This is a genomic window from Chondromyces apiculatus DSM 436, from assembly GCF_000601485.1.
Taxonomy (GTDB): Bacteria; Myxococcota_A; Polyangia; order Polyangiales; family Polyangiaceae; genus Chondromyces; species Chondromyces apiculatus.
Genome location: NZ_ASRX01000003.1, coordinates 114,773 through 172,443 on the forward strand (window position 1 = coordinate 114,773; position 57,671 = coordinate 172,443).

A 57,671-nucleotide genomic window follows, 5' to 3' on the forward strand; every position below is an offset into this window, starting at 1 on the left:
CCTCGGAGGGCGCCCGGGGGAAGGTCTATGAGGATCTCCGAGAGCGCCGTGACATCCACGGTCCGGGGCCCGGCATACGGCTGAACGGTACGGTTCGCCACGTCGACATCCTTTCGGTCAGGGCGCCTCCCCTGCGCGAGGGGGAGCGTGAAGCTCAAGGTCGGCACTGCCCCCATGGCGGGGACGGGCCGGCTCCTGAAATGCGCACGACCCTTCGCACTGTCAACGCCTGGCGGATCTTTTCTGTTCAGCGCTCCTCCTGGCAGCACAGAACGACGCCCTGAAAGTAAGCCCCCTTCCCGTCGACGACCTTCACCAGGTTTCCGGAGCCATCGACCGACGCCTCCGGACCCATCGACCGACCCCTCCGACGCTCAGCCCGATGCCTCCGGACCCATCCCCCCATCCCTCCGGACCCATCGCCGACGCCTCCGACGCTCAGCCCGATGTCTCCGGAGCCATCCCCCCATCCCTCCGGAGCCATCGACCGATGCCTCCGACGGTCAGCCCGATGCCTCCAGGACCCCCCCGCAGGCCTCCGACCTGCCCTCCCCTGGCCTCGGGCAGCTCAGGCCGCGAGGCGTCGCTCGGCGCGGCCCTGCTTGAGCAGGCGCCCCAGCCAGGACAGCTCGTCGATCACCTGCCCGGCGTGCTGCACGATGGCCCGGTTCACCGGGGCGCCCTGCGCGTCGGCCTCGTAGGCGCCGATGGGGAGGTTCAGCTCGTCGCGGATGGGGATCATCCGCAGCTCGATGGTCACCAGCCGGAGCTGCTCCACGGCCCGCGCCCCCGCGGACGAGTAGCCGTAGCTCACGAAGGTCACCGGCTTGTGGTTCCAGGGCGTGCTCACGATGTCGAGCGCGTTCTTCAGGTTCCCCGGGTAGCTGTGGTTGAACTCCGGCGTCACGATCACGAAGGCGTCGAGGCCGGTGAGCTTCTTCATCCAGCGCGCTTCGAGCTCCTCCGCCTCGTACTGCGCCTCGGCGACGCGCGTGCCGACGCTGCGGGCGTAGACCTGCAAAGGCCAGTCGCGCAGGTCGAGGATCTCGGCGGTCACCCCCGGGCGCTCCGCGAGCAGCCCGGCGATCCAGGTGGCGAGCGCCTCCCCCCGCCTCCCCTCGCGCACGCTCGCGAGGATGACGCCGACGGCGAGCGGGGGAGGCCCGGCGATAACGCGCACAGGGTCCAGATCTCCGGCAGCGGATGAGGTGCTCACGTCGAGGGCTCGTTCGGTCTCCATGGCGGTTCCTTTCGCGGTCCGTGCAGGCATGAGGGGAGCCTAAGACCTCAAGTAAACTTGAGGTCAAGGGGTCCGGGTGCTACCTCCAGACGGATGGCGATGGGTGGCGAGCTGACGGTGGGACAGGTCGCGGAGCGGAGCGGCGTCGCGGTGTCGGCGCTCCGCTTCTACGAGGCCGAGGGCCTCATCCACAGCCGGCGCACGGCGGGCAACCAGCGGCGCTACGCGCGCGAGACCTTGCGCCGGGTGGCGTTCATCCGGGTCGCGCAGCGGGTGGGGATCCCGCTCCAGTCCATCGGCGAGGCGCTCGCGTCGCTGCCCGATCGCCGCACCCCGACCGAGGAAGACTGGGCGCGCCTCTCCCAGGCGTGGCGCGCCGAGCTGGACCTGCGGATCGACTACCTGCACCGGCTGCGCGACGACCTGACCGAGTGCATCGGCTGCGGCTGCCTCTCCCTCGACAAGTGCAAGCTCGCGAACCCGTACGACGTGCTCGGGAAGAAGGGCGCGGGGCCGCGCCGGCTGGTGGTGCTGCCCGAGGACCAGAGTCCCGAAGACCAGAGCCTTGAGGTCCAGAGCCCCGAGGAGGCGTCGCGAACGGACGGCAAGCCGGCACGAGCGCGGGGGCGCACCTGCCTTGCGCCGCGGTGACGAGGCAGGCGTGCGTCTTCGCTGCATGTCGGTGACGGCGCCGCGGTGACGAGGCAGGCGTGCGTCTTCGCTGCACGTGGGTGACGGCGCCGCGGTGACGTGTCTCGGCGGCGCACGCATATGCCTGCGACACGAGAAAATCGGCCCGCTGATCGCAAGAGTCTCGCGACGCGTGACAGATCTCACAGACAGGCAATCGCCGTGTGCTGGCCGGAATAGATCTGGATGGGATCACGTAATTGCGGTCGGTGATTGCGGACCCACCAGGAGGATCGATGGGCCGTCGCAACGGGCAGGTGAGGTTCTGTGCAGGGCTCTCGTCCGAGGCACGCGCCTGGGAGCGACGACGGCTGCAAGAGCTGGGGCTGGAGGATGTGGTGTGGGATCACGACCGGTGGTGCCCACGGTGCCGCGCTGTCCTCGCGGTGCGCAGCGCAGCGGGCGTGGCGGAGGTGGAGGCGTGGAAGATGCCTGCCGACAAGCACCTCGGGTCACCCGAGGACGTGGCTGGCGCGGCGCAGCAGGCGCCAGCCGCGGCTGCGGAGGAGACGACAGACAACGGGGGGGAGAGGAGCCCGGAGATGCAGCTCCGAGGTCGGGCACCGCAGGCGGAGCAGGTGGGATGGGCAGCGCGGAGGACGCGGCGGGTGCGGCGGGTGCGGCGGGTCGGGTGAGGACGCGGCGGGTGCGGCGGGTGCGGCGGGTTGGATGAGGGCTGGACTTATTCGGGCGGAGGAACGGGCTGGGTTTCGGTGGTGGTCTCGATGGCTTCGAAGGCGAAGTTGTCGAGGAGGACGGTGGAGTCCAGATCGCCGTCGCCGGAGTCCCAGATGGTGAAGTGCAGCTCGATGTTCGAGCCGGGGTTCTCGATGGGCGCCGTGGTCTGGAGCCACGCGGTGGCGGCGCTGTTGGTGAAGTCGTCGAAGCCGGTGCCGGAGAGCTGACCGGCGCCGAGGGGGCAGGGGTAATTCTGGCCACCTGCTTGCTGCGCGTGGCAGACCTGCAGGAAGCCGGCGTTCACGCTGATGGTGTTGCCCTGGCTGTCGAAGGAGATGTTGCCGTCCGGCGTGCCCGAGAGCTGCGGGCTGAGCATGGCGACGAAGAAGTCGTTGTACTGCGAGCAGACGTAGACCGGGAACTCGTAGGTGTAGAAGTTGAGGTTGAAGCGCAGGGACTTCGCGTTGGTCGGCGTCTTGACGGTGACCCGGAGGCCCGCCGAGTCGTAGGGGATGCCGGTCTGCACACCCGGGCAGGCCGGTGACTCCTTGGGGTAACCCGGGGGCGCGCCGCTGGTGTAGCCCTTCACGTAGCCCGAGGGGCTCTGGTAGCCCGAGTCCGAGGGCTGCCGCGCGGCGCCCGAGGACAGGGCGAGGAGGCGCTGGCCGGCCTGGGGCTGCACGGCCGGGCCGAAGCCGCTGAGGACGCCGACGCCGGCGGCGTAGTTGCTGTTCAGGGGCTGCCCGTCGGCGGTCACCCACTCGGCGCTGACGACGCCCCAGGAGGTGCCGTCCGAGTCCTTGCAGAAGTCCATGGCGCGGGCGCCGGTGCGCGCATCGGCTGCGACAGGGAGGCCGGTGTCGCAGTTCGCGGGGTCGTCGTCGACGAAGCCGTTGCAGTCCTCGTCGATGCTGTTGCCCGGGTAGTCCATGGCGCCGGGGTTCATCTGGGTGGTGCAGTCGTTGCAGTCGCCCGCCGCGCCGGTGACGCCGTCGCCGTCGTTGTCGGCGTTCGGGTCCATCCCTTCGCAGGGAGGCTCCTCGGTCAGGGGGCCGCCCGCGCCAGTGCCGGTGCTGCTGGTGGTGAGGTCGATCTCGCCGCCGCCAGCGCCGCCTTCACCGCCACCCGTCGAGGAGCTGGCACCGAAGCCCTCGTTGGTGACGCCGAGGGCACTACACGCGGTGACGCCGACGTAGCCGGCGCAAAGGAACAGGACCGGAAGAGCGAGCGGAGATGAGCGGAGAAAGCGCATCGGGGGAAGCTCCGTAGGTGTAGGGAGCCGGAGCATACCCCGAAAGAAAGGCTATTTTCAGTCTGGATCACAGGGGCCGTCGCACACCTGATGGATCTCTCCCTGCAACCAGAGGCGAAAGATCTGCTCGTGCACGTTGGGCAGGAAGTTCATGTCGTGGTGCACGTTGTTGTCGGCCTCGGGGGGGAGATTCTCCTCGGGCGGGGCGGGGTCGTCGTAACCCTCCATCCGGTACTGCGCGAGGGCCGAGGAGGTGGTGGGTGAGGTCACCTGCTCCAGGCCGAAGACGTCGTACACGGGCGGCGAGAGCTGCTTCACGCCCATGGCGCGGGCGAGGATCTCGGTGGAGATGTTGGGGACCTGAGAGTCGCCGATGGCCTCCTGGAGGACGACGAGGCGGCCAGGAGGCGCGTCGGGCAAGGGCTCGCGGAACATCAGGCGCGAGACGTTGGCGGGGTCGCTGTGGTCGAAGCGGGCCTGGATGAGGGTCACGCCGAAGAGGAAATCGAGCGGGTCCTGGTAGTGCGGCTGGAGGAAGGCCTTGATGGGAGGGAACACGCTGGAGCGCGAGATCATGGTGCTCCAGGCCGAGCCAGGGACGCCGAAGGCAGCGTGGGCGATGTCCGGGGAGAGGGAGATGAACGACGAGCCCTGGATGCCGCCGAGGCTCGCGCCCCAGTAGTAGGTCTGGTCGAGATCGAGGAGGGGACCGCCGCCGGGCATCACCACCTGGGGGTCGTCCTTGAGGGCGCCGCGGGCGAGGCGGGTGAGGGCCAGGGTGTTGATCAGGCCCTGCTGGAGGCGGTCGGTGATGATGTGGATGTTGTCGAGGCTCTCGGCGATGAGGACGATGCGGTCGAAGTCGTTCTCGGAGAGGCCGATCCAGTCGGTGGCGATGACCACGGCGCCCTCCTCGTTGGCGATCTGCTGGATGGCGGCGCCGTCGCCGTCGCCCGTGAGGAAGGAGCGCCCGGAGCCGAAGATGCCGTGGCCGAGGATCACCAGGGGGAGCGGGCCGTCGGCCGCCTTCTTCGGGACGAGCATGGTGAACGGGTACGACTTGTTCACGGCCTGCTGCACGGGGAGGTGCGCGTCGTCCCATTCGATGCTGTCGTCGTCGCGGAGGAAGGTGGGGACCTCGAACTCGCCGAAGACGATGCGGGCCAGGTGCTCGTTGGGATCCTCCTGGACCTCGGTGATCACGTAGGGGAAGCCGGTGTCGCCCACCTGGTCGAGGGCGCGGTCGCGCATGCTGAGCACGGGGCCGAGGACGAAGTCGCGGCTGGCGACCATGAAGTCGAAGCCGGTGAGCAGGTCGGCGCGGGCGTAGCCGGAGCGCTCGGCGAGGCTGAAGATGGCGTCGTAGCGGGGCCTCACCGCTTCCAGCTCCTCGCTCGCGGTGGTGGTGCCGTCGACGAGGGCCTGGAAGGCGCCGGTGGGCGCGATCTCCTTGCCGTCCACGTCGCGCAGGCCGCGGCGGACGAGGACCACGTGGCGGTGGCCGGTCTCCATGGGGGCGACGGGGCGCACGATGAGCGCGGCGCGGTCCTGCTTGTCAGGGCCGGCCTGGCGGTCCATCTCCGCGAAGAAGGGCACCCGCGCGCCGGTGTCGAGATCGAGGAGGGCGATGGGGCAGTCCTCGCGCAGGGACTGGTCGAGTTCGTGCTGGTTGGGCAGGGGCTCGGTGTCGATCTCGCGGGCGAAGTGGAGGAGGATGGAGCCGACGGGCGAGACGCCATCGGCGGCGTTGTAGGGGGTGACGTCGAGGGGGATGGCCTCGTCGCGGAGCGGGAGCTTCTGGGCGTCGAAGTTCATCCGGATCCCGGTGAGGCTCGACGTATCCTCGCGCTGCACGAAGGCGCTCGGGTAGGGGTAGAGGCAGGCGTCGCTGGTGGCGAGCGGGTTGCAGCCCGGGGTGATGCCGAGGTCCTCGGCTGCCGGACCGGGCGTCTCGTCCCCACCGCAGCTCGCGAGGAGCGGCGCGAGGAGCGTGATGGCGAGCGGCGCGAGCGGGGCGAGCGGCGCGATCCGCCGCGCAAAGCGGGTTCGGTGGGGAGCTTTCACGGTGCCCTCGACGCTACCCGGAAGGTGGACGCCGCGCGAGGAGCATCGCGCGGAGGCGCGCGGCGGCAGGGGGGAGCCTGTCGACGCCGCGGTGCACGAGGCGCAAGGTCCTGCCGATCGGCGTGGCGGGGTGAGGGACCTCGACGAGGCGGCCCACGGCGATGTCGTGCTCCACGGCGAGGCGGCTGACGAGGGCGATGCCGATGCCCGCCCGGACGTTCCCTTTCACCGCGGCGATGCTGCCGAGCTCCATGACCACGGGGACGCCCGGGAAGTGCTTCTCCTGCAGGGTGCGGGTGGCGGAGCCGCGGGCGAAGGTGACGAAGGGGGCCTCGGCGGGGCGCGGGAGATCGGGCGAGGCGACGAGGATCAGGGTGTCGTCGTACCAGGGCTCGCCCTCGTCGGCGGTGATCACGCCGAGGTCGAGGTCACCGGCGTGGAGGGCGGCGCGCACGTCGTCGGGGGTGGCCTCGCGGAGGAGGAAGCGCACGGCGGGATGCTCGGCGCGGAACTCGGCGAGGACCGGCGGGAGGAAGTAGGTGCACGCGGTGGCGCCGGCCCCGAGGCGCACCTCGCCGGCGTTGAGGCCCTCGATCTCGGCGACGGCGCGGCGCCCGTCCTCCAGGGCGGCGAGGGCGGCGCGGGCGCGGGGGACGAGGGCCTCGCCCGCGGCGGTCGGCGCGGCGCCCCCGGGTCCGCGGGCGAGGAGGCGGGCCCCGAACCAGCCTTCGAGGCGCTGCACGGAGGCGGTGAGCGCGGGCTGGGAGAGGTGCGCCCGCCGCGCGGCCTCGGTGAAGGTGCCGTGCTCGACGATGAGCAGGAAGTGGCGGAGCTCGTCCATCATCAGGACCGTTGATAGCAGCCTTCCGAACAATCGATTGGTCCGATGACGCGCCGGGCCCTACCTCTTGGAGCAGGAGGTACCGACGTGCTGCTCTGGGCGCTTCTCTTTCCCCTGGGCTTGCTGGCGGGGACGCTGACCACGGTGGCCGGGATGGGCGGGGGGATCCTGCTGCTCCTCGCGGTGTCGCTGGCCACGGGTCCCGCAGAGGCGCTGGCGATCACCGCGCCGGCGCTGTTCATCGGCAACGCGCACCGGGCCTACCGCTTCCGGGGCGAGGTGAACCGGCGCATCGTGACGCTGTTCGCGCTGGGCGCGGTGCCGGGGAGCCTGATCGGCGGGGCGCTGGTGACCTCGCTGCCGCGGGGCGCGCTGGCCTGGCTGCTCGTGGGGAGCACGGCGTTCGCGGTGGCGCGGGCGCTGGATGTGCTGCGGTTCCAGCCCGCGCCGGCGCTGATGACGCCCGCGGGGTTCGGGATCGGGGCGGCATCGGCGACATCCGGAGGGGCCGGGCTGCTGGTGGCGCCGCTGTTCATGGCCGCAGGGCTGACGGGGACGGCCTACGTGGCGACGACCGCGGCGGCGGCGACGGCGATGCAGGCCGGGCGCGTGGTGGCCTACGGGGCGAGCGGTCTGGTGACGGGCGTGTCGCTGGCGATGTCGGCGGTGCTGGTGGGGTCGCTGCTCGGCGGCAACCTGCTCGGGGAGCGGGCGCGCAAGTACCTGGACGCGAAGCGGTCGCGGCAGCTCGAGATGGCGACGCTGCTGGTCTGCGTGGCGCTGGCCCTGCTGGGGCTGTGGTGAGCGGGCGGGGCGGCGGAGCGAGGCGGGGGCGAGACGGAGCGCGGCAGCGCGCGGCGGCGGGCGAGACAAGGGCGAGGACGGCCGTGCACGGGCGGGATGCGCAGGGCGAAGGGGCGTCGTACCCTGGCGGCGTGCGACCCACCGTCCTGCTCTTCGACATCGATGGCACCCTGATCTCGTCCGGAGGCGCAGGGAGGCGCTCGTTCGAGAAAGCCGTGCTGCGGGCCACCGACCGGCGCGATGCCTGCAACTTCTCGTTCGCAGGGATGACCGACCGGTCCATCGCGCGCACGGCGCTCACCAACGCGGGGTACGAGGTGACCGAGGAGAAGATCGCGGCGCTCATCGAGGGCTACCTCGGCTTCCTCGCGGAGGAGCTTCCCTCGTCGCAGTGCGTGGTCCACACCGGGATCGCGGAGGCGCTCGATGCGGTCTCCGGGCAGGAGGGGGTGGCCGTGGGGCTGGGGACCGGGAACGTGCACCCCGGGGCGCGGCTGAAGCTCGGGCGGGTGGGGCTGTTCGAGAGGTTCGGGTTCGGGGGGTTCGGGAGCGATCACGAGGTGCGGCCCGAGCTGCTCCGCATCGGGGCCGCGCGGGGGGCCGCGTTGCTGGGGGCGCCCATGGAAGCGTGCCGGGTGGTGATCATCGGGGACACGCCGAAGGACGTGGCCGGCGCGAAGGAGATCGGGGCGGAGTCGATCGCGGTGGCGACCGGGCAGTACTCGGTGGACGAGCTTCTGGCGTGCGCGCCGACCTGGGTGTTCCCGGACCTGACCGCGGAGGGCGCGCTGGCGAGGCTGCTACGTTAGGGCGGCGTACCCTGGAGCGGGGGGTCTGTCGCTCAGCGCGCGCACATGTCCATGAGCATGGTCTCCAGCACGGCCTGCGGGGGGCGGCGGGAGCCCTTGAGGGCGAGGTCGGTCTCGGCGAGGAGGCGCAGCCAGCGCGGCAAGGTGCCCTGGGGCAAGCCGCGCACGGTCTGGGCCATCTCGCCCGCCTTGAAGGGCGGGACGCCGGCGCGCTGGGCCGCCTCCTGGGGCGCGAGGCCGGCGCCGAGGGCGGCGTCGAACTTGACCAGGCCGCGCACCGACCAGGCCACGAGGCCGAGGAGCTTGAGCCCGCGGTCGGTGGGGTCGTAGACGTCGGCGAGGGTGGCCATGGCCCGGTCGAGGCGCCGGTGGCCGATGGCGTCGAGCAGCTCCCAGGTGGTGCTCTGGCGGACGCGGATCACGATCTCCGCGACGGCCTCCTCGGTGATGGGCTGCTTCTCGCCGACGAAGAGCGAGAGGCGCTCGATGGCGTCGACGACGTAACCCAGCTCGGGGCCGGCGATCTCGGCGAGGTGGTCGGCGACCTCGGCGGAGATGGCGTTGCCCTTCTCCTTGGCGACAGTGCGGATGAAGGCCGGGAGGGAGCGGCGCGGGAGCTGCTCGCAGGCGACGAGGAAGTCCTGCTTCTTCGCCATGGTGACCAGCTTGCGCTGGGCATGGAGCTTGGTGGCGACGAGCACGACCACGGCGGAGGGAGCCGGCTCCTTGGCGTACTCGGCGAGGGCGTCGAGCGGGGGGAGCAGCCTCGAGACGCCCTTCTTGCCGGCGGTCTTGCCGTCGGGCTTGCCGTCGTCGTCGCCGCCGTCGTCGCCCTTCTTCTCCCAGCGCTCCAGGCCGCGGGCGAGGATGAAGCGGCGCGGCGCCATCATCGGCAACATGCGCGCGGCGCCGAGGACCGCTTCGGCCGTGGCCTCGCCCGCCGTGAACTTGTCCTCGTTGAAGCCGGCGATGCCCCCCCTGGACGCCGCCTCGCGCAGCGCGCTCACCACGCGATCGATGTACCAGCGCTCCTCGCCCATCACGAGGTAGACGGGCCGCAGCGAGCCGGTGCTCGCCTCCTTGAGCGCTTGGTCGGGGGTCACGGTCCCGGCATCGAGCGAACCGCGGAGGGCGTCAAGGGCTCGCGTCCACGGTGGTTGCCGGTGCGGGGGACGCGGTACGCTGCGTCATGGACCGGATTTCCCAGGGCGTGCGTCCGAGTGGCCGACCGGCAGGCTTCCAGCGCTGGCGCTCGCTGCTGTTCCTGCACTGGGAAGTGGACATTGCGGCGCTGCGGTCGCTCTTGCCGGCGCCGCTGTCCATCGACACGTTCGAGGGGCGCGCCTATGTCGGCGTGGTGCCGTTCACGATGCAGGACGTGAGCCCGTGGTGGTCGCCCAGCGTGCCGGGGATCTCCAACTTCCACGAGCTGAACGTGCGCACGTACGTGCACCACGAGGGGCGCGATCCGGGGGTGTGGTTCTTCAGCCTCGACGCCGCCAAGCTCGTCGCGGTGCTGATCGCGCGGGCAGGCTGGCACCTGCCCTACCACTTCGCAGACATGGAGCTCACGGCGCGCGGCGGCGAGGTGCACTACCAGAGCCGGAGGCGGTGGCCCACCGAGCGCCCCGCGACGCTGGAGGCGCGCTACCAGATCGGTCCGGCACTCGGCGCGGCGACGCCGGGAACCTTCGAGCACTTCCTCGCCGAGCGCTACCTGCTCTACGCCGACGGAGGCGACGGGAGGCTGTTCACGGGGCAGGTGCACCACCACCCCTACCCGCTCCACCACGCGGAAGTGCTGGCGCTGCGGGAGACGATGGTGGAGGCGGCAGGGTTGCCAGCGCCGCAGGGCGCGCCGCACGCGCTGTACAGCCCGGGGGTGGACGTGGACGTGTTCGGGCTGCGGCCGTTGGGGTGAGGGGCGCGGGCCTCAAGGATCGTCGGCGCGACGAGGACGCTGCATGAAGAGGCAGACATGGCCGAAGAGCGGTCCTTCGAGTGCCGCGAGATCGTCGTGCTCGATGTCCCCGAAGCGACCGAGCTTGCTTGCCCAACGCCCGTCTCGCAGTTGCCTTGCGACGTGCGTCACCATTTTCGGCGTTGCGTAGAGGGCCACCTTGACGAGCCCTGGCTCGAGCCGCTCGTCCTCGCATACTTGATAGCCCTCAGTCTTCAGGGCTGCAGCCCAGTCCTCTGGCGTGTTGTCGGGATGAACGCCGGGAGGCCAGTAGATGTTAGGTTCTTCCGGGGGAACCACATACGGCTCCCACCATTGATCGATTCGACCTGTACCGAATCCGAGGCAGTTGTAATCTGGCGTGTACTTGCTGGTGAGCCGCGCGTTGAGTTGGCTGAGGTTCGGCCAATCCTCATGCCACGTTTTGGGCAGATGCTCGCTCCACTCTAGCTTCACCAGCGCATCCCTCGCGCTTTCCCCCAGGTGACCCAGCGTGCACATAGCTGCGAGGTCGTCATCTTCTCCCCGGGCTGGACCGGCGTCTCCCCAGTAAGCCTCACGAGCGCATCATGCCAGTGATCAGGTTGCCGCTCGATCAATCGAAGTATCTCCGGAACCACACGGGGCCCGAAGCTCAGGATCTGTTGATACGCCGGGTGTTGGTAGGCCACCCGCATCACTGAAAGCCCTCCAGTCTCCTCACGCCACCGCGTCGCTAGGGCGTCGAACGCCAGCGCACGTACCAGGCTGCTCACGGCTTCAGTTCGGGTCTCACCATTACGGTGAAGCTCTCCCGAGGAGCAGATCCAACCATCCTGTTCGAGCTGCCAAAGGGCTGTCACATGCGCTGGTGGGTTTACCTGCGTCGCCGCCACACCAGGCGCCCAGAGACGCGTAGTCTGAAAGCCAGACGCGAGCCGCTTTTCGAGTCGCTCCTCCACGGCCCGCTCCGACCCGGATTGCCACTCGTGGCCACCCCAGACGAAGACTGCTGGCAAGAGCAAGTTACGCGCAATCAGCCGATCGACGGTATTCACAATCAAGCTGCGGTCACGCTCAGGGTGTGGTGGCACGTCAACATAAGCGGCTCGCAAAGCCTCCATGGCCTCGCTCTCGCGGCTGGCATCAAAAAGTTTTCTCACAAGCCGAGACCAGAAAAGTGCGTTCTCCGGCCAGTCCGTGAGGGCACTTCGGTAACCTGCAATTGTCTCCTCGATATTCTCGCCTGTCCCGTCCGGCGAGCGCTCTGCGAGCATAAGAGCCTGATTATAATGGCAATAGTGCTTTGCGTAAGCGCGCGTCCGCCGCTCTAGCCTGCCTGGGCATCGCTCATCGAGTTCAAGGAGAGCCTCGTAGCTCTGCACCGCCCTCTCGGGATAGCCTTGCTTGGACTGCCGCACGGCGGATTCCAGAAGCGGGCCCACACTGAAATCTGCGAACTCAAGAGCCTGCTCTATGTCAGGGATCGCGGCATAATGGCGATGAGCTTCCAGCACGGCGAGGTGGTTCGGATGTCCCGCGCCTCCGCGCGCCACATGCGCGAAAGCATCGGCAAGGATACGGTGCCGTTTGACGGGTTTCCCCTGCCCGCTGACGCCGTACCAAGGTTGCGGCAGCGAGATCTGCCCCTCGTGAACATCGATCAACGCGAGATCGCGAGCGCGTTTGATGCTCTCGACCGACAGCAGCTCGAGTTCCTCGAACAGGGTATGCTGAATGGGACGCCCATGGGTTGCGAGGAGCGAGATGAGTTCCCGCAATTCAAGAGGCATGCCATCCCAGAGGTCAGCCATGAGCGAGGGCTCATCCCATCCGCGACGTTCCCCTGGTCCGAGCATGATCTCTCGGGCCACAGCGAGCGCATACCGCTCTGGATCGCGCTCTGTGAGTTCCCAGAGGCGGTCGGCAGTCCAGCGGGAGTCCTCGACGGGGCGCAACGCATACCGGGGGGCCCCTACCAGAGTCGCCATAGCCGCACGCTGCTCCAGCCAGGTGGAGAGGGATCTCGATGAAGGAGCGTACAGGCCTGGAAGCTCCCATTCGGCGCGTGAAGCTTGGAGATGCTCAAGTCCGTCGACCAACAGGAATTTGCCCCGCAATGCCTGGCCTATCACTCCCTGCCAGCCATCCGTAGACGTCGTCGGCCCCCTCAGGTGCTCCGCAGTCTGGCTCAGCACCTCAGGCCCGCATCGCATCGCAATCGAAAGAGGCACGTAGGAGCCGACGTCGAGGTCACGCTCAATCTGCACCAAGATCGCAGCCTCGCCGAGCACGTCGGCTGCCTGTCGAAGAATCTGAGTTTGCGCCCGGCCTTGACCCAGCCGCACTTGCCGTCCGGCTTGAATCTCGCCGAGGAACCGCGCCATCTGTTTTCCCTCGACCTCTACCAGATGCACAAATTCCTCATGATCGCTTGAAACTTGTCGATGTTAAGCACACACACCTGAGCCCGGCAACCGCGCCTTGCAGGACATCAGCCGTCCAGGGGCAACATTCCGACATACGCCTTGAGCGCCACGTGAGCCCGGAAAGCATTATCTTCCCCGGCGATGGCACGAGAGCAGGGGACGGCCGCGAAGGAGCGGGGAGCTGGGCAGCAGGAGGCAGACCCGGAGGTCGTGAAGACGCTGGGGCTCGGGAAGCCGCGGCGGCGACGGTGGATCTGGCGCGCGGTGATGGTGCTCGGCGCGGTGCTGGTGGTGGCCCTGGGCGTGCGGTGGTTCAAGCAGCGGCAGGCGGCGGCGGGGATCCCGAAGTACGAGGACGCCGAGGTGACGACGGGGGACCTGGCGGTGACCGTGACCGCCACCGGGACACTGGAGGGGCTGAACACGGTGGACGTGGGCGCCGAGGTCTCCGGGAGGATCACCAAGGTGCACGTGGACTTCAACGACCGGGTGGAGAAGGGGCAGCTCCTCGCGGAGGTGGACCCGGAGCAGCTCCAGGCGTCGGCGGACGAGGCGTCGGCGCGGGTGGCGTCGGCAGGCGCGAGCCTGCAGCAGATGAAGGCCACCCTGGAGGAGGCGAACGCGAAGCTCGTGCAGGCGGAGGCGCAGGCGGCGGAGGGGCTGATCTCGAAGCAGGACATGATCACCACCCGGGCGGCGGCTGCGCGGGCGGCGGCGACGCTGGCAGGCGCGAAGGCGGACGCGACGCTGGCGCAGGCGCAGCTCAAGAACGCGCGGACGAAGCTCGACAGGACGCGGATCGTGGCGCCCATCAAGGGGATCGTGCTCTCGCGTCTGGTGGAGGCGGGGCAGACGGTGACGGCGGGGTTCGAGACGCCGGTGATGTTCAAGCTCGCCGAGGATCTCACCCGGATGCGGCTGCACGTGTACGTCGACGAGGCGGACGTGGGGCGGGTGCGCGAGGGGCAGGAGGCGAGCTTCACGGTGGACGCGTACGCGGGGAAGACCTTCCCGTCGAAGCTGCTCTCGCTCAGGAACGAGCCGAAGTCGGAGGAGGGGGTGGTGTCGTACGAGGCGGTGCTCTCGGTGGACAACACCGAGCTGCTCCTCCGGCCCGGGATGACAGCGACGGCGACGATCACCACCGAGGCGCGCAAGGGGGTGATGCTGGTGCCGAACGCGGCGCTCAGGTTCTCGCCGCCGGTGCAGGGCGGTCCCGGGGGGCCTCCCGCGGGTCCCGCGCCTGGCGCGGAGGGCGTGGAGGGGGCGCGGGTGTGGATCCTGGAGAACGGCAAGCCGATCGCGAAGCCGGTGGCGGTGGGGGCGACGGACGGGACGCGCTCCGAGATCACCAGCGAGATCATCAAGCCGGGGATGCGGGTGCTCACCGATCTCGCGGAGACCCCATGAATCCCCTCATCCAGCTCACCGACGTGACCCGGGTGTACGGGCGCGGGGATGCCGAGGTGCGGGCCCTGGCGGGGGTGAGCCTGACCATCCACGAGGGCGAGTTTCTGGCGGTGATGGGCCCGAGCGGGTCGGGCAAGTCGACATGCATGAACCTCCTCGGGTGCCTCGATCGGCCCACCGCGGGCTCGCACAGGTTCCGGGGGGTGGAGGTGAGTACGCTCTCGCTCGATCAGCTCGCGCTGCTCCGGCGCCATTACCTGGGGTTCGTGTTCCAGGGGTTCAACCTGCTGGCGCGGACGAGCGCGATGGAGAACGTGGAGCTGCCGCTGGTGTACCGGCGGGTGCCGGCGGCGGAGCGGCGGGTGCTGGCGCAGAAGGCCCTCACCGACGTGGGGCTCAAGGGGCGCGAGGGGCACACGCCCGCGGAGCTGTCGGGGGGGCAGCAGCAGCGCGTGGCGATCGCCCGGGCGATCGTGACCAACCCGGCGATGCTGCTCGCGGACGAGCCCACGGGGAACCTGGACTCGGCGCGCAAGGAGGAGATCATGCGGCTGCTCATCGAGCTGAACCGGGAGCGGGGGATCACCGTGGTGATGGTGACCCATGAGCCCGACATGGCGGCGTATGCGTCGCGGATCGTCACCTTCCGCGACGGGCTCGTGGAGCGTGACGAGCCCGGCGCGCGCGCGGAGGCGTACCGCTGATGTGGTGGGCGACGATCCTCATGGCGCTCCGGGAGATCCGGCGCCACACGATGCGCTCGGTCCTGACCGGGCTCGGGGTGGTCATCGGCGTGGGCGCGGTGATCATGATGGTCACCGTGGGCTCGGGGGCGACCCAGAAGGTGACCAGCGACGTGGCGAGCATGGGCAACAACATGCTCACGGTGATGCCCGGCGCGATGCGGCGCGGGCCGTCGAGCACCCCCGCCAAGCCGTTCAAGCGCGAGGACGCGGACGCGATCAAGCGCGAGTCGAACGCGGTGAAGGACGTGGCGCCCACCGCGCAGGGCGGCGCGCTGGCGGTGTTCGGCAACAGGAACCACACCACCTCGATCTACGGGTCGACCGAGTCGTTCTTCGTGATCAGGAACCTCACCATCGCCAAGGGGCGGGCCTTCACGGCCTCGGAGATCCAGGGGGCCGTGCCGGTCTGCGTGCTCGGCGAGACGGTCCGGAAGGAGCTGTTCGGCGCGCAGGAGGCGATCGGCACCTCCATCCGGCTGGGGCAGCTCTCGTGCACCGTGGTGGGCACCATCGCCTCGAAGGGTCAGTCGACGTTCGGCCAGGACCAGGACGACCTCATCGTCATGCCCCTGACGGCGTACCAGCGCCGCATCGCGGGCAACAGCGACGTGAGCAGCATCGTGGTGAGCGCCAAGAACGACAGGTCCACCACCCGGGCGAAGATGCAGATCGAGGGGCTCCTCCGGGAGCGGCGCCGCGTCGCCCCCGGCAAGGACGCGGACTTCTCGGTGATGGACATGAAGGAGCTGAGCCAGGCGCTCTCCAGCGTGACGGGCACGCTGACCGCGCTGCTCGGCGCCATCGCCGGGGTGAGCCTGCTCGTCGGCGGGATCGGGATCATGAACATCATGCTGGTCTCGGTGACCGAGCGGACGCGCGAGATCGGCATCCGCCTGGCGATCGGCGCGCTGGCGAACGAGGTGCTCCTGCAGTTCCTGGTGGAGGCGGTGGTGCTCTCGATGCTGGGCGGCATCCTGGGGGTCGCCCTGGGGCTCAGCGGATCGTTCGCGGCGACCCGCGCCTTCGGCCTGCCCTTCGTGGTGTCGCCGGCGATCGTGATCATCGCGGTGACGTTCTCGGGGACGATCGGCGTCGCCTTCGGGTTCCTGCCGGCGCGCAAGGCCGCACGGCTCAACCCGATCGATGCGCTCCGTCATGAGTGAGGGCAGCACCTCGCGTGGCAGGGCGGGGTGGGTTACCTTGAGCCGCCCCGATGCCCGAGGCCGCACCTGTCACCGCCTTGCTGGGGCCGACCAACACCGGCAAGACGCACCGCGCGATCGAGCGCATGCTCGGCTACGACACGGGGATGATCGGGCTGCCGCTGCGGTTGCTCGCGCGCGAGGTGTACGACAGGATCACCGCGCGCCTCGGGGAGTCGCGGGTGGCACTGGTCACGGGCGAGGAGAAGCGCATCCCCCGGAGCCCGAGCTACTGGGTGTGCACGGTGGAGGCGATGCCCATCGGGCACGAGGTGGACTTCCTCGCCGTCGACGAGATCCAGCTCGCGGCGCATGACCAGCGGGGGCACGTCTTCACCGAGAGGCTCCTCCATGCGCGGGGGCTGCGCGAGACCTGGTTCATGGGGGCCGACACCATGCGCAGCGCGCTCGGCGAGCTGCTCCCCGCAGCGAGGATCCAGGAGCACCCCCGCCTGTCGAAGCTCACCGGGACGGGGACCACCAAGCTCTCCCGCCTGCCGCCGCGCAGCGCCGTGGTGGCCTTCTCCATGCAGGAGGTCTACGAGACGGCCGAGCGGCTGCGCGCGCTCCGGGGCGGGGCGGCGGTGGTGCTCGGCGCGCTCTCTCCGCGCACCCGCAACGCGCAGGTGGCGATGTTCCAGTCGGGGGAGGTGGACACCCTGGTGGCGACCGATGCCATCGGGATGGGGCTGAACCTCGACGTGCACCACGTCGCGTTCACCTCGCTCCGGAAGTTCGACGGCCGCGAGGTGCGGCCCCTGGAGCCGCCCGAGATGGCCCAGATCGCCGGCAGGGCGGGGCGCTACCAGACCGATGGCACCTTCGGGGCCGTGGCCCCCGTGCAGATCCCGCCCGGGGTGAGCCTCGCCATCGAGGCGCACCACTTCGCGCCGGTGCGGCGGCTGCGCTGGCGCAACGCGGACCTCGACCTCGGGTCGCTGGAGGCGCTGCTGGCGTCGCTGGGGGCGCGGCCGCGGTCGCGCTGGCTGGAGCTCGCGAACGACGCGGAGGACACGGCCGCGCTGCGCAAGCTCGTGGAGGACCCGGCGGTGCGGGCGCGGGCGCGCGGCGAGGAGGCGGTGAAGCTCCTCTGGGAGGTGTGCCGCGTCCCGGACTTCAGGAAGCTCCTGTTCGAGTCGCACGTGGCGCTCCTCAAGGAGCTCTTCGTGCAGCTCACCGGCCCGCGCAGCCGGATCGATCCGGACTGGATGGCGGCGCGGGTCGCGGAGATCGACGTGGGGTCGGCGGACATCGACACGCTGCTCATGCGCATCGCCTCGATCAGGACCTTCACGTACATCGCGCACCAGGGAAGCTGGGTCGACGACGCGGCGGGCTGGCAGGCGAAGACCCGGGCGGTGGAGGATCAGCTCAGTGATGCGCTGCACGAGCGGCTGGTGCAGCGGTTCGTGGAGCGGGGGCACCGGCGAGGAAGGGCCGTGGGCACGGCAGGCGGGGTGGCCGCGGGCAGCGGCGCGCAGAGCCGGGGCGAGAGCGCGACCCGGGCCGGAGCGCAGGGGCGAGGCCCGGAAGGGGGCTCGGGGGCGGGGAAGACGCAAGGGGGAACAGGCGCGCGCGAGGCCGCGGACAGGGCCCATCCTTTCGCCCGGTTGCTGGAGATGCGGGCCGCGCTCGCCCCGCAGGCAGCAGAGCCTGAAGGCAGCTCGGTGGACCGCTGGGTGGAAGCCGTGGTGGAGGCCCCGCCCGAGCGCTTCCAGGTGAGCGCCAGCGGGCGCATCTCGGTGGACCTCGGGGCGGAGCACGCGGACGCGGAGCACGCGGACGCGGGGCACGTCGCGGGGCATGTCACGGGGCACGTCACGGGGCGCGTTGCGGAGCACGTCGCGGGGAAGGACACTGCGCGGCCCCTCGGGCAGCTCGCCCGGGGGACCTCGCTGCTCCTGCCCGAGGTCCGGCTCAAGGGGCTCGAAGCGCTGGGTCCGGGGGCGCGCACGCGGCTCCTGCGCCGCCTCCTGGCCTGCGCGCGCGACCTGGTGGAGGACCTCTTCGCGCCCCTGCGCGCTCCCGAAGCCCGCGACCTGGGGCCCGCGGGCCGAGGGATCCTCTACCAGGTGGAGCAGGGGCTGGGCACCGCGCTCACTGCGCGCGCCTCGGAGCAGCTCGCGGAGCTGACGGCGCGGGATCGGGAGGTGCTAGGCGCCCTCGGCGTCGTGCTGGGTGAGCAGCTTCTGTACGTGCCGGCGCTCCTGCGGCCCCAGGCCGTGGAGCGGCGCGTGGCGCTCTGCTCGGCGTGGTTCGAGGGGCGCGCGCGTCCCCCGTGTCCGCAGGCAGGGGCGGTGTCGTTGCCCGTGCCCCCCGGCGCCGATGCGCGGGCTTTCGTGGCGGTGGGGTATCCCATCTACGGGCCGCGCGCGCTGCGCGCCGACGTGGCGGAGCGGGTGTATCAGGCGCTCACGGCGAGCGGGGATCTCCCCGTACCGCCAGATCTCGCGCGCTGGATGGGCTGTCCTGCGCGCGAGGTGGGACGCGTGGCAGCGGCGCTCGTGGGTGGAGCGCCAGGCCTCGCGGGCGGGGATGCGGGCGGTGCTCAGGGAAGACCACCAGCCCCCTCGCGCTGAGAACACCGTGCGATCCGGAGCCCGGAAGGTCATGGCTCTGCGTAGCTGTCAGAATTTCCCTGAAGGCACGTGACAGCGCGTGATGGAGGTCACGGGCACCCCCGACCCCGATCTGTTGTAGAGAGACAGAATGTCGGAGATGACGAGGAAGGCCGAGGGAAGTGCGGCCGGCCGTCGCGCGATGGAGCGGCCTCTCGTGGTCGGGCTGGGGACGTCTGCGAGCGAGCTGCATGCCCTGCACACCTTCCTCGGGAGCGTGCCCGCAGGGAGCGGGACGGCGTTCGTGCTGATGATGCAGCCAGATCCACAACAGGCTGCCACGCGCGACGACGCCGTCGATGCACAGGCGGCGCGCGCGCTCACGGAGCTGGCCAGCGCCGCGCGGATCCCGGTGGTCGAGGCCGCCGATGGGACGCTGCTCGAGGCAGACCGCATCTACTCGGTCCCCGCGCACACGGTGGTGGTGCTGGAGGACGGGGTGCTGCGCCTCGGTCCGAAGGATCAGCCCGAGGAGCAGCAGGCGGCGATCGATCGGTTCCTCTACTCCCTGGCGCGGGATCAACGGGACAGGTCGGTGGCGGTGATCCTTTCGGGCGCAGGCAGCGACGGAGCGCTGGGGCTCAAGGCCGTGAGCGAGGCCGGGGGGATGACCCTCGTGCAGGATCCCGCCACCGCGCACGAAGGGGGGATGCCCCAGAGCGCCCTGGCGACGGGCGCCGTCGATCGGGTGCTCCCGCCGGCTGAGCTGGCCGCCGAGCTGGTTGCTTACGCGCGCCATCTGCGCGAGTCGAGCGAGGGCCACAGCGACGAGCAGCTCCGGGACCAGGTGGAGGCCGCGCTGCCGACCGTTTGTGAGATCCTGTTCCAGGCTACCGGGCACAATTTCCGGCACTACAAGAACAGCACCCTGATCCGCCGCACCCTCCGGCGCGTGCAGGTCCTGCGTCTGGGATCGGCCCGTGAGTACGTGGAGCGGTTGCGCGCGGATCCGCCCGAGATCCAGCAGCTGTTCAAGGATATGCTCATCGGCGTCACAGCATTCTTCCGCGACCCCGACGCGTTCGACGTCCTCTCCCGGACCGTCATCCCCAGGCTGTTCGAGGAGCGCTCGCCGGACACGCAGGTGCGCATCTGGATCCCGGGCTGCGCCACCGGCGAAGAGGCCTACACGATGGCCATGGTCATCTGTGAGCACCTCGACCGGGTGCCGCTGCCCCCGGAGGTGCAGATCTTCGCGACCGACATCGACGAGCACGCCATCTCGACCGCGCGCCAGGGGATCTACCCGCTGGGCATCGCCGACGAGCTGTCCCCCGAGCGGCTCCGGCGCTTCTTCGTGAAGAAGGGCCAGCACTACCACGTCTCGAAGGAGATCCGCGATCTGTGCCTCTTCTCCGTGCACAACCTGATCAACGATCCCCCCTTCTCGAAGCTCGATCTGATCTCGTGCCGCAACCTGCTCATCTACCTCGGTGAGCACCTGCAGCGGAAGCTCATCCCCCTCTTCCACTACGCCCTCAAGCCCGGCGGGTATCTGTTCCTCGGGCCCTCGGAGGGGATCAACAACCACCGGGAGCTCTTCCGGCCCCTCGACAGCCGCCACCGCATCTCGCAGCGGCTCCCCACGGCCATCAACCCGACCGGGCTCCTCGTCGAGCGCGACGCGGCCCCCACCTCGGCGCGCCCTCCCAACGTGCCCACCCCGTCGGAGGCCGACACCTACCTGATCATGCAGCGCATCATCCTCGACGAGTTCGCCCCGAAGTCGGTGGTGGTCACGGAGGAGGGTCAGATCATCTGCGCGTCGGGCAGCCTGGAGAAATACCTCACGGTCTCCGCGGGCGTGTTCCACAACAACGTGGTCCGCCTGGCGCGCGAGGGGCTGCGGGTCGGCCTCCGGACGGCCCTCGCCGAGGCGTCGACCGCGTGCCGGCGCGTGGTGCGCGAGGGGCTCTCCGTGCGCACCGAGGCGGGCGTGCAGCAGATCCTGCTCACGGTGCAGCCCATGCCGCAGATGGGCGAGATGTGCGGGCTGTCCGTGGTGGTGTTCCAGGACGTGGGCCCGCCCCTGCCCCGCGACGAGCAGCCGCGCTCGATGGCCAACGACGACGCCTCGGCGATCATCGACCAGCTCGAAAGGGAGCTGGAGACCACCCGGGGCAACCTGGAGAAGACGGTCCAGGAGCTGGAAGCGGCCAACGAGGACCTGAAGTCCTCGAACGAGGAGCTGCTCTCCATGAACGAGGAACTCCAGTCCGCCAACGAGGAGCTGGAGACCTCCAAGGAGGAGGTCCAGCAGGCGAACGAGGCGCTCGCGCGCGCGAACAGCGATCTCGAGAACCTCCTCGCCAGCACCCAGATCGCCACCCTGTTCCTCGACGAGGCGGGCAACGTGCGCCGGGGGACCCAGGAGATCACCGGCATCTACAACGTGCTGCCCACCGACGTGGGCAGGCCGCTCAGTCACTTCACCCACCGCGCGCGGCACATGCCTTCCCTCCCCGATCCGGAGGCGGTGCGCGAGGCGGCGAAGCCGCTGGTCGACGAGGTGGAGACGCTGGAGGGCACCTGGTACCTGCGGCGGGTCCTGCCGTACCGCACTCCCCTCGGCCGGGAAGAGGGCATCGTCGTCACCTTCACCGACGTGACCGAGCGCAAGCGCGCCGAGGAGGCGCTCCGCCAGAGCGAGGAGCGCTTCCGGGCGATGGCCGAGACCGTGCCCGACATCCTGTTCACGAGCCAGCCCGATGGCCGCACGGACTATGCGAACCCGCGCTTCTACGAGTACACGGGCCTGCCCGCCGAGGCGGTGGTGAGCACGGCCTGGGCCGACGCCGTCCACCCCGAGGACCAGGGGCGGCGCCAGCAGCACTGGAGCGAGGCGGTGAAGACCGGCCAGGCCTTCGAGCTGAGTTACCGGCTCCGCGCCGCCGACGGGACGTACCGATGGTTCCAGTCCCGCGCCCGGCCCATCCACGATCAGCAGGGGCAGCTCAGCAAGTGGTTCGGGGCCTGCTCCGACATCGAGGAGCTGGTCCAGACCCAGGCCGCCCTGAAGGAGGCCGACCGCCGCAAGGACGAGTTCCTGGCCACGCTCGCCCACGAGCTGCGCAACCCCCTCGCCCCCATCCGCAACGTGGTGCAGATCCTCCACGTGAAGGAGCCCTCCGCGTCCGAGGTGCACCTGGCGCGGAGCATCATCGACCGGCAGGTGGAGCACCTCACCCGGCTCGTGGACGACCTCCTCGACGTCTCGCGGATCACCCGGGGGGCCATCGAGCTGCGCCGGGAGCTGGTCACCCTGGCCGCGATCATCGAGCGCGCCCTGGAGACGAGCCGGCCGGTCATCGAGGCCTTCCGTCACCAGCTCACCGTCACCTTGCCCGTCGAGTCCCTGGTGCTCGACGCCGACGCGACGCGCCTCGCCCAGGTGTTCGCGAACCTGCTCCACAACGCCGCCAAGTACACGCCGGAGGGCGGCCGCATCGAGCTGAGCGCCACCATCTCACCCTCCACCTCCGCCTCCGGCTCCGGCTCCGACGTCACCGTGCGCATCCGCGACAACGGCATCGGCATCCCCCAGGAGATGCTCCAGCGCGTCTTCGAGATGTTCGCGCAGGCGGACACCTCCCTCGAACGCGCCCACGGGGGGCTCGGGATCGGCCTCACCATCGCCAAGCGCCTCGTGGAGATGCACGGCGGCACCATCGACGCGACGAGCGCGGGCCAGGGCCAGGGCAGCGATCTCCTGGTGCGCCTGCCGCTCGCGCCGGCGGGCACCGTGCCGCGCGAGGACGACCAGAAGCGCGGCGCGCAGCCGCGCAAGAGCGCCCTGCGGGTGCTGGTGGTCGACGACAACGTGGACTCGGCCGAGAGCCTGGGCATGCTCCTCGAGCTGACGGGCAACGAGGTGGAGATGGCCCACGACGGCGTGGCGGGCCTGGAGGCCGCGCAGCGGCGCCGGCCGGACCTGATGCTGCTCGACATCGGCATGCCGGGCATGAGCGGCTACGAGGTGGCGCAGCGGCTCCGGGCGATGCCGGAGATGAAGGGTGTGCTCCTCGTGGCGATGACCGGCTGGGGCCAGGAAGAGGACCGGCGCCGCTCCAAGGCGGCGGGCTTCGACCACCACCTCGTGAAGCCGGTGGAGCCGAAGCTGCTCTGGAAGATCATCTCCGACCTCGCCGGCCACGAGGTCGCCCTGGAAGGGTTTTGATGGCGCGCGCGCGGCGGGGTACAGCGCGCAAGGACGCGCGTGGGAGCGCGGGCGAGGGCGACCCGCGCGACACGCTGCGCGACACCCTGGGAGAAGGCGGGGTCGCCGCCCTCGCCGAGGACATCGACGCGGCCCTGCGCGCGGCGGGCACCGAGGAGCGCGCCGCCCAGGAGAAGCGCTACCTCAAGAGCGCGCTCGACCACGTGGGCACCACCGTCCCCGAGGTCCGGGCCATCATCACCCGGATCGGGCGGGAGCACCCCGGGATGACCCACGACGAGGTGGTGGCGCTCGCCGAGGCCCTCTGGGCCGTCCCGGTGCACGAGCGCCGCTTCGCCGCCGTCGAGCTGCTCACCCTCTTCGTGGACCGCCTCGGCCCCGCGGACCTCCCCCTCCTCGAACGCCTCCTTCGCACCTCGCGCACCTGGGCCCTCGTCGACGGGCTCGCGCCGAAGGTGGTCGGCCCCCTCGTGGAGCGCCACCCGGAACTCGGCGAGACCCTCGATCGCTGGGCCGAGGACGAGGACTTCTGGATCCGGCGCGCCGCGCTCCTCGCCCTGCTGGAGCCGTTGCGCGCGGGCGGCGGCGACTTCGAGCGCTTCGCGCGCTACGCCGACGCCATGCTGGAGGAGAAGGAGTTCTTCATCCGCAAGGCCATCGGCTGGGTGCTGCGCGAGGTGGGCAAGAAGCGGCCGGAGCGCGTCGTCACCTGGCTCGCCCCCCGCGTGACGAGGGCCGCCGGCCTGACGGTGCGCGAGGCGGTGAAGCACCTCCCGGAGGCGCAGCAGAAGATGCTGCTCACCGCCGCCGCCCGGGCGACCCGACGCTGAGCGGGAGCCTCCCCGCCAGCACGCCCGCCGAGCCTCCCGTCACGCGCTCACTTCGTGTACTCGACGCCCTTCAGGCCCCCGCCGTCCTCCGCCACCGTCACCAGCGCCTGCGCCCCGTACGAGTTCGACTGGAGCCCCGAGCGCACCACCACCAGCCAGGTCGCGTCGCCCTTGCGCGCCACGAGCAGCTCGCACGTCTCGCCCGCAGGGACGCCCGCGCGCGCCTCGGCCTCCCCCACGAAGCGCGCCCGCGCGACGTCGCACCCCCCCGTGTCGAAGTTCCGCTTCGACAGCGCCGTGAGCGCCGTGTTGGCCGCCTTCTTGGGGATGGCGCGGTTCTCGACGAGGGGCACCTCCGCTGGCTCACCGCCGGACGTACCGGACGCGCCAGATGTACCGGACGCGCCCGCAGCGTCGGAGGCGCCCGGCGCACCGGCAGCAGCGGGCGGGGATGCGTCGGGCGGCGGCGTTGCCGACCCGCATGCCGTGGCCAGCGCGAGGAGGAGGGGTGCCCACCGGGTCATGGTGACGATCACCCCGCCATCCTAGGCCGCCGCGAGGTCCCTTGAAAGAAGCCTCAGTAGGGCATCTCTTCCATCAGCGGCGGCGGTGAAGCCCGCGACCCTGCGCCCTTCCGCCCAGCGCGTCGCCCCTCCTGCGCCCGCGGCAGCTCCTCCACCCCGGGCTCTCCGGGCTCTCCGGGCATCCGCGGCACGCCTGGCATCCCGGGCATCCCGGGCATCCCGGGCACCCCGAGCATTGCGGGCACGCCGAGCCCACCCGCCGCTCCGCCCGCATCCGGCGGCGGCACCTCCTCGGGGGGCGCGGGCGGGTGCCGCCGCCCCGTGAAGCGCACCTCCCGCGCCATCACCTCGGTCCGCCACCGCTTCACGCCGTCCTTCTCGTACGACGTCGTGCGCAGCGCCCCCTCGACGAGCACGCATTCCCCCTTGGACAGGAGCCTCCCCAGCGCCTCTGCCCGCGCGCCCCACACCACCACGCTGTGCCACTCGGTCCGCTCCTGCACCTCCCGGTTGCGGTCCAGGAAGCTCTCGTTCGTGGCCAGCCGCATGCTCAGGAGCGGCACCCCGCTCGCCGTGTACCGCAGCTCCGGGTCAGCCCCCAGGTTCCCGAGCAGCGTCACCCTGTTCATTCCTTCGTTCATGGTCCGTTCCTCCTCGCTTCGTTCCGGTGCTTCTTCTCGCGACGCCGCGCGCTTCCACATCACGCGCGCCGCCCTCGTCAACGTCGATTGCGCGCTCAGGAGCCGTGCGCTCGCCATCCGCGCGCTCGAACGCCACGCCTTCGCCGGTCTCATGGTCCTCTGACCTCCTCTGACCTCCTCGCGCCTCCTCACGCCACCGCCGCCTCGCTCCCGCTCCCGCCGCCCCTCCTCCGGGCGGGCGTCACGGCCTCCACCCCCGCGCGGATCGCCGCCATCAGCGCCGGCTTCGCCAGGAGCGCCTCCCGCGCCCGCTCCCTCCCCTGCCCCAGGTGCTCCCCGCCGAAGGACAGGTGCGCCCCGCTCTTCTCCACCACCCCGAGCTGGCAGGCGTGATCCAGGAGGTCCGCCGCCGCATCCACCCCCATTCCCCAGCGGATGTCGAACTCCGCCTCCCGGAACGGGGGAGACAGCTTGTTCTTCACGCATTTGACCCGCGTCCGCGATCCCACCGGATCGTCGCCCACCTTCACCGGCCCCACCCGCCGCACGTCGAGCCGCACGCTCGCGTAGAACTTCAGCGCGTTGCCGCCGGTGGTCGTCTCCGGGTTGCCGAACACCACCCCGATCTTCTGGCGGAGCTGGTTGATGAAGATCAGCGCCGTGTCCGTGCGGTGCGCAATCCCCGTGAGCTTGCGCAGCGCCTGGCTCATCAGCCGCGCCTGCAGCCCCATGTGCGGCTCCCCCATGTCGCCCTCGATCTCGGCCTTGGGCGTCAGCGCCGCGACCGAGTCGACGACCACCACGTCCACCGCCCCCGAGCGCGTGAGCATCTCCACAATCTCCAGCGCCTGCTCCCCGCTGTCCGGCTGCGACACCAGGAGCCGCTCGGTGTCGACCCCGATGGCCCGCGCGTACGTCACGTCGAAGGCGTGCTCCGCGTCGATGAACGCCGCGACCCCGCCCGCCCGCTGCGCTTCCCGGATGGCGTGGAGCGTCAGCGTCGTCTTGCCCGACGACTCCGGCCCGTAGATCTCCACCACCCGCCCGCGCGGATACCCGCCGATCCCCAGCGCCGCGTCGAGCGCCATCGATCCGCTGGGGATCACGTTGATGTCGTGCACGCCGTCCTCACCTTCCAGCGACATGATCGCCCCCTTGCCGAACTGCTTCTCGATCGAGCCCACGATGGTCTTCACGGTCCGAACCTTCTCCGCGGTCATGCTGTTCATGGTCTCTCCTGTCCTTTCCTGCGATTTCATGGAATGCCTTGTGATTTCCGTTGCTGGTCGCCATTGCCGGTGGCCATTGACGTGGCCAATGGCCATCACCCATGGCCGTCGTGAATCGTCGCCGTGCGCGCTGCCGCCTCTCCGTGCCGCTCCCCGCTGCTCCCCGCCTCGTCACGTCTCCGCGGCGAGGGGCGCTGCCGCGCTGATCTCCCGGTCGAGGAGCCGCATCCCGATCGCCTCGGCCACGTGGATCGCCCCCACCCCTTCGCTCCCCGCGAGGTCGGCCAGCGTGCGCGAGACCCGCAGCACCTTCCCGTAGGCGCGCGCCGACAGCCCGAGCCGCTCCACCGCCCTCGCCAGGAGCGCCGTCCCCTCGGCGTCGGGCGCCGCCACCCGCGCCAGATCCCGCGGACCGAGCGCTGCATTGAGCGGCGTCGATGCCTCCCCCCGTGCGCACCGCGCCGCCTGCACGGCCCGGGCTGCCGTGACCCGCGCCCGCACCGCCGCCGAACTCTCCCCGCGCGCCACGGCGCAGATCTGCGCCACCTCCACGGGCGGCATCGCCACGTGCAGATCGATCCGGTCGAGCAGCGGACCGCTCAGCCGCGCCCGGTACGCCCTCACCCGCTCCACGCTGCAGGCGCAGCGCCTCAGCCTGTCCCCGGCGAACCCGCACGGGCACGGGTTGGTCGCCGCGAGGAGCAGCGGCCGCGCCGGGAACGTCACCCGCGCCCGCGCGCGTGACAGCGTCACCTGCCCCTCCTCCAGCGGCTGCCGCAGCGCCTCGGTCACGCTCCGCCGGAACTCCAGCAGCTCGTCCAGAAACAGGCACCCGTGGTGCGCGAGCGACACCTCCCCGGGGCGCACCGGGTCGCCTCCCCCGATCAGGCCCGCCACGCTCACCGTGTGGTGCGGCGCGCGGAACGGCCGCGCCGCGACGATGCCCCGGTCCGCCGAGAGCAGCCCCGCGACCGAGTGGATCGCCGTCAGCTCCAGCGACTCCTCGAACGACAGCGGCGGCAAGAGCCCCGGCAGGCGCCGCGCCAGCATCGTCTTCCCCGACCCTGGTGGCCCCACCAGCAGCAGGTTGTGCCCCCCGGCCGCAGCCACCTCCAGCGCCCGCCGCGCCGCGTGCTGCCCGCACACGTCGGCCAGATCCAGCCCCTCGTCCCCCGCCTCCGCGCCGACCGTCGGCGCCTCCCCTGGCCCGTCCAGCGCCTTCCCCGCCGCGAGGTGCGCCACCAGCTCCTTGAGGTGCCCCACCACGCGCACCTCGATCCCTTGGATGCTCGCCAGGCTCGCCGCCTCCCGCGCATTGCCCCGCGGCACGATGGCCCTCGGCACCCCGCGCGCCGCCGCCCCCCGCAGCGCCGCGAGCACCCCGCGCACCGGCTGCACCGCGCCCGACAGCGACAGCTCCCCGAGCAGCCCCACCTGCTCCAGCGCCTCCACCGGGATCCGCCGCAGCGCCGCCAGCGTCGCCGCCGCAATGGCGAGGTCGTAGGCGCCCCCGCTCTTGCGCAGATCCGCCGGCGCCAGGTTGACGGTGATCACGTATTCGTCGAGCTCGATGCCGCACTGCTGCAGCGCCGCCCGGACCCGCACCCGGCTCTCGCGCACGCTGGCCTCGGGCAGGCCCACCATCTGGAACGACGCAGGCCCGCGGCCCGAGTCGACCTCCACGCGGATCGGATAGGCGTCGAGTCCCTGAAGGCAGAAGGTCAGCGCAGCGGCTTGCATGCCGGAGCTTCTTCGCGAATCCCGTGCCACGCGCCGCGCCGCGCGTTTCCCGTCATTTCCTCGGGCGCCGAGGTGTCGAACGTGGCGCCACCCCTGTCGGCCGCCACCTCCACGAGCGCCGGACCGCGGGCGCGTGGATTCCGGTCATCAGGAATTGAAGCCGTAGCGGCAGCGCAGCTCCGGGCGCCTTCGTGGCCCTTACCTCGATGCAGAAAGTGGCGATAGCCTGGGCACCATGGGGAAATCTCGCGCGCCCCGGTGCGAACCTCATGCGAGCCGCTATCGCAAGCACGGGCTCTGTACAGCGCCCTCGCCGTGGCGTTGCTGTCCGTGGCCGCATCCTGTGATGCGGACCGGGGCCCCGGGGGGGCTCTGGAGGCGTCCGGGTCTCGCGTGACGCAGGAGCCGCAGAACGCTGACCCCTCGCAGGCCGCGACGTCCAGGGAGCAGCGTGCGGCGTACCTCGCCTCCGTGCAGCGAGAAGCCCCGGAGGCGTACACAGCGCGCGCCCTGGAGCCCGGGCGCATCCGGGCAGAGAACCTCGCGCAGCGCTTCGTGACCGACCTCGATCGCGCCGGGGCGCTCGTCTCGTCCGACGCGGAGCCCTGGTCGCTCTCGATGCGCGCGACCGCGATCGGGTGCGAGGGATCCATGTCCCCGCTCGCGGAGGCGGAGCCCGAGGCCGAGGGGAACCGGGTGCGTTACCGCCACGAGGGGAGCGTCGAGGCCTGGTACCTCAACGGGCCGCTGGGGCTGGAGCAGGGGTTCGTCGTGCCAGCGGCGCCCTCGTGCAGCGGGACGAAGGTGGTCACGCTCGACCTCGACGGGGATCTGCGCGCAGCGCTCGACGATCCGGACGGCGACGGCCGCGGGGGAGTCTCTCCACCTGCTCGACGCCGACGACCGCCCCGCGCTCGCGTACACCGACCTGTTCGTGAAGGACGCCCGAGGCAAGGCGCTGCCTGCCTGGCTCTCGGTGGGCGCGGGGCAGCTCTCCATTCACGTCGACGACGCGGGAGCCGCGTATCCCCTGGAGATCGATCCCCTGATCGCGCTCTACAGGGGCGCCATCGCTGATTCTTCCGTGGTGTACGGCGACCTCTATGGCGCCCAGGTGGTGCTCGCGGGAAGCAGGGCGCTCGTGGGAGCGCCGGGAGACGACACCATCGGCAACGACAACGACAACGGCACGGCCCGCATCCTCGTCCTCGACAGTGGTTACGGCTGGCACAGCGAGGCCTTCCTCAGCGCGAGCGACGGAGCCGCCTATGACCGCTTCGGCACCTCGCTCGCGCTCTCGGGGGACACCGCGCTCGTGGGCACCCCGTCGGACAGCGTGGGTGGCGTGAACTCCGGCTCGGTCAGCGTGTTCACCCGGAGCGGCAGCGTCTGGACCGAGCAGGGCAAGCTCACCGCGAGCGACGGGGCGTCCTATAACAACTTCGGCGTTGCGCTCGCGCTCTCGGGGGACACATTGCTCGTGGGCGCGGACGGCGGTGGCCCTGGAAGCTTGCGATCGGGCGCGGTCTACGTGCTCGTGCAGAGCGGCGGCACATGGACCGAGCAGGCCAAGCTCACCGCTACCAGGTCAGGCCGAGGGTCAACGGGGATCCGTGCACGACCGGGGCTCCGTGCACGAGCGGGATCTGCGTCGACGGCATCTGCTGCGACACGGCGTGCGGCGGGGGCAACGACAACGACTGTCAGGCGTGCAGCGTTGCGCGAGGCGCCGCCGTGGACGGGACCTGCGGGCCACGTGCCCTGGGGGCGATCTGCAGCCACGCTGCCGGACCCTGCGACGTCGCGGAGGTGTGCAAGGGCGTGGATATCACGTGCCCCGCGGACGCGGTGGCCGCGGCGGGCACCACCTGCCGCGCGGCGGATGGAGCGTGCGACGTGGCCGAGAGCTGCGACGGTGCGAGCAAGGCCTGCCCCTCGGATGCCAAGGTCGCGCCGGGCACCACCTGCCGCGCCTCCGCGGGCGCGTGCGACGCGGCCGAGAGCTGCGACGGCGTGAGCGGCGTGTGCCCTGCGGATGCCCGGGTCGCGGCGGGAACCCTGTGCCGGGCTGCCGTGGGCCCGTGCGACATCGCAGAGGCCTGCAACGGCAGCGACGTGGCCTGCCCTGGGGACGCCGTGGCCGATGTGACGACGAGCTGCCGTCCTGCGGCAGGCGCCTGCGACATCCCGGAGACGTGCGACGGCTTCAACAAGGCCTGTACGCCGGATCTGGTGGCGCCCCTGGGAGCGCCGTGCCGTCCGGCCGTGGACCCGTGCGACGTCGCCGAGGTGTGCAATGGCATCTGGGTGTACTGCCCTGCAAACGAGAGCGCGCCGGACGGGACGGCCTGCGTCGGAGGGGCGTGCTTCGGCGGCGTCTGCGAGAACGGGAACGGCGGCGGCGGCGCAGGAGGAACCGGCGGCGCTGGCGGTGATGGCGGCGCTGGCGGTGATGGCGGCAGCGGCGGCTGGGGCGGGGGTGGCGGTTCGAGCGCGGGCGGCGGCGGCGCTGGGAACGGTGGCCCGGGAGGAAGCGGCGGTGCAACCAGCACCTCGACCAGCAGCACCTCGACCAGCAGCACCTCGACCGGCGGAAGCGGCGGCGCCACCAGCAGTGGATCCAGCGGTGATAGCAGCGGCCCAGGCGGCAACCCCAGCGGCTTGCAGCCTGACGAGGAAGCCGGCGGCGGTTGCTCCACCACGGGCTTTGCCCCGAGCACGGCGGGCACGCCGAACACCAGAGCACTCGCGGCCTTCGGCTTGATGGCCCTCGGCCTCCTCGCGCGACGGAAGCACCGCGCAGCCCGCGCCTGAGACAGCCACCACACCCTCATGGGGGAGGTCACTGCGCCGGAGCGCCGCGCTTCGTCCAGTAATCGTGGTAGGTGCGGTACAGCTCCTGCCACCGCTCGTACTGCGCTCGATCGCGTTGAAGGCGCTCGCTCCAGGCCGCGCCGATAGCGTCCCGGTTCACCCCGGGATCGAGGCCGTGACGCTGAAAAATCGCTTCGTGTGAGGCCGGGAAGACCGCCAGCTCGGCGCACAACGAAGCGTACTGGTCGAGCGAGAGGGCGGCATCCATCTGCTCCGGCTCCCGCTCCGGCTCCCGCTCAGGGCGTTCCCAGCCTGGCGGATCCACGAAAAGGCGCGGCCGCCTGGTCGAGGTCTGCGCGTCGTCCTCGTCCTCGTCATCCTCTGCGACCGGCAGCGGGAGGTCCTCGTCCACGGGTGGGCGCTCCGCCGGCGCCAGTGGTCGGAGCAGCGTTGGCGAGGGGCTGATGCTGGGCATGGGGCCGGGCTCGCGCAAGAGGATCGCCTCGGCTTCACGCGCGAGCGCGAGATCGGCGCGCAGCCGCCGCGCCCAGTGCTTGTTCAGCCGGATGATGTCCGCGGGACGCATCCCGAGCCCCGCGAGGCAACCCAGGGGATCTTCGCGCGCGGACCAGAGGCGGACGAAATCGAGCCAGGCACGCAGGTCGATGTCGAGCGGTGGAATCGCGCGCCACAAGCGGTCCAGCGCGGCTTCAAAGAATGCGTCATAGGCGTATTCGAGGGAGCCCTCGTCGTCTTCTGCGATGCGGTCCGCCCACAACGCCGACGCCGCATCCCAGGCGCGCACGTCCACACCCTCATTCTGGAGGAGCGCCGAGAGATCGAGCCCTTCGGCGATACCGGCCTGGACATTCGCGTAATCCGCGAGCGTCACGCCGAGGAGGCGCGGGTTCCGAAGCGAAATCGGCACCTTGTCCATATCTTCCCCCGAATTCATCAATGAAAGAGAGGTCGCACGGCCGCCTCTGCACGGCAACGGCGTTCTTCGAGCACCGAAATGAAGTACGATTCATCTCGATGTCCACGGTGGGGGTGAACGTGACGTGCGACGCGCTGCCACCCGGCACCGCAATCGTATCGCTGCACGGCGAAGAAGCGATGAACGCCTTCACGCTCTTCGAGGTGGGCATCGTCTGCGGCGAGGTGCTCGATCGCGCAGCCACGATCGGTGCATCGGCCACCGTGACCTTCATCGACGAAGCAGAGGGGACGACGCGCCTCGTGGGGCTGATCGTCGCAGCCGTCGAGAGCCGGGGCCAAGGGCGGGATGGAGGTGCCTTCGTGCTCGGCCTCCGGCCACCCGAGCATCTCCTGACGCTGCGCTCGAACCACCGCGTCTTCGTCGACAAGACGACCGAGGACATCGTCTCGGAGGTGCTTCGCGACGCTGGCTTCCCGGAGGATCAGGTGGTCTGGAACCTCCGCGGCGCGTACCTGCCGCGCTTCATGGCCGTGCAGTACGGCGAGACGGACTGGGCGTTCATCGAGCGCCTCCTCGCCGAAGAGGGAATTGCCTTCTTTTTCAGCACGACCGACGAAGGAAAGCCCCAGCTCATCCTCTGCGACAATCCGGCTGCGCACGACGACATTGTAGGCACGCCCCTGCTGCCGTTCGAGGACCAGGGAGGAAACCTGCAGATCCGCCATTTCTTCGAGCTGGAGGCGGCGCTCTCGTTCACGCCGAATGCGGTCCACGTCATCGATTACGATCTCCGCGCGCCCGATGTGCCCATCGAGGGCAAGGCGGGAGAAGGCGGGCGCGAGTATTTCGAGTACCCGGCGCGGGTGCTCACCAGTGAGGTGGCGGCCGCGCGCGCCAGGGTGCGCCTCGAGCAGCTCAAGCGCGACGAGGACGCGACCTTCGCTCGCTCGAACTGCATCCGGCTCGGGTCGGGTCGCGCCGTGACGGTCGAGGCGTGCGCCGACGAGTGGATGAACCGCAAGTACCTCATCGTCTCCGCCGAGCACACCATCGTCCTGGGGGCGCGGAGCGAGACGTCGACGCGCGCCTATTCGAACCGGGTCGTCATGGTTCCGCTCGTCGACCGCACGTACCGGCCGGCGGTGGGGCACGCGCGGCCCGCGCTCGCCGGCGTCGCGTCGGCGATCGTGACGGGGGCAGCCGGCGAGGAGATCCACGTCGACGACCTCGCGCGCGTGAAGCTCCGGTATGCGTGGGACCGCGGCGGCAAGACGGACGACACGTCCTCCGCGTGGGTGCGCACCCTGCAGCTCAACATGAGCGGGGCGATGATCCTGCCGCGCGTTGGCTGGGAGGTCCCCGTCGCCCACGTCGACGGAGACCCTGACAGGCCCCTCGTCCTCGGGCGCATGTACAACGCGACCGCCGTCCTGCCCTACGGCATGCCTGGCAAGAAGGCCACGACGACGCTGCAGTCGGCCACCTCGCCCGGGGGCGGATCGACGAACGAGATCCGCATGGCAGACGACGCCGGCGCGCAGGAGTTCTTCATGCACGCGACGAAGGACCAGGAGGTGACCGTCGGCGGGAGCGCCGTCTCGAAGGTGGGCGCGAACGAGACGCACGACGTCGGGCTCTCGCTCATCGCGAAGGTCACGGGTTCGGACACGCACACGGTCGGCGCGTCGCAGACCGTCAACGTCGGCACCGACTACGGGATCACCATCAAGGGAAGCCGCAGCGAGACCGTGGGTGGCGCGGAGTATCAGAAGATCACCGCCAACCGCGTCGTCGGCGTGAAGGGCGGCTACACGGAGATCGTCGGCGCGCTCTACGGCATCCAGTGCAACCAGGCCAACTACTCGGTCAAGGGTGCGTTCACCGAGATCGTCGGGTCGAGCATGGCGCTCGCCGGCGGGCTCGGGGTGAGCGAGACGGTCGTCGCGACGCGAACGGAGCTGGTCGGCGCGGCGAAGAAGCTCGTCACCGCCGGGGCCTATTCGGAGAAGGTGCGCGGGGCCAAGAGCGTCACGGCAGGCGCCACGAAGGAGAAGGCGGGGGGCGGCATCTCGACGGCGGCGAAGGGAGTCGGGGAGATCTCGGTCGGCGGGAGCGTGAAGCTCACCGCGGGGGGCCCGATCGTCCTCGAAGCGCCCTCGATCACGATCGAAGCCGCCAGCCTCGATGCGACGGAGATGAGCCTCTCCGGCGGGACGATGAGGATCAAGAAGGGCAAGAGCAAGTTCAAGGGGACCATCAAGCGCCAGGGCGGCGCGAAGGTGCAGAAGTGACGCGCGCGCCACCCCTGGAAGGGTACGACCTCCAGATCGAGGGCGCCGACGCCACCTGGCGTGTGCTCCGCGTGGCGCGACGGGAGCGGATCCACGCGCCATTCTCATTCGAGCTCGCCTGCGCCGCGGAGGACGGCGACGGCGCCCCCGCCGAGATCGACGAGACAGTGCTCGTCTCCGCGAAGGCCACGCTCACGATCGCGCTCCCCGAGGGGACGGAGCGGACGATCGTGGGCATCGTCGACGCACTTGAGTGCCTGGGCGATGACGTCGTCCTCACGCTCGTCCCCTCGATCGCGCTGCTCGAAGATACCGTCGATTACCAGGTCTTCGTGGATCAGGACGCCCTCCAGATCATCGAAGCCGTGCTCGGGGAGCGAGGCATCACGACCGACAGGCGCGTCGTGCGCGCCCTCGCGAAGCGGTCGCAGTGCGTTCAGGCCTTCGAGAGCGTCCTCGCCTTCGTGTCGAGGCTCTGCGCGGAGGAGGGCATCACCTGGTACCTGCCGCGTGACGCGGCGGATCAGATCGTCCTTTCGGACAGCCCAGGTGGCTTCGACGATCACGAGGGCGTGCCAGAGTTGCCCGTGCGCGGGGGCGCCGGGCTCGTCTCCGGGGAGTCGGTGTTCGACGCCTCGCTCACGGGCGTCCTCGTGTCGGACCGGGTCGCGCTCAGCGATTACGATTTCGAGAAGCCCAGCTTCGATCTCGCGGTCAAGAGCGAGGGAGAGGGCGCGCGCGAACGCTACGAGTTCCCGGGCCATTACCTGGATCCCGACGTCGGCGTCGCCCTCGCGGAGATCCGGCTCGAACAGTACAACGGCCGCGAGACGGTCCTCCGGGCGAAGACGACGAGCCAGAGGCTCGTGCCCGGCTATGTGGTGACGCTCCACGATCCCGAGCGCGACGAGGTCAGCGGGCGGTGGCTCGTCCTGGAGGTGCGCGACGAGATCTCGACCGGACCCGACGGGCTCGCGCACACGTCCGAGATCGTCGCCGTCCCCGCCGCTCACGGCTACCGCGCGCCCCCCGGTGAGGCGCCGCCGCCCGGGGGCGTGCAGACGGCGATCGTGACGGGAACGCCGGGCGCCGAGATCAGCGCGGATCGCTACGGACGAGTCACCGTCTTTCACCGCTGGGACAGGCGCCGGCCCAGGGACGACACCTCCTCCGCCGCACAGCGCGCCGTGCAGCCACCGCTCTCGGGTGGCTTCATGCAGCCGCGCGTCGGCTGGGAGGTGCTCATCGGGTTCTGCGGCCTCTCCGGCGATCCTCCGTTCATCCTCGGCCGCGTCGCCAACGCGACGTCGCCGCCGCCTTCCTCGCTCCCCGGCTACAAGGTCGTGAGCGCGTTCGGCTCGTCCTCGACCCCCGGGGGCGGGAGCGCGAACCTCATCGAGACGGATGACTCGGCTGGCAACGAGGCCATGAATTTCGTGGCGTCGAAGGACTGGAGCGAGCGCACGGAGAGCGACAAGAAGACGACCATCAAGGCAGACGACACCTGGAACGTCGCGGCGGACCGCACGCTCATCGTGGGAAAGGTCCTGAGCAACACCGTCGGGGGGGCTCAGTCTTATGCGATCGGCGCGAATCGGACCGTGAACGTCACCTCGAACCACCTCATCCATGCGGCCTCCGAGTCCGTCGCGATTGGTGGCCTGCGCACGTTCAACGTCGGCGGCGACCACGGAGCCTCGGCCGCGACGCTCTCGCGGCTCGTGGGCGCCGCGAAGGCCGAGGCCGCGATCGAGAGCTCGAACCGCGCGGTCAAGGGTCCTTCGATGGTCGTCGTCGGTGCCTCATGGAACACGGTCGCTGGCGCGAGCGCGAACGTGAGCGTCCTCGGCGCCTCGACCGAGGTCGTCTCCGGCCAGAAGAGCATCAAGGCGTCGCGGGTGGCCATGAACGTGAAGGGCGTCATGAGAGAGACGCTCGCGAGCCGGACCGTCACCGCGGGGGCCGACCGCACCGAGAGCTTCGCCGCCGCGGCGTCGTACAAGGTCGGCGGGTCCGCGAACCTCAAGGGCTCCGAGATCACCGTGCGCGCGACCGCGAAGATCACGCTCAAGGCGGGCGGCGTCACCATCCAGATCACGCCGAGCACGATCACCATCACGGGGAACGTGAAGTCCGCGACCGAGAACGAAGACAAGGGCGAAGCCCATTACCGCTGACGTGAGAGGAGGGACCATGACGAAAACAGCTACGCTGGCGAGGCGCGAGAGGGAACGTGAGCGCGCAGCGACGCTCGGGCCCGGCGTTCACCTCGCGACCGTCGAGATGCGCGCGGGCGACACGTACCGGATCCGGACGACGGCGGGTGCGCGCCTCGCGGCGGTGCTCGCGGACGGCGTCGAGCCAGCGCTCATCGACGACTGCCTGCGCCACGGCCGCATGATCCTCGCGTGCGACACCGAGCGTGGCCCCACGATCGTGGGCGCGGTGCAGACGACGCGGTCGGTGGGCGTCGACGAGGACGGGGCGCTCGCGTTCGCTGCAAAGTCCATCCGGCTCAAGGCCGAACAGACGCTGCGCATCGAGGCAGGCCCCATCGCGATCACGGTCGACAAGGCCGGCGTCCTGCGCCTCCAGGGCGACAAGATGACGATCGACATGGGCACCCTGATCCGGCTCGTCTCGACGCGCGTGGAGTTGCCCTGACATGCCGGATACCGTCGCCGATGGGCGCAAGATCGTCCACGAAGGGAGCGGTCACGTGGCGCCTGGGCCGCCGGCCGTGAACGGTATCCTGCCCCCGGTGGCGCCACCCGCGCCGACGCCCTTCACGCCGGCCCCGTTCATGTACGTCGCGAAGAGTTCCTCCGTCGGCAATCACACGGGGACGCTCCGCCGGGACAAGGAGATCGTCGACAAGCCCATCCTCGTGAAGGGTAGCTGCATGGACGTCGAGCAGCCCGCCAACACGCCTGCCAAGCCCTGCGAGATGAAGCCCCCGAACGGCGCGGACAGCATCAACTGGGTCGTCGTCGGGCTCGCCAAGGTCATCAGGGCGAGCGCCTCCGAGATCAAGCTGAGCAGCAGCAAGGAGAACCCCGCCCTCACGGGCGATCCGGTGAGCCTCAACATCCCGACCCACGCGAAGAGCCCGAAGTCCTCCCCCGGTCTGCACCAGTCCGAGAGCGTGCTGCTGGAAGGGGCGGGCCTCATCGCTGCCATGGCCGACGCCTCCAGGAACCCCTGCAAGGTCGTCCAGTGCGGCGACCCCGTGGCCGTCGCCACCGGTGAGGTCGTCGACGAGGTGCGGGACATCTGGCTCCCGGGCAAGTTCGATTTCGAGTGGCGCCGCTTCCATGCGTCGGGCAGGGCCGGCGAGCCCGGTCCGCTCGGGCGGAGCGGGTTCACGCACGCCTTCGACCAGTGGATCGAGACGGACGGCGCAGCTTCACGGCTGCGCGACGAAAACGGCCGCTTCATCGCGTTCGCCACACCCGAGCCGATGCGCGACGTCGTGTTGCGCGGACGGCGGCTCCGGATCGCGCGCTACCGCGACGACTTCGAGGTCACGCAGCTCGACACGCGCCTCGTGCGCGAGTTCTCACCGCTCGTACCCGACGGGCACCCCCGCCTCCATACGATCCGGGATCCGTTCGGCAACCGCATCACGCTCACCTACGAAGGAGAGCGGCTCGTCGCGATCGTCGAGACCGCCAAGCGCGAGGTATGTCTCAGCCACGACACGGCTGGCCGCATCGTCCGCGTCGAGGTCCGGGTCGACGGCCGCGCGCACCAGCACGTCACGTACACCTATGACGAGAACGACGATCTCGTCGCCGCGACGGACGCCCTCGGGCGCACCGACCGGTATGTGTACGACACCGCGCACAGGCTCATCGAGAAGCACATCCGCGGGATCGTCACCTTCCGCTACACGTACGAGCCGGGCTCGGATCGCTGCATCCGAGCGCACGCCGACAGGAACCTCCAGAACGTCGAGCTCACCTACGAGGCCACCGACAACCGCATCGTCACCTCCGGCAACCCCGCGCCGCGCATCTACGAGGTGGATCCACGCGGAGAGCCCCTCTCCTACGCGACGCTCGACGGCAGCCAGTCGTGGTCGTACGAGGTCGACCCTGACGGCCTCGTCACGAAGAAGGTGAACGCCGCGGGTGAGGCCTGGGAGATCGCGTACGACGCGCGCGGGCACAGGGCCCAGATCACCTCGCCCGGAGGCCTGGTCGATGCCTGGGAGCACGACGATGACGACCTCCTCCGCCGGCGCATCGAGCCCTCCGGCTGTGTCCACGAGCTGCACTACGACCGCCGCGGCGCGCTCACCGCCATCGTCGGCCCCCAGGGACACGTGGAGCAGTACACGCAGGACGAGCATGGGCGGCTCGTCAGCGCGGCGGGGCCGCAGGGCATCCTGTGCGAGATCGCCTATGACGGTTGCCACAACGTCGTCCGCTACACGAATGCGCGCGGCGCGACGTACCATTATGCGTACGACCCCCTCGGCCGCGTCGTCGAGGAGCGCGACCCGATCGACCGGGTGACGAGGTACGGCCATGACCTCCTGGGCCGCCTGATCGAGCACCAGATGCCGGACGGCACGGTCCTCAGGTACACGTACGACGCGCTCGACAACATCGTCACCAGCGAGGACTCCCACGGGACCGTCATCCGCACCGAGCGCGCCGGCACGGGCGTCGTCTCGCGCAAGACGCTCGCGGACGGGCGCACCTGGGATTTCTCGTACGACCTGCTCGAGCGGCTCCGCGCCGTCACGAACCCGATGGGTGAGACCTACGAGTTCGTCTACGACCGCGCGGGGCGCATCGCCGAGGAGGTCGCCTTCGACGGCGAGGTCGTGCGGTTCTCCCATTCGCGCGCCGACCAGCTCGCGCGGGTCGAGTTCGTGGACGACACGTGGATCGCCTACGAGTACGACGAGCGGCGCTTCCTCGCGACCGAGACGACGCCGCACGGCGCCGTGACGTACGAGCGGAACGACGACGGCGACATCCTCAAGGCCACCGTGAAGGACCCGCTCGGTACGGTCGTCGTCACGCGGGCGTGGAACGAGGCAGGCCGTCTCGTCGAGGAGACGATCCAGGGGCGCACCGTGCGCTGGGAATACGACGCGCTCGGGGCGCGGACGGCGCGCACCTTGCCGAACGGAGAGACGACGCGGTACTTCTTCGACGGCGAAGGGAGCCTCATCGGCCTCGATCACCAGGGTGAGAAGGTCCTGTTCCAGCGCGACGCGGTGGGCCGCGAGGAGCGCCGGTACCTGTACGCGTCGGGGCTCGACATCACCAAGGCCTACGACGCGAACGATGAGCCCACCGACGAGCGCGCCGCCGTGCCCCCGCAGCGCGGCTCCGAGGGGCTCGTCGCGCACCGGCGCCACGAGTACGGCGCGCACGCGCGCCTGCGCGCGACGACGGACGCGCGGTGGGGGACGACGGTGGCCTCTCACGGCCCGACGGGCGCGCTCGAAGAGCACCGCTCGCACCACCGCGACGAGCGCTTCCTGTACGACGCCGCGGACTCGGTCGTCGGCGCCTCGCAAGGAGGAGCGCCGCCTCCCCGGTGGGGCATGCGGCCCGGCAACATCCTCCTGCGCACCGAGCGTGGCTCGTACGAGTACGACGTCCGGAGGCGCCGACGGAGGTTCATCCAGCGCGAAACCGGCGCGGTGACAGAGTACCTCTGGGACGCGCGAGGCCAGCTCCGCGAGGTGCTCCTGCCCTCCGGCGTGCACCTGCTCTTCCTTTACGACCCGTTCGGTCGCCGCATGCGCAAGACGGTCACCACCCGCAGGCCCGACGCGGGTCCCCTGGACGAGCCGGCCGTGCGCACGGTCGACTACGTCTGGGATGGCGACGAAGTCGCGATGGAGATCGACTCGGACGCTGGCGAGCGCGTGTTCGTTCACGAGCCGGGCAGCTTCCTCCCGGTCCTCGAGCGGCGCGGGGGCGAGACCTTCGCCTACGTCACCGACCGCCGTGGCGTCGTGCGCGAGGTCGTCGATCGGGAAGGCCGCGTCGCCTGGGCTGGCCTCGTCTCGGCCTGGGGCGAGATCATCGCCGAAGCGGGAGACGACGCCCGCGCGCGGCCTCCGTTCCGGCTCCTCGGCCACTGGCACGATCCGGAGACGGGCCTCGCGTACGCGCACCACCGCTACTTCGACCCCGAGACGGCGCGGTGGCTCTCGACGGACCCGCTCGGGCTCGATGGGGGGAACAACCTCTCCGCGTTCAACGGCAGCCCCACCGAGCACGTGGATCCCCTGGGCCTCTACAACAGGGCCGAGTTCCAGCAGTGGCTCAACAAATTCGCGCCGATGCGGAAGAAGGCCGCCGACAACACCAACGCGAAAGCCGACGAGATGCGGGCGCAGGGCAAGCTCAACCCGCGAGATCCCATCTCGATGTCGGATCGCGGCGAGAAGGTCGGGCGCCGCAACTGCTCGATGGACCCGGGAACCGGAAAGAAGGCCCACGCGGAGGTGAACCTCGGGCAGCGCGAAGGGACGGGCGAGCGCGCGGTCGGCGCGAGCATCCCGCACTGTGGCAACTGCACGAACCACATCCTGTCGACGGGCGGCGTCACGGCGTCGCCGCTCCGGTCGTCGAGCACACCGGCCGGACCCGCGTTCAACCCCCCCGCGATCCCCCCCAACGCCCCTGTCGATCCGAACTGGTGAGGCCCCCGTGGAAACCACGAAATCCGAGCTGAGCCAGCGCATCCGCGCCGCGATCGAGCCCGTGTGCATCGCCCTCGACGCCGCGCCCGCCGAGGCGCTCCACGCGATCGCCGCCCGCGACGCGATCATGACCGGCCTGCGCGTCAACCCAGCGACCCTCGCGTTCGATCGCGTGGAGCTCGCCGAGGTGTATCCCGACGCCGTGCACCTCGCCGAGGGCCTCGCCCGCCGCGACGCCGAGGTCCTCGGCGCTGCGCTCCCGCTCCTCGTGGCCAGAGAGGCGCGCGCGGCAATCCCGCACTTCCTTCGCCTGCTCGACGAGGACTACCGCGCGTTCGGGCCGCAGGACGTCGAGACGTGGATCTACTGGAGCCTCGGCGCCGTCTACCCGGCGATGATCGCGCTCCTCCCGGTGGACACCCGCGTCGACCTCTGGCTCCGCGGGAAGGCCGACGGGCACGCGCACGTCCCGCTCGCGGCGCGCGCGGCAGTACCCTGGGAGAGGCTCCGCGCGGCGCTCCGGGCCGGGCTCGTCACCTGGGACGGTCGCGGCTCCGAAGGGCTCGACGAGGTCCTCCGCGCGCGCTCTGATTTCGCCACGCCCGAGGCCAGGATGGCGCGCCTCGCCGAGCTGGCCCTCACCGCAGAGGGCGGCGAGCGCGAGGTCGTGACATGGCTCGTCCGCACCCTCGCGACGGACCGCGCCACCTCCGCCGCTCCCCTGCTCCTCTCCATGCGGGGGGGCGACCTCCGTCCCCTCGTCGAGGAAGCGCTCCTCTCCCTCGGCACGCGCGAGGCCCTCGATCCCATCGCGGCAGATCTCGACAAGAGCGCGCGGAAGGCCTCACTGCGCTGGGACGCGCACCACGTCGCCCCCGAGATCAAGACCCCCATCGAGGCGATGTACAGGCTCGATCCGACGGCGGCGAGCGCGCGGTTCGCGCGTTACTTCACGGACGAAGCCGTGGCGACCGAGACGGGCGCGAAGCTCGCGCACGACATCTGGGCGGTGGGAACGGGCACCCTCATCGCGCACGGCGATTACATCGCGCGAACGGAGAGCGGCAGCCTCCTGCGATCCGATCCGGGCTGGCTCCCCATCGCCGCGCGCCTCGTGAAGCACCCCCGGCTCGGGACCTTCGCGCGCACGGTGCTCTCCCAGGGCGACAGGCAGGCCCGCGACGCAGCGCTCCACGCCGCGGGCAACCCCCTCGCGAAGCCCGCGCCCCCGGCGCCCTGGGCTCCCGCGACGCCTCCCCGCTGGCTCGATCGTTACCGTGCCGGCGAGCACGAAGCCGTCTGGCGAGAGCTCGCGGAGCTGCCCGGACCGCCTGCGGGCGCGCTCGCGGACGAGGCGACGGAGGTCGCGCGCGAGACGATGGCCCGCGCGCGGAAGAACCTCACGCGGATCGTCGCGCGCTTCCGCACCCTCGAGGGCGCGGGCGTGACGAAGAAGGCGCTCCTCGCCCCGGACCCCGCCCGCGCCGCCTCGTACGAGGCCATCACGCGCGTGATCGGCGGGCCACTCCCTGCCTCGCTGCGCGCCTTCTACGACCACACCGGCGCGGTGAACCTCGCATCGCTCGCGTGGTGGTGGAATGGCCCGGCGTGGGAGGTGACGGACCCGCTCGTCATCCATCCTGTGCGGACCGCAGCCCAGCGGACGAGGGCGCACAGGGCCTCCACGAACCGAGGCCTCCCCCGTGACCTGCAAGAGAGCGACGGGGAGATCGTCATCGGCCCCGATCCAGCCACGAAATTCGATCCGGACCAGCAGGAGCCCGACGAAAGCCCGTTCCTCCTCGTCCCCACGGCCGGCGGCGTCGAGGGCATCGTCCGCCAGGGCGACGCGTTCGCGCTCCCCTTCGTCGATTACCTCCGGCAATCCATGTCCATGGGCGGCCTCCTGCCGAAAACAGAGGGACGCCCGACGGCGAACTTCCACGGGAGCGCCCTGGATCTCCTGCACTACGAGGCCCTCGCCGGGTCTCTCGAGATGGTCAAGCGTGACCTCGAACCATTCTGAGGTTTCCCATGAGCGTCTCGATATCGTTTCAGGACCCCGCGATCACGCTCCTCTGCAATGCCATGGATGGCCGTGAGCGGCTCGGCGAGGCGCACGAATTCACCATCGAGGGGACGTCGCCGGAGCCCTTCGCGCGCGATGCGGTCGTCGGGCGCGGCTGCCTCGTCGTGATCGAGGGCGGCCACGGCGCGCGGACCATCGCCGGGATCGTCACGCGGTGCTCGGCGCTCGCCACCTCGTCGCGCGACGCCGCCCGGAACTACAAGCTCATCGTGCGCTCGATGTTCGCCCAGCTCGAGCTGCGCACCCGCACCAAGACCTTCCAGAACCTCGCCACCCCGGACATCGTGAGGCAGGTGGTCGCCGATGGCGCGTTCGGCGACAGCGCCGTCCGCGTCGACGTGCGCGGCACGCACGACCCGCGCCCGTACGTCGTGCAGTACGGCGAAACCGACGCCGCATTCGTACGCCGGCTCTGCGAAGACGACGGCCTCTCCTTCCGCTTCGAGGCCGGCGAGGCCAGCGAGACCTTCATCCTCGCCGACACCTCGACGGCCGCGGCCGCCGTGCTCGACGAGCCCCTCGTCCTGCTCGATCGCGCGGGCGACGAAGCGGCGCGCCCCACCGCATTCGCGCCGCGCTCGCGGCACCTGCGCCGTCCCGGCAAGGTCACCCTCCGCGATTACGACTACCGCAACCCCGCGGTGAATCTCGAGGGCGTGGCGACGGGCGGCAAGGGGCCCGAGCAGGACACCGAGGTGTACACGGCCCCCGGGCGGTTCAGTGACCCGGGAGCTGGCGACGCACGGGCCAGGCTCGCGCTCGAGGCGCTGCGCGCTGATGCGACGACCGTCTCCTTCGGCACCACCGCCTTCGCGCTCGCGCCTGGCGTGCGGGTCGACGTGGAGCCCTCGCCCGATCTGCGCGCGCGGACGCACGTCGCGGGCGGCTACCTCGTCGTCGGCCTGAAGCACCACTTCCGCTCCGGAGGCGCGCACACGCTCGAGGTGGAGGCCATCCCCATCGACACCCCCCTGCGCCTGCCCCGCATCACCCCGCGCCCGAAGATCGCGGGCGTGCAGACGGCCTTCGTCACCGGCGCGTCCGGCGAGGAGGTCCACGTCGACGCTCTCGGGTGCGTGCGCGTCCACTTCCCCTGGGATCGCGAGGGCACGCAGGACGACAAGAGCAGCCTGCGCATCCGCGTCATGCAGCCCCAGATGCCGGGATCGATGCTGCTCCCCCGCGTCGGGTGGGAGGTCGTCGTCGCCTACGAGGATGGCGATCCCGATCGCCCTTACGTCATCGGCCGGCTCTACAACAACAAGCACCCCCCGCCTTACAGCCTCCCCGCCAACAAGACCGCGACCGTCGTCGGCACGTCGAGCTCTCCCGGCGCGGCCCGCCAGAACGTGATCCGCTTCGACGACGCCGCCGGCAAGGAGGTCATCGCGGTCGGCGCCGGGTTCGGCAAGAAGCTGACCATCGCGCACGACATGCTCACCCAGATCGTGAAGAACGAAGCTCTCACGGTGAAGGCCTCGCAAACGCTCTCGGTGGGCGGGAGCGAGAGCATCTCCGTGACGGAGGCCTACCTGAACGACCTCGGCTCGCAGTCGGCATCGGTCGGAGGGATGCAGTCGATCTACGTCAAAGGCGATCTCCAGGTCGGCGTCGGCTCGGAGAGCGTCATCATCGGCGGCGCCTGCCTCGAGAAGGTCGGCAACCCCGTCTCGGGCGCGCTGAACCTCGCCAAATCGGCGGCGCTCCAGGGCGTCGGCTCCCTCGGGAAGGTGGGCGCGTTCGTGTCGGCCGCCGCCGGCCTGGCCCAGGTCGGCTACCAGGGCTACAAGCAGGGCGGCCTCGCGGCCGTGCAAGGTTCCCTGGCGATGGCGGCGGACGCCCTCGTGCCCGGCGGGAGCGTCGCGCTCAGCGCCATCGCCGAGGCCATGCCGCGCCCCTGGGCGGAACGACCGCTCGCGCAGGCCCCGCAGGCGGGCGGCGGTGGCGCATCGAGCGCGTCCGACACCGCCGGCCCCCAGGGCCCTGGACCGGGCCACCGCAACACCATCGTCGAAGGCATGATGACCGAGATCATCGGCGCTGCGCTGGGCGTCGCCACCCCGGGGACGATCGGCTGGACCACGGTGGGCCCCTCGACGCTCCTCGTGGGCGCGAGCCACAACATCCGCGCTGGGCAGGCGGGCGTGAACATTCTCGGCGCCTCCAGCGAGGCCCTCGGGAGCCTCTCGATCACGTCGGCCGGCACCCTCACCCGCGACGTGACCGGCGCGCTCCAGACGTCCATCGCCGGAGCCCTGAAGAGCAAGGCCGGGGGCACCCACACGATCAAGGCAGGCGCGGCGCTCAAGGTGAAGATCGGCGGCGCGCTGAAGATGAAGGGCGCACACGTCACCTTCGTGGTCGGCGGCTCCAGGCTCTCGACCTCGCCCTCCGGCGTCCTCGTCGAGGCGAGCACCATCGAGGTCACCGGGACGACCAAGCAGAAAGGAGCGTCGAGCACCTCATGACGCTCGCGGTCCTGGGCACGGGGCTCGTGTCCCCTTTCGGCCTCTCGCCGCGCGATCACGTCTTCCTCGGGCGCGTCGTGCTCCCCTCTCCCCCGCGCCCAGCCTTCGCGGACGCCGACGGAAACCCCATCCGCCTCTACCACGCGCCCTTCCTCGACGTGGGCGCGCCCCCAGCCTCGCGCATGGCCGCGCTCGCGACCCTCGCCACCGACGACGCGCTCCGCCCCCTCAGGGACGACCTCCACGGCGCGCCCATCACCCTCGCCCTCGTCGTCCCGCGGCCGCGCCCAGGGCTCCCCACGGACACGGCCGCGGAGATCGAGCGCGTCCTCGCGGCCCGCCTCGATCCCCGGAGCATCCTCCGCTTCCCTGGGGAGACGGGCACGTTCGCCGCGCTCGAAGCGGCCGACGCGGCGCTCCCCCAGGCGCCGGGCGTGTGGATCATCGTCGCGGTCGACAGCTTCGTCTCGCCCGAGTACCTCGCGCACAGAGCGGCCACGCAGCCGAGGAACCGCTGGATCGGGCGGCGCCCGCACCCCTCGGAGGCCGCGGCGGTCCTCGTCGTCGCGGACGACGCGGAGGCGGCGCGGGCGAGGTATCCCGTCGTCGGCCGGGTGGATGCCGTCGCCCTGGCCGCGGGCGCGGCGAGCGACGAGAACGACGAGCCCACCGACGGCGCCGCGATGACCGCCGTCGTCCGCGCCGTCGCGCCTGCCACCGTCCGCCTCGCGATCGGCCAGATGGAGGTGGACGCCCTCCGCCGCCGCGATCTCTGCCTCGCGACTGCGCGCGAGGCGGCGCGGTTCCGCGCGGGGTGGCAGGACGAGTCGCTCGAAGCGCGCTTCGGCATGCTCGGCGCCGCGATCGGCGGTGCCTCGGCCGCGTACGGGCTCGCGCTGCTCCGCCACGGGGCGACGGACCTCGACGTGCCTCCGCCTTTCGCCTTCCTCGCCTGGGCGGTCGGAGGTGATGGAACGCGCGCTGCCGCCTCGTTGCGCGCCGAGATGAAGGGACGCGCGGCCCCCGAGATCGCCGTCGCGCTCGGCCCTGTTCTCCCGCGCCCCATGCTCGCTGACGCCACGCCCCCCGACGCCGTCCCCGGGACGCCGGCTGCGCTGGCCGAGACGCCGCCCGACACGGAGAAGCTGCCACCCGCTCCCGAGGCGGCGCCGCCCACCCTGGCGCAGGCGCCGCCTGCCACGGAGGAGGCGCCGCCTGCCACGAAGGAGGCGCCGCCTGCCACGGAGGAGGCGCCGCCCGCCACGGATCATGTGCACATGGTCGAGGCCATGGCCGCGCTCCTCCACGCGGAGGCCTGCGCCGAGGAGGAAGAGCGCCGGGCCGCCGAGGCGCGCGCGTGGGAACGGCGGCCGCCTCGCCCCCTCGCTCCGGACGAGGCGCTGGCCCCGCCGCCCGCTCCCGTCACCCGCACCGACGCCTCACCCCCGCTCACGGTGACCGCCTTCCGCGTGCAGATCGTCCACGAGATCCTCGAAGACATCGCGGTTCGGGGCCGGAGCCGCGACGCGCGCCCCCTCGCCAGCCGCGACGAGATCGAACTCTCGCTCGCGCGCCTCGCAGACGCCCTCCTCGCGCTCGGCAACCCCCTCCACGCCATCGACGCGTGGTGGGCGGTCGCCGCCGCCCCCCCCGACCCCGACAACCCCTGGACGACCTTCGCAGCCGTCTTCGCACTCGCCTGCTTCGACGACGACAGCGCCCTCCTCGCGCTCCGCACCGGCCTCGAGCGGCTCGGCGATGCGCACGCGCACGCCACGGCCGCCGCGGAGGCCCTGGCGCTCCTGCCACACCCGCGCGCGCCCGCGCTCGCCACGGACCTCGTCGCCTCGCCTGTCCCTGCCGCGCGCGCCGTCGGCATCGACGTCCTCGTGCGGGCCGGCGCGATGACGCCCGTCGACGTCGCTGCGCACCTCGCGCGCGGGTCTACCTCCATGGCGCGCGCCGCGATCCGCGCGAGCGCCCGGTGGAGGCACGACGAGGCGCCGACGCTCGTACTGCTGCTCGAGGGCTGGACGCTCGCCGAGGACCTCGACCTCGCGCTCGCGGCGTCGACCGCGCTCCTCCGCATGGGCCACACCGCACCCTACGAAAGGGCGCGCGCGGGCGCCCCCCCCCTCGCGCACCTCGGCCCTCGCGCGCTCGACCTCTTCGTGCTCGCCGGGGACGACACCGACCTGGCCCGCGTCGAGGCGATCGTCTCGGCCTCACCCGTGGACGGCGCGCTCCTCTCGGCGCTCGCGCGGTACGGGCACGTGGGGATCTGGGCGTTCCTCCTCCACCACCTCAAGGACGAGGACCTCGCCGACGAGGCCGAGGAGGCGCTGCGCACGCTGCTCGGCGACGCCGTCCCGCCCGACGAAGGCGACCAGATCACCGCCTGGCGCGCCGCGATCACGCGCATGAAGCTCGACCCCGCGCTGCGCTACCGGCGCGGGGCGCCCTGGAGGCCCTCGGTCGTCGCTGACGAGTGCCGCTCGGGCTCCCTCACCGCGGCGCACGTCGAGGCGCGCCTCGCGGAGCTGGGGGCGCGCACCGAGATCCGGGCGACAGTCGATCTCGCGCGCCCGAAGCCCGAGATCGATCTCGCCCTCGACGCCCTCGCCGAGGAGGCACGCCGCGACGACGCCGCCTTCACGCGCGGGTGGCGTTAGCGCCGTCCGGCAAAGGCTCTCCGCCGTACCGGACGCCCCACCCCGCCCGCGCTCCCGCTCCCGCTCACGCCTGCTCGACCCGCAGCTCCCGGAGCACGTCGCGCCCGCGCCCGAGCCGGAACGCCTTGCGCAGCGTCAGCTCGACGCGGCCCTCCTCTGGCAGGATCAGCACCGTGTCGACGGTGGGACGCGCCTCGACGCGCCCCGAGAGATCCGAGCGGCCCACGATCCGCACCGCGATCTCGGGGATCTCGAACTGGACGAGCCCCTCCGGCGACATCCCGAGCACCGCGATCGCCTCGCCGGCGAGGAGCGGCGCCTCGAAGCGCAGCGAGGGATGCGCGACGTTGTTGAACCGGACATCGAAGTCCGCGGGGAGCATCGGCGAGCGCGTCCGCTCCCACACCTCATCGAACGTGCCGACGTACTCCTTGCGCGGCGACCAGTGGCTCCGGATCGCCCCGAACCCCACGGGCGGGTGCTCGTCGTCCGCCGACGTGTGCGGCAGCGCCGGGTGCTCTATCTGGGGCGCCGGCGTGTCGACGAGGTCCTTCGGCTTGCGCGCCACGCCGCGGCCCGCGGGGTTCCGGCTCTCCACGATCCAGAGGTCGTCCGAGGCGCCCCCCCACGCGCGCTCGTAGACCACCGGCATCCGCTCGAAGGGCGCCGCGGGCCCGATCGAGACGCCCATCATGGACCGATAGAACATGCGCTGTCCGTGCACCCGGAGCGGCACCACCACGCCGCCGACCTTGACCGCCACGTCCATGACCTCGACCGGATGCGCAGAGATCGCGTGCCCCACCACGACGACATCCGTCCCCTGCTTCTCGATGCAAAGATCGCTCGGGAGCTTGAGGCTGCTCTCGATCGCGTCGGGGTACCACAGCGCGTCGTTCAGGCGGATGGACACGGGCTCCGCGGGCGCGAGCTTCCCCGACGCCGTCACCGCGAACGACGCCTTCACGATCGCCACGACGAACTCACGCCCCTCGTGATCTTGCATCGGCACGTCGAGAGCCATGTAGGGCGTGGCGTTCGCGAAGCTCATGATCCTGCCCTCATTCACACGGCAGGGGCTCGCGCCCCCGCCCCCCGCCGAGCAAAGCTCGTCGGGGCCCCCCACTCCGCGATCCACCCGCGATCTCCGGAGCGTTCTGCCGCTTCGGGCCTGACGCCCGTCGCATCTGGAAGCGAGCAGTGTCCCCGACCGTGTGTATCAGGTCCATCGCGCCGCGCGGACCGTGTGACCCACCCGTGAGCATACGCGCCCCGCGCGACCTGCACCTGACGCCGCGGCCTGCGGCGGGCGCTTCGGCTCGGCCCTGAGGCAGGCTTTTCCGCCTGAAGCGTCCTCCCCGCTCAGACCTCCGGCGGATCGTCCGTCACGGGCGCCTTGGGCTGCTCGATCAGGTCCACCGGCTCCGCCACCCCGAGCCGCGGCCGCTCCGCCTGCCACTCCGCCCCGTCATCCCACCCGTGCACCGCCGCCGCCGGGATGTAGCTCATCGCCCGCTCGGCCAGCGCCGTGATGGTCAGGCTCGGGTTCACCCCCAGGTTCGCCCCGATCACCGACCCATCGCACACGTACAGGTTCCTGTACCCGAACACCCGGTGCCGATGATCGACCACCCCGTTCCGCGGCGAGTCCCCGATGATGCAGCCCCCCAGGCAGTGCGCCGTGCTCGGGATGTCGAACAGCACCTCGGTCACCGTGCTCATCGCCGTCCCCCCGGACACCTCCGCCAGCTTCTCGGCGAAGTCGTTCGCCGCCGGGATGTTCGTGGGGATCTTCTCCCCCTCGCTCACCAGCACCTTCCGGAGCGGCCAGAACCACCGCCGCTTCCAGCGCATGTCGATGTGCCCGTCGATCGCCTGCATGCACAGGAGGATCACCGTCTCCCGCGCCCACCCCGCGGGCCACAGGAGCCGCAGCGTCTTCAGCGGGTGCCGGAGCAGCGCCAGCGTGAGCGTCGCGATCCACGTCCCCACCCGCGCCACCCCCGGCCGACCCCGGGTCAGCAACGTGCTGAGCAGCGCCATCGCGTCCGACCCCTCCGGGTAGCGCGTCGCCTCGATGTGCGTGTTCTCGTCCACGTAGATCCCCGACCCGATCGCGATCCCCTGCGACAGGCTCTCCTTGCTCCCCGGGATGCGCACCCCGATCAGCGACTCCGAGTTGGTCCGCACCTTGTCCCCCAGGTGCGCGCTCAGGCGCGGCAGCGACCCCTTGTCCTTCAGCTTGAAGAGCAGCTCCATCGTCCCCAGGGCCGACCCCGCCACCACCACCCCCCGGCAGGTGAACCGCCGCGGCGCCTTCCGCACCCACGCCGTCGACCGCACCGCGGTCACCTCGTACCCCGCGCGCCCGTCCCCTCCCCCCAGCGGCCGGATGTCGACCACCTTCATCTCCGCCAGCACCTCGGCCCCGCCCCGCTCCGCCAGGTACAGGTAGTTCAGATCGAGCGTGTTCTTCGCCCCGAACCTGCACCCCATCATGCAGCCCCCGCAGCCGATGCACGTCGTCCGCGCCGGCCCCGCGCCGTCGAAGAACGGGTCTTCCACCCGCTTGCCCCCGGCCTCCCCCTCGGGCGCCTGCAGCACCGCCACGCGCGTCCGGTAGAACGTCTCCCCCACCCCGGCGGCGTCGGCGGCCTTCTTCAGCAAGAGGTCTGCGGGCCCCAGGATCCGGTTCTCGATCACCCCCAGCATCCGGCTCGCCTCCTGGTAGTGCGCCGGCATCTCCTCCGCCCAGTCTGCGAGCCCCGCCCACGACCCCATGCTCCACACCCTGGGCGGCGGCAGCAGCAGCGTGTTCGCGTAGGTGATCGACCCCCCGCCCACCGCGCACCCGTGCAGGATCATCACGTGCCGGAAGAGGTGGATGTTGAAGAAGCCCCGCAGCGAAAGCTCCGGCCTCCAGATCCACCGCGACAGGGACCAGCTCGTCTCTGGCATGGTCTCCGGGGTCCACCGCCGCCCCATCTCCAGCACCGCCACCCGGTAGCCCTTCTCGGTCAGCCGGTGCGCCGCCACGCTCCCGCCGAAGCCGGAGCCGACCACGATGAAGTCGACGTCGAACGCGGTCTCCTGCTCACCCATCGCCCGCGCATCTTGATCGCGAAGGAGGCCCCGGGAAAGGCCACCCTGCAGGCGCCAGCGACGGCGGCCCGGGCGCGGGCGGCGTGCGTCAGGAGTGCGGGTGGGGAGCGAGCCCGCGCGTTCGCGTCACCGACGCGCGTCGCGGGCTCGCGTCAGGGGCGGGCTTCAGCCGTCCACGTCCTCGACGATGTAGCCGTTGTAGGACTCGTTGCCGTTGTAGTAGCGCTTCACCACCTCGTGATCGCCCGAGAGGGCGTAGAGGATGGCGGCGTTCACCTGGGAGGTGGTGCTCGCCGAGGAGCGGTTGGGATCCAGCTCGCCCGTGGCCGGGTTGACGCTGTGCACCGGGCCCCCGTCGTCGGCGGAGTACACCCCGAACGCCCCGGTCTTCAGGCGGCCGTTGCCCATCGCGTAGACCCAGTTCGTGCCGTTCGCGGTCCCGTCGTCCCAGTTGCTCCTCTCGCGCGGCTGCTTCGGGGTATCGCCGTGGATGAGCATCACCACGTCGTCGGAGTGCCGCCGCCCGCTCCCGGAGTCGACCTCGTCGAGGTCCTCCATGAACCGGTCCATCATCAGCCCCAGCCGGCGCACCGTGTCGCGCATGCCGCCCACGTTGTTGAACGCGCCGTGCGGATCGCCGCGCAGCCCGGGGGCGATGACCATCTGGGTCAGGCCCATCTTGAACGCCTTGGAGGCGGTGATCAGGGCGCGGCCGAGCTGCGACATCACCTGATCCACGCCGGCGCCCAGCTCGTAGCGCGCCAGGTCGTCGTCCGTCGGCGCGAGCAGCGCGGCGAGGTTCTTCCCGAGAAAGCCCGCCGCCGACCGGCCCACGTCGAGGTGCCGCCGCACGGTCGGGCGATCCGCCGCGCGGAGCAGGCCGGCCTGGGCCTTGAACATCGCCTCGTACAGCTCGGCGTCGCTCCCCACCTGGATCGCGTACTGGGAGGCCGCGCTGTTGAACAGCTCGACCATCTCGTCCGCGCTCCCGATCTGGGTGACCCCGGGCGCGCCGTCGGCGTTGCCGAACACGAACGGCTGGATGCCGATGACCGGCACGAGCGCGCTGTTCACCGCCTGGATGGACGCCGCCGCGGCCAGCAGGCCCATGCCGTTGTCCATGGTGACCGGCCCCGCGTGCGCGTCGCTGTGCACCATGATGGTGCCGGACATCATCACGCTCATCTGCTTGCCCTTCCCGAGCTTGGTGAAGGGCGTGTACTCGTTGACCCGCGACGGCTTGTCCGTGTCGCCGGGCGTCGCGGTCGCCGGATCGAAGTACGAGATGTTGCCCCGCGCCGCGTCGGCGATGTCGGGCCAGGGGAAGAGCTGCGTGTACCACGCGAAGCCTCCGCCGCCGTCGTTGATGCAGAACAGCTTCCGCGGCCTCTTCGCCGCCTCGTCGGCCAGCGCCGAGCCGCCGCTGTCCGCGATCACGTCGAGGACCCGGGCCCGGTCGAGGGCCATCGCGGCCCCGATCGCGCTCGTCAGCTTGAGAAAGGTGCGGCGGGAACTCCCGCGCAGGTTCTTCGTCTTCTCGCAGACCATGGTTACCTCCCGCCTACTCGCACGTGTGCGCAGCCGCGAGCAACGAGGCCACGGCGATGATCTTGCCCTTGTCGACGTCGCTGGCGCGGGTCACCGCCTCGTTGCAGAGCGCGACGTGGTCGTCGGTCGCGGGCCTGGCGATGAGGCAGGTGACCGCGTCCCGGTTGCAGCGGTTGCTGGCGTCGAACATCGCCACGGGCTGCCCGTTCTTCATGCACTGCGGGAGCGTCTCCATCGCCGCGATGATCTCGGAGGCGGCCTGCATCCAGATGTCCTGCCCCTTCGCGGCCCCCGCGGCGCTGGCGATGAGGGGCGTGCTGATGCGGGCGTTGTACTCGGCGATGCCGAGCGCGCGCTGGCCGTCCCGGTAGAGCTGCCCCGCCGTGCGCGGCTGCCCCGGATCGGCGCCCGCGTCGATGCTCACCCCGAAGTCTTCCAGCACGTTGCGCAGGGTCTCCACCGGCAGCTTCGTGCAGGAGTGCATCCGGGTGCGGATCGGCGCCGGCCCTTCTTCCAGCCGCTGCGCCATGACCTCCGCGTCGGTCTTGCGGCCGCTCTCGCTGAGATCCTCGGCGTGGTTGAAGGTGTTGTCCTCGCCGCCGAACGTCGCGTCCGGATCCTGGCCGATCACGTCATGGTTGCTCGGGTGCGCCGGCTCGACCTGGGTCGGAGCCTCCACGTCGCACCCCGCGGCGTACACCACCGCCGAGACGAGGAGCAGGGCCGCGCTGCGGCAGAACAGGGTCGAAGTGCTTTGCTTCATTGTCGCTCTCCTTTCCCGCTCACCGCTTGAGGAAGTCATCGCTCTTGAACATCGCCCTCAAGGTATCCTTGAGGTCGAAGCCCGACTTGAACCGCTCGAGGAACGGCGCGACGATCTCGTCCGGCACGATCGCGCCGGCGCTCACGATGTCCTCTTTCGACATCACGAAGTTCCACGCCCGCTTCACCATGCAGGCGTGCACCTGCGGGTCCGCCGCGATCGCCGCGCCGAGCGCCGGCAGGTCCGCCGCCGGCTTGCCGAAGCGCCACGCCGTGGTCTGCCCCGCGGGCAGCCAGTGCTCGAGCTGCGAGGGCACCGCCTCGCCGTTGACGTTGGTGACCACCCCGTAGCCGTCCGTCAGGTAGCGGCCATCCATGTCGAAGCGCCCGAAGAGCGGCGCCATGTGGTTCATCGTCTGGTGGCAGTTCGCGCAGACCACCCCGTCCGTGCCCAGGAAGTTCACCGGCGCGCCCGAGATGGAGGTGAACGCCCACGGCCCCTGGAAGGAGCCGCCGCCGCCCACGTCCTGGGGCGTGGCCCCTTCCTCCACCGGCAGATCCCGGCAGGTGAAGATCTCCTGCACCCAGCGCACCCTCCGGAACGCCATGGTCCCGTAGAACTGGCGCATCACCCCCGGGTTGGTCAGCACCCCCGCCTCGGCCGGGGCGCCGCTGTTGCACGGCGCCGCCACGAAGGCGTTGTTCGCCGCGTCGTAGGCCGAGCAGTTGTCGGTCGCCGTCAGCACCTGCATGAACGGCCGCCCCTCCACGATGAGCTGCGCCGCCAGGGTCGGCGCCGCGTTGCGGTCGTCGCCCGGATCCGCGCCGCCCTGGCGCATGATGTCCTGCCACCACTTGATCATCCGCTCGGAGAACTCCGGCGTCTCGAACATGGCGTCGAGCAGCGCCTCGTACGAGGCCCTCCCGCCCGTCTCCACCTCGGTGATCTCGTCGAGCGTGGGGAACCGCCGCAAGATCTTGAGCGAGGCCGTGCGCAGCGCCTCGTTGGGGCTCTCGACCCGCTCGTTGAGGATGTCGTATGCCTCCTCGGGGATCGGCTCCTTGTCCGGATCCGCCGGCTCGTTCGGGTTGAAGGCAGTCCCGGAGGAACCACCGTCTTCCGGGAGGTCACCGGCACACGAGGTCGCCATGAGGGCCGCCCCGAGCGCCAGGAGAGTCGCCAACGTTCTCATAAGCACCTCGCAATCCCCCACCCGCGTGGGAGCTACTGTCCTGCGGCCATCGCGGCCGCCCGCTCCGCCTCGATCCAGACCGTAATCTCGCTCTTGAAGGTGTTGAACACCCCTGGATCACCGAACTTGAACTGATGCGTCGCGGGCCCGCTCGGGTCCGTGTTGAGGAAGATCAAGCTGTTCCCCGGATCGTCGGGCAGCACCCGGCGCGCCAGGATCTGCGCGCACGTGTCGGCAACGGCGGCCGGGTCGTTGAGCCCTGTCAGGTTCATCGCCAGGTGAGCCTCGTTGTTCTGGTCGGCGTGGCACCCCACGCACGCCCCGAGCTGCGGCTTCGCCCGCGTATCGAAGGTCGGGAAGTCGAGGCACGGGTTCCCCGCTGGCGCCGCCGCCGTGTACGGCTTCAGCTCCTTGAAGTGGAACGCGATCTTCGCCTCGGGCACCCAGTCGGTGAGGAAGATCTGCCCCTCGCCCATCTGCTGCACCGAGCTCGCCGGCACGTCGAGCTTCAGGGAGTTGAAGGCGTCGGTGAGCGTCGCCGTCTTCGCCTCGACGCCGAGCGGGTAGATCACCAGCCTCGGCCGGTCCATGGTCACCCCGGTGAGGTCCGTCGTGTAGACGTCGAGATCCGTGAGGGCCAGCCCGAACGACGCCTCCTCGGCGATGAAGGTGATCGCCACCCCATCGAGCTCGGGGTGCAGCCCATCGAGGTAGAGCACGTTCAGCCCCAGGATCGGCGTGATCGGATCCGTCCCGATCCCGAGCGGCCCTGCCGCCGGATCGTCCACGATGAGCCGCGCCTCTTCGAGGAGCCAGTTCTGCATCGCCACCCGGAGCCCGTCCACGGCTTCGAGCGCCGAGCCCGGGTGGACCTGGTTGCTCTGCCCGGGGTGCGTCCCGTTCTCCTTCGGGTAGGTGAGCAGCACGCTGTCCCGCGGATCCGGGGTGATGAAGGCAGGCCACTGCTTGAGCCGCTGGTAGCGCCCCTCCTCGTCCCCCGGTTCGAGGAAGTTGTCTTCGACCGAGCCCGCGTGGCAGGCGTTGCAGTTCTGCATCAGCCGCGCGTCCACCTCGGTGTACGCCGCCCGCGCCGACTCTGGCGTCGCCGGAGGCCGCGTCTCCGTGCTCGTGGAGCCACCGTCGCCCTCTTCCTCCGAGGAACACCCCGCCGCGCAGGTGAACGCGAACGCGAGGCTCCCCGCAAGGAGCGGAATCGCACGCGCCAGGAGCTGCCTTGAGGATGCGGCCATGATCCCCCTCGTCTTCATCGTCGACCGGCGATGCTATCCGAGGGCCCGAGCGCCGCAACGCATTCCGCGTGGGTGGTGAATCTTGAACGACGCCGTTTTGACGCAGCGCACGCGGCGTACGCGCCGCATGGGCGCACGCACGGCTGGGCGGAAACGTACAGAGAACCGCCCTGATCGCGCGGTGCTACCGTGTCCTCATGGCGGATCGACGCACGCTCACACGCGCCCTCGCCCTCGCGCTCACCACAGTCCCCCTCGCGCTCGCCGCGTGCGATCCCACCCTGAAGCACGTCCCCACCGAGACGAGCGGTCACGCCCAGGCCCCTGCCCCGCCCTCCTCCGCGCTCCCTGCGCCCGCGAGCAGCCCCGCGAGCAACGCTTCGAGCAACGCTTCGAGCAGCGCCGCGAGCAACGCTTCGAGCAGCGCCACGACCGCGCCCTCACCTTCCTCCGGCGCCCCTGCCGCCTCGCCTGCGCCGCGCGCGCTCTCTCCGCTCACCGCGGCCGGTGCGCTCATCGAGCTGCCCATCGAGGGCCACCCGCCCGCCGTCGTCTCCGTCCCCCTCGGCGCCACCACCCGCCGCCCCGTCGTCCTCGCCACCCACGGCAACTTCGATCGCCCCGAGTGGCAGTGTCAGGTCTGGCGCGACATCGTCGGCCCCTCGGTCTTCGTCCTCTGCCCGCGCGGCAACGCCCGCCGCGACTCCCCTGCCCCCGACGACATCCGCTTCACCTACGCCAACAACCAGGCCCTCGAACGCGAGATCCGCGCCGGCCTCGCCGCCCTGCGCGCCCTCTATCCCGACCACGTGGACCCCGGCCCCGTCGTCTACACCGGCTTCTCCCTCGGCGCGATCACCGGCGTCGCCATCCTCGGCCGCGACCCCGCCCTCTTCCCCCGCGCCATCCTCGTCGAGGGCGGGAGCGAGAAGTGGACCCCCGGAGCCATCACCGCCTACGCCAAGGCCGGCGGCCAGCGCCTGCTCATCGCCTGCGGTCAACCGGGCTGCGTGGCCTCTGCGAAGCACCCCGCCTCCCGCCTCGACAAGGCCGGCGTCCCCACCCGCGTGGTCCACGGCAAGGGCGTCGGCCACGGCTACACCGGCGCCGTCGCCGACGAGATCAAGACCGCCTTCTCCTGGCTCGTCGAAGGCGACCCCCGCTTCGCGCCCTGAGGCGCAACGCGCGCCCGATGGCGTGGTACGACATCTGCGTGGATGCACAGGAGTGGTACCAGCAGCAGTTGGAGGAGGCCGAGCAGCGAGGTCGGTTCAAGGCCATGGCCCGGCTGTACGGCATCCGGCTAGGCCGTCCGCTCACGGAAGCTGAAAGCGCGAACCTCGCGCAGCGGCTCGACCGGCTCGGTGAGGAGCGCGTGGGAGAGGTGATGCTGACCTCCTCGCCCGACGCACTGGCACGCTGGCTCTCGGATCCTGCCGCCCAGTAGAGGCCTCGGTCCGGCAGCACCTCACCACGTATCGCAGATCAGCTCCACCTCGAACCCCTCCCCGAGCTTCGCCTCCAGCGCCTTGCACACGGCCTCGGCGCCCGGACGGTCGTGCTCCAGGAGGTCCTCGGCGGTCCGGCCACCGTACCCACCGTCGTCCGCGTCTTCGACCCCCTCCAGCCAGTACTCGCTGAGCAGCAGGGCCATGTCCTTCTGGACCCCGGTTGGGCCACTCGCCATCCGCCGGAATGCGAACGGCTCACGCAGCGCATCGCGGTGGCGGTCTGCGGCCTTCACCGCCGCGATGCCCTCCTCGATGCGGGCGCGATCGTCAGCGCTGAGATCCGCGCCATCACGACGCCGCAGAACCACCATCGTCCCGAAGTCACTCATGGGAGGGTCATCTTAGCCACGCTTCACAACGCCCGCGCCTGAACCTTCCGCGCCGCCGCGCGCCTCGGCGCTACGGAGTACCGCCCAGCTCTTCGCACCGGAGGGGCGTCACGCCGTGCTTGGCGAGGCAGACCGGATCGAGCTTGCAGGTGGCGCAATGCCC

At 71.0% G+C, this 57,671-nt stretch carries 45 protein-coding genes and 1 pseudogene (2 of these 46 running past the window's edge); 25 read left to right on the plus strand and 21 right to left on the minus strand.

The genetic code is table 11. The features are described 5' to 3' along the window. A protein-coding gene (locus tag CAP_RS43540; protein ID WP_156040419.1) for a hypothetical protein crosses the window boundary here: on the minus strand, positions 1-101 show its beginning. 574 nt of this gene lie to the left of the window's left edge; only the first 101 of its 675 coding nucleotides appear in the window; its start codon is at positions 99-101; its stop codon lies beyond the left edge, outside the window. Positions 102-568: 467 nt separating this feature from the next. After that, a complete protein-coding gene (locus CAP_RS02205) occupies positions 569-1,240 on the minus strand; it encodes an NADPH-dependent FMN reductase (RefSeq protein ID WP_052373973.1) in 672 nt (223 codons plus the stop codon). 93 nt (positions 1,241-1,333) lie between these two features. Here CAP_RS02205 and soxR point away from each other — a divergent pair, with 93 nt between their 5' ends. Together soxR and CAP_RS02215 are read left to right on the plus strand one after the other, a co-directional pair. Further along, a complete protein-coding gene (gene soxR / locus CAP_RS02210) occupies positions 1,334-1,891 on the plus strand; it encodes a redox-sensitive transcriptional activator SoxR (protein WP_081864468.1) in 558 nt (185 codons plus the stop codon). 275 nt (positions 1,892-2,166) lie between these two features. Continuing rightward, positions 2,167-2,565 (plus strand): hypothetical protein, encoded by a 399-nt coding sequence (locus CAP_RS02215; RefSeq protein WP_044235495.1) that lies wholly within the window; start codon positions 2,167-2,169, stop codon positions 2,563-2,565. 47 nt (positions 2,566-2,612) lie between these two features. Here CAP_RS02215 and CAP_RS02220 read toward each other — a convergent pair whose 3' ends face one another. The 3 genes from CAP_RS02220 to CAP_RS02230 are packed head-to-tail and all read right to left on the minus strand — an operon-like array spanning position 2,613 to position 6,768. Next, entirely contained in the window at positions 2,613-3,860 is a 1,248-nt protein-coding gene (locus CAP_RS02220; protein WP_052373974.1) for a choice-of-anchor L domain-containing protein, read from the minus strand. Positions 3,861-3,917: 57 nt separating this feature from the next. Next, positions 3,918-5,924 (minus strand): hypothetical protein, encoded by a 2,007-nt coding sequence (locus CAP_RS02225; protein ID WP_044235497.1) that lies wholly within the window; start codon positions 5,922-5,924, stop codon positions 3,918-3,920. A 13-nt stretch (positions 5,925-5,937) separates the two neighbouring features. Continuing rightward, entirely contained in the window at positions 5,938-6,768 is an 831-nt protein-coding gene (locus tag CAP_RS02230) for a LysR family transcriptional regulator (RefSeq protein WP_044235499.1), read from the minus strand. 84 nt (positions 6,769-6,852) lie between these two features. On the opposite strand from CAP_RS02230, the gene CAP_RS02235 reads away from it, so the two are divergent. Continuing rightward, on the plus strand, positions 6,853-7,569 hold the full coding sequence (locus CAP_RS02235) for a TSUP family transporter (RefSeq protein ID WP_044235501.1): 717 nt from the start codon (positions 6,853-6,855) through the stop codon (positions 7,567-7,569). Positions 7,570-7,700: 131 nt separating this feature from the next. Continuing rightward, positions 7,701-8,378, plus strand: coding sequence for an HAD family hydrolase (locus tag CAP_RS02240; RefSeq protein ID WP_044235731.1), 678 nt, complete (start codon positions 7,701-7,703; stop codon positions 8,376-8,378). A gap of 32 nt (positions 8,379-8,410) precedes the next feature. Here CAP_RS02240 and holA read toward each other — a convergent pair whose 3' ends face one another. Then, complete coding sequence (holA, locus tag CAP_RS02245; protein ID WP_044235503.1) at positions 8,411-9,481, minus strand: DNA polymerase III subunit delta; 1,071 nt, start codon at positions 9,479-9,481, stop codon at positions 8,411-8,413. Positions 9,482-9,567: 86 nt separating this feature from the next. On the opposite strand from holA, the gene CAP_RS02250 reads away from it, so the two are divergent. Continuing rightward, complete coding sequence (locus CAP_RS02250) at positions 9,568-10,299, plus strand: YqjF family protein (RefSeq protein ID WP_044235506.1); 732 nt, start codon at positions 9,568-9,570, stop codon at positions 10,297-10,299. 12 nt (positions 10,300-10,311) lie between these two features. On the opposite strand, the gene CAP_RS49710 is transcribed toward CAP_RS02250, so the two are convergent. Both CAP_RS49710 and CAP_RS49715 read right to left on the minus strand, forming a co-directional pair. Further along, positions 10,312-10,794 carry a DUF7689 domain-containing protein gene (locus CAP_RS49710; RefSeq protein WP_156040420.1) on the minus strand — a complete coding sequence of 161 codons (483 nt, stop codon included), beginning with the start codon at positions 10,792-10,794 and terminating at the stop codon, positions 10,312-10,314. Next, positions 10,791-12,131 (minus strand): tetratricopeptide repeat protein, encoded by a 1,341-nt coding sequence (locus CAP_RS49715; RefSeq protein WP_156040421.1) that lies wholly within the window; start codon positions 12,129-12,131, stop codon positions 10,791-10,793. Before CAP_RS49715 ends, CAP_RS49710 begins: the two co-directional genes overlap by 4 nt. Positions 12,132-12,398: 267 nt before the next feature. On the opposite strand from CAP_RS49715, the gene CAP_RS49720 reads away from it, so the two are divergent. The 7 genes from CAP_RS49720 to CAP_RS02290 all read left to right on the plus strand — a co-directional run bounded on the left by CAP_RS49720 (position 12,399) and on the right by CAP_RS02290 (position 23,729). Then, a complete protein-coding gene (locus CAP_RS49720) occupies positions 12,399-12,755 on the plus strand; it encodes a hypothetical protein (RefSeq protein WP_156040422.1) in 357 nt (118 codons plus the stop codon). Between the two features lie 132 nt (positions 12,756-12,887). Further along, positions 12,888-14,156, plus strand: a complete 1,269-nt coding sequence (locus CAP_RS02265) for an efflux RND transporter periplasmic adaptor subunit (RefSeq protein ID WP_052373975.1) — start codon at positions 12,888-12,890, stop codon at positions 14,154-14,156. Then, positions 14,153-14,860, plus strand: coding sequence for an ABC transporter ATP-binding protein (locus CAP_RS02270; protein WP_044235509.1), 708 nt, complete (start codon positions 14,153-14,155; stop codon positions 14,858-14,860). Before CAP_RS02265 ends, CAP_RS02270 begins: the two co-directional genes overlap by 4 nt. Then, positions 14,860-16,065 carry an ABC transporter permease gene (locus tag CAP_RS02275; RefSeq protein ID WP_044235511.1) on the plus strand — a complete coding sequence of 402 codons (1,206 nt, stop codon included), beginning with the start codon at positions 14,860-14,862 and terminating at the stop codon, positions 16,063-16,065. Before CAP_RS02270 ends, CAP_RS02275 begins: the two co-directional genes overlap by 1 nt. A gap of 50 nt (positions 16,066-16,115) precedes the next feature. Beyond that, positions 16,116-18,683 (plus strand): helicase-related protein, encoded by a 2,568-nt coding sequence (locus tag CAP_RS02280; protein ID WP_044235513.1) that lies wholly within the window; start codon positions 16,116-16,118, stop codon positions 18,681-18,683. Positions 18,684-18,813: 130 nt separating this feature from the next. Further along, the gene (locus CAP_RS02285; RefSeq protein WP_081864470.1) at positions 18,814-22,899 is read left to right on the plus strand and encodes a CheR family methyltransferase; all 4,086 of its coding nucleotides are present in this window, start codon (positions 18,814-18,816) and stop codon (positions 22,897-22,899) included. Further along, on the plus strand, positions 22,899-23,729 hold the full coding sequence (locus CAP_RS02290) for a DNA alkylation repair protein (protein WP_081864471.1): 831 nt from the start codon (positions 22,899-22,901) through the stop codon (positions 23,727-23,729). Before CAP_RS02285 ends, CAP_RS02290 begins: the two co-directional genes overlap by 1 nt. Positions 23,730-23,776: 47 nt before the next feature. Here CAP_RS02290 and CAP_RS49725 read toward each other — a convergent pair whose 3' ends face one another. Beyond that, positions 23,777-24,265, minus strand: a complete 489-nt coding sequence (locus CAP_RS49725; protein WP_156040423.1) for a hypothetical protein — start codon at positions 24,263-24,265, stop codon at positions 23,777-23,779. A gap of 41 nt (positions 24,266-24,306) precedes the next feature. Next, complete coding sequence (locus CAP_RS53250; RefSeq protein ID WP_052373978.1) at positions 24,307-24,894, minus strand: single-stranded DNA-binding protein; 588 nt, start codon at positions 24,892-24,894, stop codon at positions 24,307-24,309. Between CAP_RS53250 and CAP_RS49730 the strand changes: the two genes are divergently transcribed. Continuing rightward, a complete protein-coding gene (locus CAP_RS49730; RefSeq protein ID WP_156040424.1) occupies positions 24,893-25,057 on the plus strand; it encodes a hypothetical protein in 165 nt (54 codons plus the stop codon). The genes CAP_RS53250 and CAP_RS49730 overlap by 2 nt on opposite strands. 25 nt (positions 25,058-25,082) lie before the next feature. Here CAP_RS49730 and recA read toward each other — a convergent pair whose 3' ends face one another. After that, positions 25,083-26,114 carry a recombinase RecA gene (gene recA, locus CAP_RS02305; RefSeq protein ID WP_231511052.1) on the minus strand — a complete coding sequence of 344 codons (1,032 nt, stop codon included), beginning with the start codon at positions 26,112-26,114 and terminating at the stop codon, positions 25,083-25,085. A gap of 180 nt (positions 26,115-26,294) precedes the next feature. Beyond that, positions 26,295-27,863 carry a YifB family Mg chelatase-like AAA ATPase gene (locus CAP_RS02310; protein ID WP_044235517.1) on the minus strand — a complete coding sequence of 523 codons (1,569 nt, stop codon included), beginning with the start codon at positions 27,861-27,863 and terminating at the stop codon, positions 26,295-26,297. A gap of 471 nt (positions 27,864-28,334) precedes the next feature. On the opposite strand from CAP_RS02310, the gene CAP_RS53255 reads away from it, so the two are divergent. The 3 genes and pseudogenes from CAP_RS53255 to CAP_RS53265 all read left to right on the plus strand — a co-directional run bounded on the left by CAP_RS53255 (position 28,335) and on the right by CAP_RS53265 (position 30,677). Continuing rightward, entirely contained in the window at positions 28,335-28,940 is a 606-nt protein-coding gene (locus tag CAP_RS53255) for a hypothetical protein (protein WP_231511032.1), read from the plus strand. Positions 28,941-29,004: 64 nt separating this feature from the next. Then, a pseudogene (locus tag CAP_RS55625) lies at positions 29,005-29,337 on the plus strand (FG-GAP repeat protein); the annotation flags it as partial. Positions 29,338-29,417: 80 nt separating this feature from the next. Next, complete coding sequence (locus CAP_RS53265; protein WP_044235522.1) at positions 29,418-30,677, plus strand: hypothetical protein; 1,260 nt, start codon at positions 29,418-29,420, stop codon at positions 30,675-30,677. A gap of 28 nt (positions 30,678-30,705) precedes the next feature. Here the strand turns inward: CAP_RS53265 and CAP_RS02325 are convergent, their stop codons facing one another. Next, positions 30,706-31,614 carry a hypothetical protein gene (locus tag CAP_RS02325; protein WP_044235524.1) on the minus strand — a complete coding sequence of 303 codons (909 nt, stop codon included), beginning with the start codon at positions 31,612-31,614 and terminating at the stop codon, positions 30,706-30,708. A 98-nt stretch (positions 31,615-31,712) separates the two neighbouring features. On the opposite strand from CAP_RS02325, the gene CAP_RS02330 reads away from it, so the two are divergent. From CAP_RS02330 to CAP_RS43550, 7 genes are read left to right on the plus strand one after another with little or no spacing between them, the layout of a single operon-like run. Further along, on the plus strand, positions 31,713-33,908 hold the full coding sequence (locus CAP_RS02330; RefSeq protein WP_044235526.1) for a type VI secretion system Vgr family protein: 2,196 nt from the start codon (positions 31,713-31,715) through the stop codon (positions 33,906-33,908). Continuing rightward, positions 33,905-36,085: a type VI secretion system Vgr family protein gene (locus tag CAP_RS02335; protein ID WP_044235528.1), complete on the plus strand. Its 2,181-nt coding sequence runs from the start codon at positions 33,905-33,907 to the stop codon at positions 36,083-36,085. The genes CAP_RS02330 and CAP_RS02335 overlap by 4 nt, the downstream gene beginning before the upstream one ends. A 16-nt stretch (positions 36,086-36,101) precedes the next feature. Next, complete coding sequence (locus CAP_RS02340; RefSeq protein WP_052373979.1) at positions 36,102-36,572, plus strand: hypothetical protein; 471 nt, start codon at positions 36,102-36,104, stop codon at positions 36,570-36,572. A gap of 1 nt (position 36,573) precedes the next feature. After that, positions 36,574-40,584 (plus strand): RHS repeat-associated core domain-containing protein, encoded by a 4,011-nt coding sequence (locus CAP_RS02345; RefSeq protein ID WP_044235530.1) that lies wholly within the window; start codon positions 36,574-36,576, stop codon positions 40,582-40,584. Positions 40,585-40,591: 7 nt separating this feature from the next. Beyond that, positions 40,592-42,610: a hypothetical protein gene (locus tag CAP_RS02350; protein WP_044235532.1), complete on the plus strand. Its 2,019-nt coding sequence runs from the start codon at positions 40,592-40,594 to the stop codon at positions 42,608-42,610. An 8-nt stretch (positions 42,611-42,618) separates the two neighbouring features. Further along, positions 42,619-45,141, plus strand: coding sequence for a type VI secretion system Vgr family protein (locus CAP_RS02355; RefSeq protein ID WP_044235533.1), 2,523 nt, complete (start codon positions 42,619-42,621; stop codon positions 45,139-45,141). Beyond that, entirely contained in the window at positions 45,138-47,813 is a 2,676-nt protein-coding gene (locus CAP_RS43550; RefSeq protein WP_052373980.1) for a hypothetical protein, read from the plus strand. Before CAP_RS02355 ends, CAP_RS43550 begins: the two co-directional genes overlap by 4 nt. A gap of 64 nt (positions 47,814-47,877) precedes the next feature. On the opposite strand, the gene CAP_RS02365 is transcribed toward CAP_RS43550, so the two are convergent. From CAP_RS02365 to CAP_RS02390, 6 genes are all read right to left on the minus strand, one after another. Next, positions 47,878-48,864 (minus strand): DUF2169 family type VI secretion system accessory protein, encoded by a 987-nt coding sequence (locus CAP_RS02365; RefSeq protein WP_044235535.1) that lies wholly within the window; start codon positions 48,862-48,864, stop codon positions 47,878-47,880. A 311-nt stretch (positions 48,865-49,175) separates the two neighbouring features. Then, complete coding sequence (choxAB, locus tag CAP_RS02370) at positions 49,176-50,915, minus strand: cholesterol oxidase (protein WP_063748624.1); 1,740 nt, start codon at positions 50,913-50,915, stop codon at positions 49,176-49,178. Between the two features lie 165 nt (positions 50,916-51,080). Next, entirely contained in the window at positions 51,081-52,463 is a 1,383-nt protein-coding gene (locus tag CAP_RS02375) for a hypothetical protein (RefSeq protein ID WP_044235537.1), read from the minus strand. Between the two features lie 13 nt (positions 52,464-52,476). Further along, the gene (locus CAP_RS02380) at positions 52,477-53,226 is read right to left on the minus strand and encodes a hypothetical protein (protein WP_044235540.1); all 750 of its coding nucleotides are present in this window, start codon (positions 53,224-53,226) and stop codon (positions 52,477-52,479) included. A gap of 19 nt (positions 53,227-53,245) precedes the next feature. Continuing rightward, positions 53,246-54,409 (minus strand): hypothetical protein, encoded by a 1,164-nt coding sequence (locus tag CAP_RS02385; protein WP_044235542.1) that lies wholly within the window; start codon positions 54,407-54,409, stop codon positions 53,246-53,248. 41 nt (positions 54,410-54,450) lie between these two features. Beyond that, positions 54,451-55,668 (minus strand): hypothetical protein, encoded by a 1,218-nt coding sequence (locus CAP_RS02390; protein WP_044235544.1) that lies wholly within the window; start codon positions 55,666-55,668, stop codon positions 54,451-54,453. 197 nt (positions 55,669-55,865) lie between these two features. Between CAP_RS02390 and CAP_RS43555 the strand changes: the two genes are divergently transcribed. Further along, positions 55,866-56,843, plus strand: coding sequence for an alpha/beta hydrolase (locus CAP_RS43555; protein ID WP_052373981.1), 978 nt, complete (start codon positions 55,866-55,868; stop codon positions 56,841-56,843). A gap of 17 nt (positions 56,844-56,860) precedes the next feature. Next, positions 56,861-57,115: a hypothetical protein gene (locus tag CAP_RS02400; protein ID WP_044235547.1), complete on the plus strand. Its 255-nt coding sequence runs from the start codon at positions 56,861-56,863 to the stop codon at positions 57,113-57,115. A gap of 21 nt (positions 57,116-57,136) precedes the next feature. On the opposite strand, the gene CAP_RS02405 is transcribed toward CAP_RS02400, so the two are convergent. Then, on the minus strand, positions 57,137-57,508 hold the full coding sequence (locus CAP_RS02405; RefSeq protein WP_044235548.1) for a hypothetical protein: 372 nt from the start codon (positions 57,506-57,508) through the stop codon (positions 57,137-57,139). Positions 57,509-57,578: 70 nt separating this feature from the next. Beyond that, positions 57,579-57,671 carry the 3' end of a hypothetical protein gene (locus tag CAP_RS02410; RefSeq protein ID WP_197040960.1) on the minus strand. The gene runs 927 nt beyond the window's last position, so only the last 93 of its 1,020 coding nucleotides appear in the window; the start codon falls outside the window, past its right edge; it ends in the stop codon at positions 57,579-57,581.

Excerpts from the sequence above, each read along its gene's own strand:
- recA (WP_231511052.1), bottom strand. The coding sequence starts at position 26,114 with ATGACCGCGGAGAAGGTTCGGACCGTGAAGACCATCGTGGGCTCGATC.
- CAP_RS02405 (WP_044235548.1), bottom strand. The coding sequence starts at position 57,508 with ATGAGTGACTTCGGGACGATGGTGGTTCTGCGGCGTCGTGATGGCGCG.
- CAP_RS02220 (WP_052373974.1), bottom strand. The coding sequence starts at position 3,860 with ATGCGCTTTCTCCGCTCATCTCCGCTCGCTCTTCCGGTCCTGTTCCTT.
- CAP_RS02330 (WP_044235526.1), top strand. The coding sequence starts at position 31,713 with ATGTCCACGGTGGGGGTGAACGTGACGTGCGACGCGCTGCCACCCGGC.
- CAP_RS02310 (WP_044235517.1), bottom strand. The coding sequence starts at position 27,863 with ATGCAAGCCGCTGCGCTGACCTTCTGCCTTCAGGGACTCGACGCCTAT.
- CAP_RS02325 (WP_044235524.1), bottom strand. The coding sequence starts at position 31,614 with ATGGACAAGGTGCCGATTTCGCTTCGGAACCCGCGCCTCCTCGGCGTG.
- CAP_RS49715 (WP_156040421.1), bottom strand. The coding sequence starts at position 12,131 with ATGGCTGACCTCTGGGATGGCATGCCTCTTGAATTGCGGGAACTCATC.
- CAP_RS02345 (WP_044235530.1), top strand. The coding sequence starts at position 36,574 with ATGCCGGATACCGTCGCCGATGGGCGCAAGATCGTCCACGAAGGGAGC.
- CAP_RS02205 (WP_052373973.1), bottom strand. The coding sequence starts at position 1,240 with ATGGAGACCGAACGAGCCCTCGACGTGAGCACCTCATCCGCTGCCGGA.
- CAP_RS02380 (WP_044235540.1), bottom strand. The coding sequence starts at position 53,226 with ATGAAGCAAAGCACTTCGACCCTGTTCTGCCGCAGCGCGGCCCTGCTC.
- CAP_RS02265 (WP_052373975.1), top strand. The coding sequence starts at position 12,888 with ATGGCACGAGAGCAGGGGACGGCCGCGAAGGAGCGGGGAGCTGGGCAG.
- CAP_RS02390 (WP_044235544.1), bottom strand. The coding sequence starts at position 55,668 with ATGGCCGCATCCTCAAGGCAGCTCCTGGCGCGTGCGATTCCGCTCCTT.
- CAP_RS02365 (WP_044235535.1), bottom strand. The coding sequence starts at position 48,864 with ATGAGCTTCGCGAACGCCACGCCCTACATGGCTCTCGACGTGCCGATG.
- CAP_RS53265 (WP_044235522.1), top strand. The coding sequence starts at position 29,418 with ATGGACCGAGCAGGCCAAGCTCACCGCTACCAGGTCAGGCCGAGGGTC.
- CAP_RS02375 (WP_044235537.1), bottom strand. The coding sequence starts at position 52,463 with ATGGTCTGCGAGAAGACGAAGAACCTGCGCGGGAGTTCCCGCCGCACC.
- CAP_RS43555 (WP_052373981.1), top strand. The coding sequence starts at position 55,866 with ATGGCGGATCGACGCACGCTCACACGCGCCCTCGCCCTCGCGCTCACC.
- CAP_RS02250 (WP_044235506.1), top strand. The coding sequence starts at position 9,568 with ATGGACCGGATTTCCCAGGGCGTGCGTCCGAGTGGCCGACCGGCAGGC.
- CAP_RS02285 (WP_081864470.1), top strand. The coding sequence starts at position 18,814 with ATGTCGGAGATGACGAGGAAGGCCGAGGGAAGTGCGGCCGGCCGTCGC.
- soxR (WP_081864468.1), top strand. The coding sequence starts at position 1,334 with ATGGCGATGGGTGGCGAGCTGACGGTGGGACAGGTCGCGGAGCGGAGC.
- CAP_RS02270 (WP_044235509.1), top strand. The coding sequence starts at position 14,153 with ATGAATCCCCTCATCCAGCTCACCGACGTGACCCGGGTGTACGGGCGC.
- CAP_RS02400 (WP_044235547.1), top strand. The coding sequence starts at position 56,861 with ATGGCGTGGTACGACATCTGCGTGGATGCACAGGAGTGGTACCAGCAG.
- CAP_RS02290 (WP_081864471.1), top strand. The coding sequence starts at position 22,899 with ATGGCGCGCGCGCGGCGGGGTACAGCGCGCAAGGACGCGCGTGGGAGC.
- CAP_RS49720 (WP_156040422.1), top strand. The coding sequence starts at position 12,399 with ATGCTCAAGTCCGTCGACCAACAGGAATTTGCCCCGCAATGCCTGGCC.
- CAP_RS49730 (WP_156040424.1), top strand. The coding sequence starts at position 24,893 with ATGGTCCGTTCCTCCTCGCTTCGTTCCGGTGCTTCTTCTCGCGACGCC.
- CAP_RS02230 (WP_044235499.1), bottom strand. The coding sequence starts at position 6,768 with ATGATGGACGAGCTCCGCCACTTCCTGCTCATCGTCGAGCACGGCACC.
- CAP_RS53250 (WP_052373978.1), bottom strand. The coding sequence starts at position 24,894 with ATGAACGAAGGAATGAACAGGGTGACGCTGCTCGGGAACCTGGGGGCT.
- CAP_RS02215 (WP_044235495.1), top strand. The coding sequence starts at position 2,167 with ATGGGCCGTCGCAACGGGCAGGTGAGGTTCTGTGCAGGGCTCTCGTCC.
- CAP_RS02355 (WP_044235533.1), top strand. The coding sequence starts at position 42,619 with ATGAGCGTCTCGATATCGTTTCAGGACCCCGCGATCACGCTCCTCTGC.
- choxAB (WP_063748624.1), bottom strand. The coding sequence starts at position 50,915 with ATGGGTGAGCAGGAGACCGCGTTCGACGTCGACTTCATCGTGGTCGGC.
- CAP_RS02340 (WP_052373979.1), top strand. The coding sequence starts at position 36,102 with ATGACGAAAACAGCTACGCTGGCGAGGCGCGAGAGGGAACGTGAGCGC.
- CAP_RS43550 (WP_052373980.1), top strand. The coding sequence starts at position 45,138 with ATGACGCTCGCGGTCCTGGGCACGGGGCTCGTGTCCCCTTTCGGCCTC.
- CAP_RS02280 (WP_044235513.1), top strand. The coding sequence starts at position 16,116 with ATGCCCGAGGCCGCACCTGTCACCGCCTTGCTGGGGCCGACCAACACC.
- CAP_RS02275 (WP_044235511.1), top strand. The coding sequence starts at position 14,860 with ATGTGGTGGGCGACGATCCTCATGGCGCTCCGGGAGATCCGGCGCCAC.